Source organism: Streptomyces sp. NPDC002232 (assembly GCF_042890295.1).
In the GTDB taxonomy this organism is placed as follows: Bacteria; Actinomycetota; Actinomycetes; order Streptomycetales; family Streptomycetaceae; genus Streptomyces.
In genome coordinates this window covers 111,737-166,070 of the sequence record NZ_JBIARV010000007.1, presented here as the reverse complement: position 1 = coordinate 166,070, position 54,334 = coordinate 111,737, and the positions used below count along the sequence as shown (strand labels likewise).

55 protein-coding genes and 1 tRNA gene (2 of these 56 cut by a window edge) are annotated in these 54,334 nt (G+C 73.5%); 30 read left to right on the top strand and 26 right to left on the bottom strand.

Features of this window, described 5'->3' with window-relative positions; all coding sequences use genetic code 11:
* From ACFYXU_RS32435 to ACFYXU_RS32425, 3 genes are all read left to right on the top strand, one after another.
* Positions 1-1,117, top strand: the 3' portion of a protein-coding gene (locus ACFYXU_RS32435; protein WP_329855853.1) for a glycerol-3-phosphate dehydrogenase/oxidase. Its footprint begins 488 nt before the window's first position; the window shows 1,117 of its 1,605 coding nt (coding positions 489-1,605); the start codon falls outside the window, past its left edge; the stop codon is at positions 1,115-1,117.
* 100 nt (positions 1,118-1,217) lie between these two features.
* Complete coding sequence (locus tag ACFYXU_RS32430; RefSeq protein ID WP_389461234.1) at positions 1,218-2,279, top strand: LLM class flavin-dependent oxidoreductase; 1,062 nt, start codon at positions 1,218-1,220, stop codon at positions 2,277-2,279.
* A gap of 142 nt (positions 2,280-2,421) precedes the next feature.
* On the top strand, positions 2,422-3,588 hold the full coding sequence (locus ACFYXU_RS32425; protein WP_389461232.1) for a PAC2 family protein: 1,167 nt from the start codon (positions 2,422-2,424) through the stop codon (positions 3,586-3,588).
* A gap of 60 nt (positions 3,589-3,648) precedes the next feature.
* On the opposite strand, the gene ACFYXU_RS32420 is transcribed toward ACFYXU_RS32425, so the two are convergent.
* The 5 genes from ACFYXU_RS32420 to ACFYXU_RS32400 all read right to left on the bottom strand — a co-directional run bounded on the left by ACFYXU_RS32420 (position 3,649) and on the right by ACFYXU_RS32400 (position 10,350).
* Positions 3,649-6,705, bottom strand: a complete 3,057-nt coding sequence (locus ACFYXU_RS32420) for an NPCBM/NEW2 domain-containing protein (RefSeq protein ID WP_389461230.1) — start codon at positions 6,703-6,705, stop codon at positions 3,649-3,651.
* A gap of 116 nt (positions 6,706-6,821) precedes the next feature.
* Positions 6,822-8,051: a cysteine--1-D-myo-inosityl 2-amino-2-deoxy-alpha-D-glucopyranoside ligase gene (mshC, locus tag ACFYXU_RS32415; protein WP_376515689.1), complete on the bottom strand. Its 1,230-nt coding sequence runs from the start codon at positions 8,049-8,051 to the stop codon at positions 6,822-6,824.
* 151 nt (positions 8,052-8,202) lie between these two features.
* Positions 8,203-9,039 carry an SCO1664 family protein gene (locus tag ACFYXU_RS32410; RefSeq protein ID WP_389408756.1) on the bottom strand — a complete coding sequence of 279 codons (837 nt, stop codon included), beginning with the start codon at positions 9,037-9,039 and terminating at the stop codon, positions 8,203-8,205.
* Complete coding sequence (locus ACFYXU_RS32405) at positions 9,003-9,593, bottom strand: DUF3090 domain-containing protein (protein WP_189805362.1); 591 nt, start codon at positions 9,591-9,593, stop codon at positions 9,003-9,005. Before ACFYXU_RS32405 ends, ACFYXU_RS32410 begins: the two co-directional genes overlap by 37 nt.
* A 67-nt stretch (positions 9,594-9,660) precedes the next feature.
* Positions 9,661-10,350: a histidine phosphatase family protein gene (locus tag ACFYXU_RS32400; RefSeq protein WP_376515692.1), complete on the bottom strand. Its 690-nt coding sequence runs from the start codon at positions 10,348-10,350 to the stop codon at positions 9,661-9,663.
* 166 nt (positions 10,351-10,516) lie between these two features.
* Here ACFYXU_RS32400 and ACFYXU_RS32395 point away from each other — a divergent pair, with 166 nt between their 5' ends.
* Positions 10,517-11,509, top strand: coding sequence for a magnesium and cobalt transport protein CorA (locus ACFYXU_RS32395; protein WP_361393702.1), 993 nt, complete (start codon positions 10,517-10,519; stop codon positions 11,507-11,509).
* Positions 11,510-11,524: 15 nt separating this feature from the next.
* Here the strand turns inward: ACFYXU_RS32395 and ACFYXU_RS32390 are convergent, their stop codons facing one another.
* A complete protein-coding gene (locus ACFYXU_RS32390; RefSeq protein WP_389408653.1) occupies positions 11,525-12,310 on the bottom strand; it encodes a ferritin-like domain-containing protein in 786 nt (261 codons plus the stop codon).
* A gap of 214 nt (positions 12,311-12,524) precedes the next feature.
* The gene (locus ACFYXU_RS32385) at positions 12,525-13,571 is read right to left on the bottom strand and encodes an LLM class F420-dependent oxidoreductase (RefSeq protein WP_389461228.1); all 1,047 of its coding nucleotides are present in this window, start codon (positions 13,569-13,571) and stop codon (positions 12,525-12,527) included.
* 127 nt (positions 13,572-13,698) lie between these two features.
* Between ACFYXU_RS32385 and ACFYXU_RS32380 the strand changes: the two genes are divergently transcribed.
* Both ACFYXU_RS32380 and ACFYXU_RS32375 read left to right on the top strand, forming a co-directional pair.
* Positions 13,699-14,676 (top strand): aldo/keto reductase, encoded by a 978-nt coding sequence (locus tag ACFYXU_RS32380; RefSeq protein ID WP_361393699.1) that lies wholly within the window; start codon positions 13,699-13,701, stop codon positions 14,674-14,676.
* Positions 14,673-17,156, top strand: a complete 2,484-nt coding sequence (locus ACFYXU_RS32375) for a helix-hairpin-helix domain-containing protein (protein WP_389461226.1) — start codon at positions 14,673-14,675, stop codon at positions 17,154-17,156. Before ACFYXU_RS32380 ends, ACFYXU_RS32375 begins: the two co-directional genes overlap by 4 nt.
* 125 nt (positions 17,157-17,281) lie before the next feature.
* On the opposite strand, the gene ACFYXU_RS32370 is transcribed toward ACFYXU_RS32375, so the two are convergent.
* The gene (locus ACFYXU_RS32370) at positions 17,282-17,977 is read right to left on the bottom strand and encodes a hypothetical protein (protein ID WP_389461224.1); all 696 of its coding nucleotides are present in this window, start codon (positions 17,975-17,977) and stop codon (positions 17,282-17,284) included.
* A gap of 47 nt (positions 17,978-18,024) precedes the next feature.
* Here ACFYXU_RS32370 and ACFYXU_RS32365 point away from each other — a divergent pair, with 47 nt between their 5' ends.
* Positions 18,025-18,213 carry a DUF5703 family protein gene (locus ACFYXU_RS32365; protein WP_015032473.1) on the top strand — a complete coding sequence of 63 codons (189 nt, stop codon included), beginning with the start codon at positions 18,025-18,027 and terminating at the stop codon, positions 18,211-18,213.
* Between the two features lie 69 nt (positions 18,214-18,282).
* On the opposite strand, the gene ACFYXU_RS32360 is transcribed toward ACFYXU_RS32365, so the two are convergent.
* The 3 genes from ACFYXU_RS32360 to ACFYXU_RS32350 all read right to left on the bottom strand — a co-directional run bounded on the left by ACFYXU_RS32360 (position 18,283) and on the right by ACFYXU_RS32350 (position 20,941).
* Entirely contained in the window at positions 18,283-19,113 is an 831-nt protein-coding gene (locus ACFYXU_RS32360) for a chaplin (protein WP_361393696.1), read from the bottom strand.
* A 140-nt stretch (positions 19,114-19,253) separates the two neighbouring features.
* Entirely contained in the window at positions 19,254-19,487 is a 234-nt protein-coding gene (gene chpH, locus ACFYXU_RS32355) for a chaplin ChpH (RefSeq protein WP_015032475.1), read from the bottom strand.
* A gap of 128 nt (positions 19,488-19,615) precedes the next feature.
* Entirely contained in the window at positions 19,616-20,941 is a 1,326-nt protein-coding gene (locus ACFYXU_RS32350; RefSeq protein ID WP_329855834.1) for a M20/M25/M40 family metallo-hydrolase, read from the bottom strand.
* Positions 20,942-21,149: 208 nt separating this feature from the next.
* Between ACFYXU_RS32350 and ACFYXU_RS32345 the strand changes: the two genes are divergently transcribed.
* Both ACFYXU_RS32345 and ACFYXU_RS32340 read left to right on the top strand, forming a co-directional pair.
* Positions 21,150-21,237: transfer RNA gene (locus ACFYXU_RS32345), tRNA-Leu, on the top strand.
* A 63-nt stretch (positions 21,238-21,300) separates the two neighbouring features.
* Positions 21,301-22,227: a pseudouridine synthase gene (locus ACFYXU_RS32340; RefSeq protein WP_389408649.1), complete on the top strand. Its 927-nt coding sequence runs from the start codon at positions 21,301-21,303 to the stop codon at positions 22,225-22,227.
* Here ACFYXU_RS32340 and ACFYXU_RS32335 read toward each other — a convergent pair.
* The 4 genes from ACFYXU_RS32335 to ACFYXU_RS32320 form a co-directional block, all read right to left on the bottom strand.
* Positions 22,211-22,840 (bottom strand): MBL fold metallo-hydrolase, encoded by a 630-nt coding sequence (locus ACFYXU_RS32335; RefSeq protein WP_329855830.1) that lies wholly within the window; start codon positions 22,838-22,840, stop codon positions 22,211-22,213. The genes ACFYXU_RS32340 and ACFYXU_RS32335 overlap by 17 nt on opposite strands.
* Positions 22,840-23,925: an S-(hydroxymethyl)mycothiol dehydrogenase gene (locus tag ACFYXU_RS32330; RefSeq protein WP_389408648.1), complete on the bottom strand. Its 1,086-nt coding sequence runs from the start codon at positions 23,923-23,925 to the stop codon at positions 22,840-22,842. Before ACFYXU_RS32330 ends, ACFYXU_RS32335 begins: the two co-directional genes overlap by 1 nt.
* 122 nt (positions 23,926-24,047) lie before the next feature.
* Positions 24,048-25,508 (bottom strand): amino acid permease, encoded by a 1,461-nt coding sequence (locus ACFYXU_RS32325; protein ID WP_389461222.1) that lies wholly within the window; start codon positions 25,506-25,508, stop codon positions 24,048-24,050.
* Positions 25,509-25,662: 154 nt separating this feature from the next.
* A complete protein-coding gene (locus tag ACFYXU_RS32320; RefSeq protein WP_389461220.1) occupies positions 25,663-26,364 on the bottom strand; it encodes a FadR/GntR family transcriptional regulator in 702 nt (233 codons plus the stop codon).
* A 157-nt stretch (positions 26,365-26,521) separates the two neighbouring features.
* On the opposite strand from ACFYXU_RS32320, the gene ACFYXU_RS32315 reads away from it, so the two are divergent.
* Both ACFYXU_RS32315 and ACFYXU_RS32310 read left to right on the top strand, forming a co-directional pair.
* Positions 26,522-27,046 carry a gluconokinase gene (locus ACFYXU_RS32315; RefSeq protein WP_389461218.1) on the top strand — a complete coding sequence of 175 codons (525 nt, stop codon included), beginning with the start codon at positions 26,522-26,524 and terminating at the stop codon, positions 27,044-27,046.
* A 60-nt stretch (positions 27,047-27,106) separates the two neighbouring features.
* Complete coding sequence (locus ACFYXU_RS32310) at positions 27,107-28,504, top strand: gluconate:H+ symporter (RefSeq protein WP_329855823.1); 1,398 nt, start codon at positions 27,107-27,109, stop codon at positions 28,502-28,504.
* 53 nt (positions 28,505-28,557) lie between these two features.
* On the opposite strand, the gene ACFYXU_RS32305 is transcribed toward ACFYXU_RS32310, so the two are convergent.
* Together ACFYXU_RS32305 and ACFYXU_RS32300 are read right to left on the bottom strand one after the other, a co-directional pair.
* Positions 28,558-29,442 (bottom strand): TIGR03619 family F420-dependent LLM class oxidoreductase, encoded by an 885-nt coding sequence (locus ACFYXU_RS32305; RefSeq protein ID WP_389461215.1) that lies wholly within the window; start codon positions 29,440-29,442, stop codon positions 28,558-28,560.
* Between the two features lie 204 nt (positions 29,443-29,646).
* On the bottom strand, positions 29,647-31,302 hold the full coding sequence (locus ACFYXU_RS32300) for an FAD-binding dehydrogenase (protein WP_389461213.1): 1,656 nt from the start codon (positions 31,300-31,302) through the stop codon (positions 29,647-29,649).
* 95 nt (positions 31,303-31,397) lie between these two features.
* Here ACFYXU_RS32300 and ACFYXU_RS32295 point away from each other — a divergent pair, with 95 nt between their 5' ends.
* The 5 genes from ACFYXU_RS32295 to ACFYXU_RS32275 are packed head-to-tail and all read left to right on the top strand — an operon-like array spanning position 31,398 to position 34,076.
* Positions 31,398-32,027, top strand: coding sequence for a TetR/AcrR family transcriptional regulator (locus tag ACFYXU_RS32295; protein WP_376510877.1), 630 nt, complete (start codon positions 31,398-31,400; stop codon positions 32,025-32,027).
* Between the two features lie 22 nt (positions 32,028-32,049).
* Positions 32,050-32,814, top strand: a complete 765-nt coding sequence (locus ACFYXU_RS32290; protein WP_329855818.1) for a glucose 1-dehydrogenase — start codon at positions 32,050-32,052, stop codon at positions 32,812-32,814.
* A 12-nt stretch (positions 32,815-32,826) separates the two neighbouring features.
* Positions 32,827-33,342, top strand: a complete 516-nt coding sequence (locus ACFYXU_RS32285) for an NUDIX domain-containing protein (RefSeq protein ID WP_376510879.1) — start codon at positions 32,827-32,829, stop codon at positions 33,340-33,342.
* Between the two features lie 24 nt (positions 33,343-33,366).
* On the top strand, positions 33,367-33,762 hold the full coding sequence (locus ACFYXU_RS32280) for a YidH family protein (protein WP_376510881.1): 396 nt from the start codon (positions 33,367-33,369) through the stop codon (positions 33,760-33,762).
* On the top strand, positions 33,759-34,076 hold the full coding sequence (locus ACFYXU_RS32275; protein ID WP_376510883.1) for a DUF202 domain-containing protein: 318 nt from the start codon (positions 33,759-33,761) through the stop codon (positions 34,074-34,076). The genes ACFYXU_RS32280 and ACFYXU_RS32275 overlap by 4 nt, the downstream gene beginning before the upstream one ends.
* Positions 34,077-34,185: 109 nt before the next feature.
* On the opposite strand, the gene ACFYXU_RS32270 is transcribed toward ACFYXU_RS32275, so the two are convergent.
* Both ACFYXU_RS32270 and ACFYXU_RS32265 read right to left on the bottom strand, forming a co-directional pair.
* Positions 34,186-35,115 (bottom strand): NADP-dependent oxidoreductase, encoded by a 930-nt coding sequence (locus tag ACFYXU_RS32270; protein WP_389461211.1) that lies wholly within the window; start codon positions 35,113-35,115, stop codon positions 34,186-34,188.
* Positions 35,116-35,159: 44 nt separating this feature from the next.
* Positions 35,160-35,795, bottom strand: coding sequence for an NADPH-dependent F420 reductase (locus ACFYXU_RS32265; RefSeq protein WP_376510886.1), 636 nt, complete (start codon positions 35,793-35,795; stop codon positions 35,160-35,162).
* 70 nt (positions 35,796-35,865) lie between these two features.
* Here ACFYXU_RS32265 and ACFYXU_RS32260 point away from each other — a divergent pair, with 70 nt between their 5' ends.
* The 4 genes from ACFYXU_RS32260 to ACFYXU_RS32245 all read left to right on the top strand — a co-directional run bounded on the left by ACFYXU_RS32260 (position 35,866) and on the right by ACFYXU_RS32245 (position 39,939).
* Positions 35,866-36,225, top strand: coding sequence for a winged helix-turn-helix transcriptional regulator (locus ACFYXU_RS32260; protein WP_376510888.1), 360 nt, complete (start codon positions 35,866-35,868; stop codon positions 36,223-36,225).
* Between the two features lie 79 nt (positions 36,226-36,304).
* A complete protein-coding gene (locus ACFYXU_RS32255) occupies positions 36,305-37,216 on the top strand; it encodes an MBL fold metallo-hydrolase (RefSeq protein ID WP_389461209.1) in 912 nt (303 codons plus the stop codon).
* Between the two features lie 479 nt (positions 37,217-37,695).
* Complete coding sequence (locus ACFYXU_RS32250) at positions 37,696-38,718, top strand: phosphotransferase family protein (protein WP_376510890.1); 1,023 nt, start codon at positions 37,696-37,698, stop codon at positions 38,716-38,718.
* Between the two features lie 6 nt (positions 38,719-38,724).
* Positions 38,725-39,939 (top strand): acyl-CoA dehydrogenase family protein, encoded by a 1,215-nt coding sequence (locus ACFYXU_RS32245; RefSeq protein ID WP_389408642.1) that lies wholly within the window; start codon positions 38,725-38,727, stop codon positions 39,937-39,939.
* 6 nt (positions 39,940-39,945) lie between these two features.
* Here the strand turns inward: ACFYXU_RS32245 and ACFYXU_RS32240 are convergent, their stop codons facing one another.
* Positions 39,946-40,539, bottom strand: a complete 594-nt coding sequence (locus tag ACFYXU_RS32240; RefSeq protein ID WP_376510894.1) for a TetR/AcrR family transcriptional regulator — start codon at positions 40,537-40,539, stop codon at positions 39,946-39,948.
* 78 nt (positions 40,540-40,617) lie between these two features.
* Positions 40,618-41,400, bottom strand: a complete 783-nt coding sequence (locus ACFYXU_RS32235; protein WP_389461207.1) for an SDR family oxidoreductase — start codon at positions 41,398-41,400, stop codon at positions 40,618-40,620.
* Positions 41,401-41,567: 167 nt separating this feature from the next.
* Here ACFYXU_RS32235 and ACFYXU_RS32230 point away from each other — a divergent pair, with 167 nt between their 5' ends.
* The 5 genes from ACFYXU_RS32230 (at position 41,568) to ACFYXU_RS32210 (ending at position 47,179) form a co-directional block, all read left to right on the top strand.
* Positions 41,568-42,812: an exo-beta-N-acetylmuramidase NamZ domain-containing protein gene (locus ACFYXU_RS32230; protein WP_376510898.1), complete on the top strand. Its 1,245-nt coding sequence runs from the start codon at positions 41,568-41,570 to the stop codon at positions 42,810-42,812.
* Between the two features lie 224 nt (positions 42,813-43,036).
* Positions 43,037-44,374 carry an erythromycin esterase family protein gene (locus ACFYXU_RS32225; RefSeq protein ID WP_389461204.1) on the top strand — a complete coding sequence of 446 codons (1,338 nt, stop codon included), beginning with the start codon at positions 43,037-43,039 and terminating at the stop codon, positions 44,372-44,374.
* A gap of 125 nt (positions 44,375-44,499) precedes the next feature.
* The gene (locus tag ACFYXU_RS32220; protein ID WP_389461447.1) at positions 44,500-45,702 is read left to right on the top strand and encodes a serine-threonine protein kinase; all 1,203 of its coding nucleotides are present in this window, start codon (positions 44,500-44,502) and stop codon (positions 45,700-45,702) included.
* A 158-nt stretch (positions 45,703-45,860) separates the two neighbouring features.
* Positions 45,861-46,475: a hypothetical protein gene (locus ACFYXU_RS32215; RefSeq protein ID WP_376510902.1), complete on the top strand. Its 615-nt coding sequence runs from the start codon at positions 45,861-45,863 to the stop codon at positions 46,473-46,475.
* Between the two features lie 17 nt (positions 46,476-46,492).
* A complete protein-coding gene (locus ACFYXU_RS32210) occupies positions 46,493-47,179 on the top strand; it encodes a 3-keto-5-aminohexanoate cleavage protein (protein ID WP_389461445.1) in 687 nt (228 codons plus the stop codon).
* Between the two features lie 51 nt (positions 47,180-47,230).
* Here ACFYXU_RS32210 and soxR read toward each other — a convergent pair whose 3' ends face one another.
* Positions 47,231-47,713, bottom strand: coding sequence for a redox-sensitive transcriptional activator SoxR (gene soxR / locus ACFYXU_RS32205; RefSeq protein ID WP_389408638.1), 483 nt, complete (start codon positions 47,711-47,713; stop codon positions 47,231-47,233).
* 120 nt (positions 47,714-47,833) lie between these two features.
* Between soxR and ACFYXU_RS32200 the strand changes: the two genes are divergently transcribed.
* Positions 47,834-48,295 (top strand): MaoC family dehydratase, encoded by a 462-nt coding sequence (locus ACFYXU_RS32200; protein ID WP_329855918.1) that lies wholly within the window; start codon positions 47,834-47,836, stop codon positions 48,293-48,295.
* Here ACFYXU_RS32200 and ACFYXU_RS32195 read toward each other — a convergent pair.
* The 3 genes from ACFYXU_RS32195 to ACFYXU_RS32185 form a co-directional block, all read right to left on the bottom strand.
* Positions 48,286-48,912: a TetR/AcrR family transcriptional regulator gene (locus ACFYXU_RS32195; RefSeq protein WP_376510906.1), complete on the bottom strand. Its 627-nt coding sequence runs from the start codon at positions 48,910-48,912 to the stop codon at positions 48,286-48,288. The genes ACFYXU_RS32200 and ACFYXU_RS32195 overlap by 10 nt on opposite strands.
* A 91-nt stretch (positions 48,913-49,003) precedes the next feature.
* The gene (locus ACFYXU_RS32190; RefSeq protein ID WP_329855797.1) at positions 49,004-49,291 is read right to left on the bottom strand and encodes a YiaA/YiaB family inner membrane protein; all 288 of its coding nucleotides are present in this window, start codon (positions 49,289-49,291) and stop codon (positions 49,004-49,006) included.
* Positions 49,292-49,352: 61 nt separating this feature from the next.
* Entirely contained in the window at positions 49,353-50,504 is a 1,152-nt protein-coding gene (locus ACFYXU_RS32185; RefSeq protein WP_376510908.1) for an acyl-CoA dehydrogenase family protein, read from the bottom strand.
* Between the two features lie 65 nt (positions 50,505-50,569).
* Here ACFYXU_RS32185 and ACFYXU_RS32180 point away from each other — a divergent pair, with 65 nt between their 5' ends.
* From ACFYXU_RS32180 to ACFYXU_RS32165, 4 genes are all read left to right on the top strand, one after another.
* Complete coding sequence (locus tag ACFYXU_RS32180) at positions 50,570-51,250, top strand: TetR/AcrR family transcriptional regulator (RefSeq protein WP_329855795.1); 681 nt, start codon at positions 50,570-50,572, stop codon at positions 51,248-51,250.
* A gap of 19 nt (positions 51,251-51,269) precedes the next feature.
* Positions 51,270-51,965, top strand: a complete 696-nt coding sequence (locus ACFYXU_RS32175; RefSeq protein WP_389461202.1) for an ArsR/SmtB family transcription factor — start codon at positions 51,270-51,272, stop codon at positions 51,963-51,965.
* A 121-nt stretch (positions 51,966-52,086) separates the two neighbouring features.
* Positions 52,087-53,001: a DMT family transporter gene (locus ACFYXU_RS32170; protein WP_389461200.1), complete on the top strand. Its 915-nt coding sequence runs from the start codon at positions 52,087-52,089 to the stop codon at positions 52,999-53,001.
* A gap of 219 nt (positions 53,002-53,220) precedes the next feature.
* Entirely contained in the window at positions 53,221-53,946 is a 726-nt protein-coding gene (locus ACFYXU_RS32165; RefSeq protein WP_329855792.1) for a TetR family transcriptional regulator, read from the top strand.
* On the opposite strand, the gene ACFYXU_RS32160 is transcribed toward ACFYXU_RS32165, so the two are convergent.
* Positions 53,929-54,334: the 3' portion of a TetR/AcrR family transcriptional regulator gene (locus ACFYXU_RS32160; protein ID WP_376510914.1), read on the bottom strand. It continues 263 nt past the right edge of the window; the window shows 406 of its 669 coding nt (coding positions 264-669); its start codon lies beyond the right edge, outside the window; its stop codon occupies positions 53,929-53,931. The two genes, ACFYXU_RS32165 and ACFYXU_RS32160, sit on opposite strands and share 18 nt — an antisense overlap.

Here is a 54,334-nt window from a genome sequence, read left to right as displayed (position 1 = left end):
CCCGGAGCTGCGCACCGACAACCTGAAGGCCGTCGCGGTCTACGGCGACGACCAGATGAACGACGCCCGCATGGCGCTGATGACGGTCCGGGCCGCCGTCGACGCCGGCGCCACCGTCCTCAACCACGCCGAGGTCACCGGCCTGCGCTTCACCCGCGGCCGGGTCACCGGAGCGGAGCTGAAGGACCGCACCACCGGCGACGAGTTCGGCGTGGACGCCCGCCTGGTGCTCAACGCCACCGGCCCGTGGGTCGACCACCTGCGGAAGATGGAGGACCCCGCCGCGGCCCCCTCCATCCGCCTCTCCAAGGGCGCGCACCTGGTCCTCAGGCGGACCGCGCCGTGGAAGGCCGCGCTGGCCACCCCGATCGACAAGTACCGCATCACCTTCGCCCTCCCCTGGGAGGACATGCTGCTCCTCGGCACCACCGACGAGGAGTACGAGGGCGACCCCGGCCAGGTCGAGGTCACCGAGAAGGACACCGCCCAGATCCTGGACGAGGCCGCCTTCTCCATCCGCGACCAGCAGCTCTCGCGCGACCTGATCACGTACTCCTTCGCCGGTCTGCGGGTCCTCCCGGGCGGTCCCGGAGACACCTCCAAGGCCAAGCGCGAGACCGTCGTCACCGAGGGCCGCGGCGGCATGCTGTCCGTGGCCGGCGGCAAGTGGACGACCTTCCGCCACATCGGCCGCACGGTGATGAAGAAGCTGGAGCAGCTCCCCGGGCATCCGCTCGGCGAGGACTACGAGCCGGTGTCCGCGCTGCCGAAGCGGCTGCCGCTGCCCGGCATAGCCAACCCGAACGCGGTCGCCCACCGGCTGCTCGTCGACGGTCCGGCGCCCGGCCCCCGCATGGCCGCCGACACCGCCAAGCACCTGGCCACCCACTACGGCTCCCTCTCCTTCGACATCGCCCGGATGGCGAACGAGAACCCGGAGCTGGCCCGCCGGATCCACCCGGACGCGCCGGAGATCTGGGCCCAGGTCGCCTACGCCCGTGACCACGAGTGGGCCGAGACGGCGGACGACGTGCTGCGCCGCCGCACGACGCTGACCATCCGCGGTCTCGCGACGGACGAGATCCGCGCCGGGGTCGAGTCGATGCTGGGCAGGTAACGCGCCCGCGTGCAGGGGCGGTTCCTCCTCGGAGGGCCGCCCCTGACGCGTGCCATGCGCCGTCCACACGCCCGCAACACTCGGCGCGCAGAGTGGGGACATGAAGTTTCAGGTGCTCTCGATCGTCCACCACTCCCCGCACCCGCTCACCGGCGAACTGCTGTCCGCCGCCGACCGGCTGGAGCAGGTCGTCACGCTCGGCGAGACCGCCGAACGGCTCGGCTTCGACGCGTACGCGGTCGGCGAGCGGCACGCCGGCGCGTTCCTGTCCTCCTCCCCCACCGTGCTGCTCGCCGCGCTGGCCGCCCGCACCCGCAGGATCCGGCTGCTCACCGGAGTCACCGTGGTCGCGATCCTCGACCCCGTCCGGGTCGCCGAGGACTACGCGACGCTCGACCAGGTCTCCCGGGGGCGGCTCGAGCTCGTCGTCGGCAAGGGCGCGGAGGCGGGCCACTTCGACCTCTTCGGCCTGGACGAGGAGCGCCAGTGGGACCTCCAGAAGGAGAAGTACGAGCTGCTCCGGCGGCTGTGGACGGAGGAGGGCGTCGACTGGGAGGGCGAGTTCCGTCCCCCGCTGAAGAACGTGACCACGGTCCCCCGGCCGTACGCGGGCACCCCGCGGATCTGGCACGGCTCGGCCACCAGCCTGAACTCCCCCGAGCTCGCGGCGAAGCACGGCGACCCGCTCTTCACCGCGAACGCGATCCAGCCGCGCGAGGCGTACGCGCGGCTGATCGCCCACTACCGCGAGAAGTTCGAGGAGTACGGGCACGACCCGGCGCACGCGCGCGTGGCGGCCGGTTCCGGCGGGCTGCTCATCGCCGACACGCCCGAGCAGGCCGTCGGCCGGTACAAGGAGCTGTACGAGGCGAAGGTCCGGCAGAGCTTCAAGCCGCACCTGGAGGGCCGGGCCGGGTACAACACGCCGTTCCGCACGATCGAGGACGCCATCGCCGACGGCCCCCAGCTGATCGGCTCGCCGCAGCAGATCATCGACAAGATCCTCGGCTACCACGAGCACTACGGGCACGACCTCCAGTCGATCACGGTCGACACCTTCGGCCAGTCGACGGCCGAGCAGGAGGAGACCCTCCACCGCTTCGCCGAGGAGATCGCCCCGGTGGTCCGGAGGGAGGCGCCGAGCACCCTGTGGGAGGAGTGACTCCGCCGTGTGCGGAGGTGAGTTCCTGGGTAGTCGATCAAGGCCGCACGTGTTCTCGGGGATCTCCGGGAACGGCGGGCGGCCCGCCGGAAAGCCGTAAGGTGGGGCCGTACGACAGGAACTTCGAATAAGGAGGCGCTGGGTGATCGAGCTCGAGGGGGTACCCGAGCTGATCGACCCGGTCATGGTGGCAGCGTTCGAGGGCTGGAACGACGCCGGCGACGCCGCCTCCACCGCGGTCGCCCATCTCGACCGGGAATGGAAGGGCGAGGTCTTCGCGGCGCTCGACGCCGAGGACTACTACGACTTCCAGGTCAACCGCCCCACGGTCTTCCTGGACAACGGGGTCAGAAAGATCACCTGGCCGACGACCCGGCTCTCGGTGGTCCGGGTCGGCGGCGACAAGCCCCGTGACCTGGTGCTCGTGCGCGGGATCGAGCCCTCGATGCGCTGGCGCTCCTTCTGCAACGAGCTGCTCGCCTTCGCGCACGAGCTGGGCGTGGAGATGGTGGTGATCCTCGGCGCGCTGCTCGGGGACACCCCGCACACCCGGCCGGTCCCGGTCAGCGGGGTCACCTCCGATCCCGACCTGGCGCGGACGATGGACCTGGAGGAGACGCGGTACGAGGGCCCGACGGGCATCGTGGGCATCCTCCAGGAGGCGTGCACGCACGCGGGCGTGCCGGCCGTGAGCCTGTGGGCGGCGGTGCCGCACTACGTGTCGCAGCCGCCGAACCCGAAGGCGACGCTGGCGCTGCTCAACCGTCTGGAGGACCTGATCGGACTGCGCATCCCGCTGGGCGAGCTGCCCGAGGACGCGCGGGCCTGGCAGGTGGGCGTGGACCAGCTGGCCGCCGAGGACAGCGAGGTCGCCGAGTACGTGCAGACGCTGGAGGAGGCGCGGGACACCGCGGAGCTGCCGGAGGCCTCGGGCGAGGCGATCGCCCGCGAGTTCGAGCGGTATCTGCGGCGGCGTGAGCCGGGCACGGGTCCGGGCGGCGGTCCGGGCCTCGCGACGGACGGCGGCGACAGCTTCCTGCGGGACCCGGGCAGCGGCCGGACGCGCCCGCCGAGGCGCGAGCAGCCGACCCCGGAGCCGGGCTCCGGGACGGACGCCGGGGCGGAACCGGGGACGGGTGCCGGGACGGCCGCGGAGGCCGAGCCGGAGACGGGTCCCGAGGCGGCCCCGGAGACGGATGCCTCCGGAGGGTCCGACGGCGCGGACGGTGACGCGGGCGGCGGCCGGGCCGAGGGGTCCGGCGGCGGGTCGCCCGACGGGGACGGCGCGACGGGCGGGTCCGGGGCGTAGCGTCCCGGGGAAGCGGACGGAGCGGGAGGGGTGCCCGAGGGCGCCCCTCCCGCTCGTGCGTCAGGCGCAGCCGAACCGGGCCGCCGCCCAGTCGCCGTGGTCGCCGCTCTTCGACCCGTTGGTGTCCGTGATCCTGAGCCGGACGTGCCGGGCGCCGGTCACGTCGACGTTCACCGGCAGGGTCGCGGAGGCCCCGGTCAGCCGGGGTGAGGTCCACAGGACCCGGCCGTCCGCCTCGACGGAGAAGGCCACGTCGCCGTAGCCGTCGATCTCGTCGTCGATGCCGACGTCGGCGGTGAAGGCGGTGCAGCGGCCGCCGAGGTAGACCTCGATGTCGGAGTCGGCGTGGCCGCCGATGCCCTTGGCGTAGGTCTTCCCGGCCAGGGTGAGCGCCCGGCCGTCGGCGGCGCCGGACTCGCCGTTGGAGCGGTCGCGTTCCGGCGGTCCCCAGCCGTTGGTGGCGCGCAGCCAGGTGAGGTCGCTCGCCCAGGCGTCGGCGGTGGGCGCCGGGGGCATCACGCCGACCGCGAGGCGCTGGACGGCGGTGCGATCGGTGCCCGCGGCCCGGTGCCGGACGGTCGCCGTGAGGGTGGCCTCGCCGATCGTCGCTCCGGCAGCCGGGGTGACGGCGACCTGGACCCGGCGGGTGGTTCCGGCCGGGAGGCGGGTGATCGGGGCGGCCGGGGTGACCCGCCAGCCGGCCGGGGCGTCGAGGGAGACGCGGACGTCGGTGGCGTCCCGGGTGCCCGCGGTGACGTCCACGGCGACGGTGCCGGGGGTGCCGGCGCCGAGCTCCTGCCCGGTGGGGGCGGCGAGGACCGCGGAGGCGCCGGGGACGGCCCCGCCGACGGCGCTGGTGTCGGTCAGGCGCAGCTCGAAGGCGCGGTCGGTGGACCGTGCGGTGGTCTTGATCCGGACCACTCCCCCTCGGTCGTCGCGGTCGTACCACCAGCCCTCGGCGGCCGCGTCGAAGGCGGCGCGGGAGGCGCGGGCGGGCAGCGTGCGCCCGTCGAGCCGCACCGTGCCGGGCGCGTCGCCGGTGTGGACGGTGAAGGAGTACGGCCGGGCGGCGGGCTTGCCGGTGTACGAGCCGGTGGCGGCGCCGACCCGGACGGTGACGTCGCCGGGGCCGGACCGCGGGGCGCGGACCTCGGCGCGCTGGGTGGAGTACTTCCCGGCGCGGTGCTCGCGGGTGACGCCGTCGTCCTCGTACAGCTCGAAGGACGAGGTGCCCTGCGGGTAGACGTCCCAGGCGATCGGGTCGCCGGGGGCGCGGTCCTGGTAGGAGCGGATGCCGCCCGGCCACATGGGGACGGTGGCGCCGGCCCGTACGAACAGGGGCAGGGTGTCGAGCGGGGCGCTGTAGTCGTCGACGGTCACGGGGCCCTGGTAGGTGCGGCCGCTCCAGTAGTCGATCCAGGTGCCCGCGGGGAGGTAGATGCCGTCGCGCTCGACGGCGTCCTGGTAGACGGGGGCGACGAGGAAGTCCTCGCCGCTGAGGAACTCGTACTTCGCGGCGTCGCTCGCGGCCTTCGGGTCGTCCGGGTACTCCAGGGCGAGCGGCCGGGCGAGGCCGACGCCGGTGTTCGTGGCCCGGTGGGCGTGGCTGTAGATGTACGGGAGCAGGGCCTCGTGGAGCTTGAGGGAGGCGCGGTTGATCGTGGTGTAGGGCTCGCCGTAGCGGAAGGGCTGCTTGTCGTTCGCGGCCCAGCCGTCCATGGTCATGGTGACGGGCAGGAAGGTCTTCCACTGGAGGTCGCGGGTGTAGGTCTTGGCGCTGCCGCCGAAGATGCCGTCGACGTCACCGGTGGTGTAGGCGAGTCCGGACATGGACGCGCCCGCGTAGGTGGGGATCTGCCAGCGGATGTACTCCCAGCTGCCGGACTGGTCGCCGGACCACTGGACGCCGCAGCGCTGGGCGCCGGACCAGCTCTCGGGGGCCCAGGTGAAGCCGCGGGCGTCGCTGTTGGCCTCGATGCCGGCGTGGGCGTCCTTGCAGCCGTCGAGGGCGAACTTGTAGCCCTCGCCGACCCAGGCGACGTCGAGCTTGGCGACCCGCTGGCCGGCCTTGACCTGGTCGGCGAGCTTGTCGATGCCGTCCTCGGTCCACAGGCCGAGCTTCATCCGGCGGTCGGCGAGTCCCGCCGAGGTCTCGGCGAGGTTCTCGTAGCCGCAGCCGTAGCCGTCGTTGACGAGCATCCAGCCGTTGGGCATGTCGTGCTCGACGTAGCCGTCGGCGACGTCCAGGGCGTCGAGGGTGTGGCGCTCGCCGCGGTTGGCGTTGTGGAGGTAGCAGTCGGAGTCGCCTGTCTCCAGGCCGTACACGGGCGGCAGGAAGGGCTTGCCGGTGAGCTTCGTGTACTGGCCGACGACGTCCTTGAGGGCGTCCTTGCCGTCGCCGGCGAAGTAGTAGGCGTCGAAGCGCCGTTCCTTCGCGCTGGTGGTGACGGGTTCGGTGAACGCGTAGGTGTTGGGCGCGTAGGTGTTGCGGTAGACGCCGTATCCGGCGGAGGAGAGGTAGAAGGGGACCGAGTTGGGGTGGCCGCCGTCGTTCCAGTTGTAGTCGACGCCGACCTCGACGGTCTTTCCGCGGTGGGAGGTGTTGCCCCGGCCGTTCTGCATGCCGGCGCCGTAGAACTGCTCGTCGGCGCCTCGCGCGAGGGTCTGGACGGTGCGGTCCTGGTTCCAGGTGAGGCCCTGGGTCTCGGTCCAGAGCGTGGTGCCGTCGGCGCGTACGGCCGAGAAGCGCAGGGGTGACTTGGTGGCGCGCAGGGTCACCTTGGCGGTGGCGAGTTCGTAGCGGTCGCCGAGGTCGCGCCAGCGGGTGGCCGGGGGCGGACCCTGGGGCAGGGTGATGTCGGTGCCGGTGGGGTCGGTGAACGCGCCGTCGGGGGCGAGCTCGATGCGGAAGGTGTCGGCGGTGACGAAGGAGACACGGGCCTGGGTGCGGCCGGCGGTCAGCCGGTAGACGGGCCCGTCGGCGGCGAAGCCGGTGACGTCGCCGACGGTGGTGTCGGACGGGGCGGCCGACGCGGTGGAGCCGGGTCCCGCGAGGGCCGCGAGGAGCCCGAGGACGGCTCCTGCGAGTGCAACTTTCATGCGCGATGATGATTGCATGGAGGTTGTTTAGCGCAGGAACGAGCAACCCCGCCAGGACAAAACGGAACCGCCCTCGGACTTCGACGAGAAGTCCGAGGGCGGTTGCCTGAAAGTGTGGTGCGCGGTCCTGCTCGTTACAGGGCCACACCGAGCAGTGCGTCGACGGCGCGGGAGACGAGACCGGGGGCGGAGTCGTCCGTACCGCCCTCGGCCGTCTGGAGCGCGGCCCAGCGGTCGACCGCGGCCAGCGCGGTGGGCGTGTCGAGGTCGTCGGAGAGCGCTTCGCGGAGCTCCTCGACGAGCGCGTCGGCCGACGGGCCGTCGGGGCGCGAGACGGCGGCGCGCCAGCGGTCGAGCCGCTCCACGGCCGTCTCCAGGATCTGGTCGGTCCACTCCCAGTCGTCGCGGTAGCGGTGCGAGAGCAGCGCGAGCCGGATGGCGGCCGGGTCGACGCCGTCGCGGCGCAGCTTCGAGACGAAGACCAGGTTGCCCTTGGACTTCGACATCTTCTCGCCGTCCAGGGCGACCATGCCGGCGTGGACGTACGCCTTGGCCATGGGGAACTCGCCGGTGAGGGCCTGGGCGTGGGACGCGCCCATCTCGTGGTGCGGGAAGATCAGGTCGGAGCCGCCGCCCTGCACGTCGAAGCCCATGCCGAGGTGGTCCAGGGCGATGGCGACGCACTCGATGTGCCAGCCGGGGCGGCCCCGGCCGAGGCTGCCGCCGTCCCAGCTCGGCTCGCCCTCGCGGGCGGCCATCCAGAGCATCGGGTCGAGCGGGTTCTTCTTGCCCGGGCGGTCCGGGTCGCCGCCGCGCTCGGCGGACAGGTGGCGCATCAGCTCGGTGTCGTAGTGCGAGACCTGACCGAAGTGCGGGTCGGCCTCGACGGAGAAGTAGACGTCGCCGTCGAGCTCGTAGGCGGCGCCGGAGTCCCGCAGGCGCTCGACGAGCGGGACGATGCCGGGTATGGCCTCGACCGCGCCGACGTAGTGCTGCGGGGGCAGCATCCGCAGGGCCGTCATGTCCTCGCGGAAGAGGGCGGTCTCGCGCTCGGCGAGGCCGACCCAGTCGACGCCGTCGCGGATGGCGCGCTCCAGGAGCGGGTCGTCCACGTCGGTCACGTTCTGGACGTAGTGCACCTGCCGCTTCGTGTCGAGCCACACGCGCTGAACGAGGTCGAACGCGTTGTAGGTCGCCGCGTGACCCATGTGGGTCGCGTCGTACGGCGTGATGCCGCACACGTAGATACGGGCGACGGGGCCGGGGGCGAGGGTGACTCGTCCACCGGTCGCGGTGTCGTGGATCCGGAGGTCGCGGCCCTTGCCGGGAAGGGCGGGGACCTCAGAAGCGGGCCAGGCATGCATGACCCGAGCGTAACCGGACAGGTGTTCCGGATACGAACCGGATCCGGGATCTTGACCGATTAGGCGCTCTTGCGGGTGAGAGGCGTGCGTGCATACCCCCCAGGGGTGAGGACCCCTCCGAGGCCCGTGGCCGAAACCTTTCGGCCGGTGGTCAGACCGGTGGCCAGGGGATCGCGGGCCACTGCCCCGAGGGCTCCGGATGGCGTCCGGTCGCCAGCAGCGCCTCCACGCGGGCGCGTACGGCCGCGACCTCGGCGACCGTCAGGAGTTCCGCCAGTCGGGTGGCGAGCGGCGCGCCCGGGGCCAGGGAGTGGCCGAGCGAGATCAGCACGGCGGACGCCTCGGCGGGCAGTTCCTCGCCCGCCCAGCCCCACAGCAGGGTGCGCAGCTTGTCGTCGACGTGGAAGGTCACGCCGTGGTCGATGCCGTAGAGGTGTCCGCCCGGCGCCGGCAGCAGGTGCCCGCCCTTGCGGTCGCCGTTGTTGATGACGGCGTCCAGGACGGCGAGCCGGCGCAGTTCCGGGGTGTCCGCGTGGACCAGGAGCGCGGTGCGGTCCTCGTCGATCTGCGCGGGCCCCACGGCCTTCCAGCCCTCGCCCGCCTCCTCGTCCTCGGTGAGCGCCAGGAGCCGCGCCCCGGGGTCGGCCTCGATCCAGAGCTGGACCATGCCCTCCCCGTACGGCCCGTCGCGGAGCACCGTCGGCGGGATCAGGCCCCAGCCGGTGGCCTCGGAGATCTCGTACGCGGCGACCTCGCGCTGGGCGAGGGTGCCGTCGGGGAAGTCCCACAGGGGCTGCTCGCCCGCGACGGGCTTGTAGACGCAGGCCGCCTCCCGGCCCTCGTGGGTGACGGAGCAGTACAGCACGGCGTTGGAGGCCTCGCGGACCCGGCCGCGCACCGTCAGCTCACCGCGCGCGAGCAGCTCCGTGTCGCGCATGGTCTCGGGGCTGGTCATGCTCCGCGGCGGTATCCGTTCTGGCGCGGGCAGACGTGCCCCTCGGGGTCGAGCGGCAGGCTGCACAGCGGGCAGGGCGGGCGGCCGGCGTTGACGACGTCCAGGGCGCGCTTGGCGAACGCCCGGGCCTGGGCCCCGCTGAGGCGGACCCGGAGCATCGGCGGGCCGTTCTCCTCGTCCTGGAGCAGCCGCTCCTCGGCCTCGGCGAGGTCCTCCTCGGAGTCCGCGTCGAGTTCGACGAGGGCCTGCGCCTCGACGATCATGCGCTGCTCCTCGCCGTCCCACGCGAGGGCCATGGTCCCGACCCGGAACTCCTCCTCGACGGGCACGTCGAGGGGCGCGGTGTCCGCGATCTCGGCGGGGGCGACCGCGGGCACCGGCGCGTTGCCCCCGGTGCGGCGGACGACCTCGTCGAGGAGCTCGTCGATGCGCTCGGCGAGGGCCGCGACCTGGGTCTTCTCCAGGGCGACGCTGGTGACCCGGCCGCCGGCGGACGCCTGGAGGAAGAACGTCCGGCGGCCAGGCAGTCCGACCGTGCCGGCCACGAAACGCTCCGGTGGGTCGTAGAGGAACACCTGACGGGACACGTTCCCGGCTCCTTGCGTCTCGACAGTCGTAACTACAGCGGCGCGTCCACCCTACTGCGCGTGGGGATCACGGTGCGCCCGCACCACCACCGACCTCCGCCGCCCCGCTGCCTCCGGGGTGCTCCCGGGGGGCGAACCCGGCGAAGTCCCCCGTGTCGCCGAGGCGGAGGAGGAAGGGCCGCAGGCGCGTGTAGCGGATCGCGGTGACCGAGCAGGGGTCGACGTGGATGCGCTGGAAGAGGTCGAGGTGGAGTCCGAGGGCGTCGGCGACGATCGCCTTCACGATGTCGCCGTGGGAGCACATGAGGTACGTGGCGTCCTCGCCGTGCTCCGCCTCGACGCGGGCGTTCCACTCGCGCACGGCCTCGACGGCGCGGTTCTGCATGGCGCGCATGGACTCGCCGCCGGGGAAGGCGGCGGCCGAGGCGTGCCCCTGGACGACCTCCATCAGCGGTTCGTCGCCCAGCTCGGCCAGCTTGCGGCCGGACCAGTCGCCGTAGTCGCACTCGTTGATCCGGTCCTCGACGTGGAGCGGGAGCCCGGGGCGGGCGTCCAGGAGCGGCCGGAGGGTCTCCCGGCAGCGCTGGAGGGGGCTGGTGACGGCGGCGGCGAGCGGGACGTCCGCGAGGCGCCCGGGGAGCGCGGCGGCCTGGGCGGCCCCGCGGTCGTCGAGCGCGATGCCGGGGGTGCGCCCGGCGAGGACTCCGGAGGTGTTGGCGGTGGAGCGTCCGTGCCGGACGAGGATCAGGGTGGCCATGCGAGCCAGCCTAGGGGGTGTCCTGTCGGCCACGCCGGATCAGGGAGCGGCGTCCGCCGCCGCCAACGCGGCGAGGCGCGGTGCCGGACGCCGCGAGCCCGGCCTGGCCCGACAAGACACCCCCTGGGCTGCCGCACGGGTGCGCGTCGGGGCCGTTCGGGGGAGAATGCCCGGCGTGATCGTCGACTCTGCCATCTACCGGGACGGGCGCCGTACGGACGGACCCGCCGACCTCTCCGATGCCCTGGAGGAGGCGCGGGCGACGGGCGGCGCCTTCCTGTGGGTGGGGCTGCACGAGCCCTCGGCGGCGGAGTTCGCCCACGTCGCCTCGGAGTTCGCGCTGCACCCGCTGGCCGTCGAGGACGCCCTGAAGGCCCATCAGCGGCCCAAGCTGGAGGTCTACGACGACTCGCTCTTCGTGGTGCTGAAGCCGGTCGTGTACGAGCCGGAGAGCGACCGGGTCTCCTCGGGCGAGCTGATGGTGTTCATGGGCGACTCGTTCGTCGTGACGGTCCGGCACGGCGAGGGCGCGCCCCTGGCGGAGGTCCGCCGGCGCCTGGAGGCCGACCGGGACGTCCTGAGGCACGGTCCGACGGCGGTGCTGTACGCGGTGAGCGACGCGATCGTCGACCACTACCTGGACGTGGCGGCCGAGCTCCAGGTCGACCTGGAGGAGCTGGAGGCGGACGTCTTCGCGCCCAGCGGGGGCAATCCGGCCAACACCGCGGAGCGGATCTACACGGCGAAGCGGCAGGTCCTGGAGTTCCGGCGGGCGAGCGGCCCGCTGGCCGGGCCGATGGCCCGGCTGACGGCCGGTTCCGTACCGTTCGTGAACGAGCGCTCGCAGCCCTTCTTCCGGGACGTCAACGACCACCTGCTGCGGTCGAACGAGCAGGTGGAGGGTCTCGACCGGCTCCTGTCCGACGTGCTGTCGGCCCATCTCGCGCAGATGGGGGTCCGCCAGAACGACGACATGCGGAAGATCTCCGCGTGGGCGGCCATGGCCGCGGTCCCCACGATGGTCGCGGGGATCTACGGGATGAACTTCGACCACATGCCGGAGCTGCACTGGGAGGGCTCTTACCCGGTGGTGATCGTGGTGATGGCGGGCATCGTCGTCGCGCTCTACCGGACGTTCAAGCGGCGTGGCTGGATGTAGGTGCCGGGGGCCCGCTCAGAAGGCGGGTGCGGGGGCCGCGGGGCTGCCGAGGGCGTTCAGCCGCTCGGGCATCCGCAGGTCGACCATCCGGTGCCAGCCGGCGGCGCGCTCGTACGCGTACATGGCGTGGATCCCGGCGGCGAGGACGGCCGCCTTGGGCTTCGGCCAGTTCAGGATCCGGCCCATGTGCCGCATCACGGCGAGGCTGACGTCGCGGTAGACCCGGATCTCGGCGAGGGCGGAGTCGCGCAGGGTCCGCTGGATGAGCCGGCCGTGGCCCTGGCGGGCGAGCCCGAGCAGCTCCTCGTGGCAGTAGGCGAGGTGGTTCGCCTCGTCGTTGTCGATCATGTGGATGGCCTTGCCCAGCTCCGGGTGGTCCCCGAAGTACGTGACGAGCATGTCCATCTGGTCGGCGGCGCGCTGCTCGGTGACCCGGCTGTGGGCGAGGTAGACGACGACGTCCGCCTCGGTGAGCGGCCGGTCGGCGCGGAGCTTCTCGTGCGCGAGGCCGATGCCCCGGCGCTCCAGGAGCATCGTGTAGTCGGTGTCCGGGGGCACGGGGACGGGTTCGAGCCCCCGCTTCCTCAGCAGGGCGTTGAAGATCCGGCCGTGCTTGTCCTCGTCGGCGCCGTGCCGGGTGATCTTGGGCGCGAGGGAGCGCATGCCGGGTGCGACGAGGGCCGCGATCCGGGCGTTCTCCCAGCCGCCCTGGGACTCGCCGCTCGCGGCGATGGAGCAGAAGAGCCGGAAGGACTCGTCGTTGTCGATGATTTCCTGGAACAGGCTCTTGGCCGTGAGCATCGCCGCCACCTCCGTGCGTACGTCCGCACTCCGGTACGTCCGGGGAGACCGAGTCAAGTCGGGTCCCGGGCGGCGGGCAACAGGAGGGCCGCCACGGCTCGGCCGAAAGAGTGAGTCCCCGGGGCGTAACCCGGGGCCCCGTGGCGCGTTGTGCTGCATGACGGCCGTGGCGGGGAAGACCCCCGAGCCCCCACCACGGCCGCAGGTTTCCGGCTCAGACGCCGGCGCGTTCCATCGCTTCCACGCCCGCCCGCAGGGCCGCCACCCGCTCGTCCAGGGTGAAGCCGGCCGGGGCGAGGGTGAGGGTGGTGACCCCCGCCTCCGCGTAGGCGGTCATCCGTTCGGCGATGCGCTCGACGGAGCCGAGCAGCGTGGTCTGGTCGATCAGCGAGTGCGGCACGGCGGCCGCGGCCCCGGCCTTGTCGCCGGCCAGGTACTTGTCCTGGATCTCGGCGGCCTCCCTCTCGTATCCCATGCGCTGGGCGAGCTGGTTGTAGAAGTTCTGCTTGCGGCTGCCCATGCCGCCGACGTACAGCGCGGTGTACGGACGGAAGACGTCGGCGAGCGCGGTCACGTCGTCGCCGAGGGCGAGCGGCAGGGTGGGGCAGACGTCGAAGCCCTCCATGGTCAGACCGGCCTTCTCGCGGCCCGCGCGCAGGTGGCGCAGCGCGGTCTCCTCCAGGTGGTCGGCGGAGGGGAAGATCAGCAGGGCGCCGTCGGCGATCTCGCCGGTCTGCTCCAGGTTCTTCGGCCCGATCGCGGCGATGTAGAGCGGGATGTGCTCGCGCTCCGGGTGGACGGTGAGCTTGATGGGCTTGCCCGGGCCGCCGGGGAGCGGCAGGGTCCAGTGCTCGCCGTCGTAGGTGAGCCGCTCCCGGGTCATGGCCCTGCGGACGATCTCGACGTACTCGCGGGTGCGGGCGAGCGGCTTGTCGAACTTCACGCCGTACCAGCCCTCGGAGACCTGCGGTCCGGAGACGCCGAGGCCGAGGCGGAAGCGGCCGCCGGTGAGTGAGTCGAGGGTGGCGGCGGTCATCGCCGTCATGGCGGGCTGGCGGGCCGGGATCTGCATGATCGCGGAGCCGACGTCGATCCGCTCGGTCTTGGCCGCGACCCACGCGAGGACGGTGGGGGCGTCGGAGCCGTAGGCCTCGGCGGCCCAGCAGACGTCGTAGCCGAGGCGGTCAGCCTCCTGGGCGACGGCGAGGTTGTCGCCGTCCATGCCGGCGCCCCAGTAGCCGAGGTTGATGCCGAGCCGCATTCCACACACCCCTTACCCATCGGTAACGTCACTGGGGCGGACTCTAGCGCGCGCGTGGGCCATCCGTCAGGACACGGTTGTCCACAGGCTCTCTCCGCGTGGTGCCCTGGCCAGTACTCTCGCGCCCATGGAGCAGAGGCATCTCGGACGTACCGGCCTGCGTGTGTCGCGCATCGGACTCGGCACCCTCACCTGGGGCCGGGACACCGACGAGCACGACGCCGCCGAGCAGTTGAAGTCGTTCTGGGACGCGGGCGGCACGCTCGTGGACACCGCCGACGTGTACGGCGGCGGCGAGGCGGAGTATCTGCTCGGACGCCTGATGGAGCGCCTGGTGCCCCGCCAGGACCTCGTGCTCTCGACGAAGGCGGGCAGCGTCCCGGACCCCGACCGCCGCACGGACGGCTCGCGCGGGCACCTGCTCGCCGCGCTCGACGCCTCCCTCGCGCGCCTGGGCACCGACCACGTCGACCTCTGGCAGCTGCACGCCTTCGACCCGTACACGCCCCTGGAGGAGTCGCTCCAGGCCCTCGACATCGCCGTACGCAGCGGCCGGGCCCGGTACGCGGGCGTGGCCAACTTCTGCGGCTGGCAGCTCGCCAAGGCCGGCACCTGGCAGCTCGGCGGCGACCGGACCCGGCTCGCCGGGGCCCAGCTCGAGTACTCGCTGCTCCAGCGGGGCGTCGAGCGGGAGGTGCTGCCGGCCGCGCGGGACCTCGGCATAGGGCTGCTGCCCTCCTCCCCGCTGGGACGCGGGGTCCTGACGGGGAAGTACCGCAGCGGCACGCCGACGGACTCGCGGGGGGCCTCGGAGCGGATGGGTCCCTTCGTGGAGCCGTACCTGGACGAGGCGGCGAGCCGGATCGTGGACGCGGTGGCGACGGCGGCCGACGGGCTCGCGACGACCCCGCTGCACGTGGCGCTCGCCTGGGTCCGCGACCGGCCCGGGGTGACCGCGCCGATCGTCGGCGCGCGCACGGCGCGGCAGCTCACGGCCGCGTTGTCAGTGGAGACGCTTAGTCTTCCTGACGAGATCTGTCGGGCGCTGGACGATGTGTCGGCGCCCGTGCACCGCTATCCGGATCACGACTGGAGCACCTTGTGACCGAGCCTTCCGGGGAGACCGCGCCCGAGGCCGTGCCGCCCACCGACCGGCCGGGGACGGCCGCGGAGCGGGACGCGGAGGAGAAGCCGGAGACGGCAGGGCGTCCGGGCGCGGGCGACGGGGCGACCACGCCCGAGGAGCCCGGCACGCCCGAGCACCCGAGAGCGGACGGCACGCCCGACGCGGGCGAGCGACCGGAGACGCACGAGAGCCCCGGGGCGGCCGAGGACCCGACCACGCCCGAGGACGGAACGCCCGAGAGCGGAACGCCCGACACGGGCGAGCGACCGGAGACGGAGGAGCCCGGGGCGGGCGACGAGACGCGGACCGGGGCTGACCGGGAATCCGGGGGTGACGGGGAGTCCGGGGCCGACCGGGAGTCCGGGGCGGCCGGAGAGCCGGACACGGCGGAGCCCCACGCGGGCGTCGCGGCGGACGGCGGCACCGCGGACGCCGCCGAGCCCGGTGCGGACGGCGGCGCCGGTGACGGCGGGTCCTCGGGGGACCTGAGCGACGCGCAGGTCGAGCTCGCCGCGCAGCGGGAGCTGCGGGCGAAGATCGCGGCCCGCAAGGCCGAGAAGGACGGCCCCCTCGCGAGCGGCGCCAAGCTCAGCGGCACCGCGGCCGACCTCCTCGCGGCCGTCCGGGCCGTCGAGGGCGGCGCCGCCTCGGGCAGCAGCCTCTACGAGGCCCCCGAGCCCGCCACCCGGCGCTCCGCCGCCGAGGCGGCCCCCGAGATGACCGTGCGTCCCCCCGCGCCGGAGCGGCCCGCCGCACCGGCGCCCGGCACCACGGCCGCCGTCCGCGAGGTCCTCGCCGAAGGCGGGGCCCCGGAGGCCCTGGCCGTCCCGGTCGCCGCCGCGCTCGGCGAGGGCGCGGCCGCCGTGCTCCGTGAGGACCCGTGGCAGCTGCTCACGGTGGCCGGGGTCAAGCCCGAGCAGGCCGACGGGTTCGCGCGGGCGCTGCTCGGCCCCGCGACCGGTCCCGGCGACCCCCGCCGCACGGTCGCCCTGACCGTGTGGCTGCTGGAGCGGGCCGCCCTCCAGGGGCACACCGCCCTGGAGATCCAGGCCGTGCGCGCGGGACTCGCCGGGCATGCCGTGCCCGACCCGGAGGAAGCCGTGGAGACGGCGGTCTCCGAGGCCGCCGTCCTCGTCTTCCAGGAGGAGGAGACGGCACAGGACCCGGAGGACGACGAGGACGCCGAGGACGCCGGCGAGGACGCGGCCGCGCCCGCCGCGGAGCCGGAGCCCGCCGCGCCCGTGCTGCTCGGACTGGACCGGTACGCGCTGGCGGAGGAGAGCCTCGCGGACGGTCTCGCCCGGCTGGTGCGGACGGCGACGGCCGACACCTGGGAGGGCGGCGAGCTGGAGCGCGCCGCCGGGGCGCACGGCCTCGTCCTGCACACCGGCGGCGAGGCCTCCCGCGCCGAGCCCGTGGCGCTCGCCGCGGCGGCCCGCGCGCGCGGGCTGCGCACCCTGGTGGCCGTCCACGCGGACGCCGGGCGGCGCGCGGGCGGCGCGGACGCGGTGACGGTCGGCGCCCTGCTGTCCGGCGCGGCCGGTCCCGGCCGGGACGAGGACGGGGCCTTCGCCCTGGACCTGCTCGTGGTCCTGGACGCGCCGCAGCTGGACGTGGAGACCGGCGCGATGCTCGTGGAGTCGCTGCCGGACGGCTGCCGACTGGTGCTGAGCGGGGACCCGGAGGTGCTCGGCGCCCCGGGCGCGGGGCGGGTCTTCGCGGACGTGCTGGCGGCACGGGTGTGCCCGAGGGTCGCCTCCCGCGTGCCCGACCCGGGCCCGCTCGGCGAGCTGGTGTCGGGCATCGGGGTCGGCGAGCTGAACCAGGTCGAGGCCCCCGGCAAGGAGATCGTGATCGTCCCGGTGCGGGACGCCGGCGAGGCCGTGCACCGCACGGTCCAGCTGGTGGCGGACTCGGTGCCACGGGCGATCGGGGTGCCGTCGGAGCAGACGCAGGTCGTCACGGTCGGCCACGGCGGCTCGGCCGGTACGCGCGCGCTGAACGCGGCCCTCAAGCAGCGGCTGAACCCCGGGCCCGGCCGCTTCGGCGGCTACGACCCCGGGGACCGGGTGGCGTACGCGCCCGTGCCGGGCCGGACGGTGACGGGCACGGTCCTGTCGGCCGACCCGGAGGGGCTGCGGCTGCGCTGCGGGGACGACGAGGTCCTCGTACCGAGGGATCGGGTGGAGCCGGCGCTGCGGCACGGCTGGGCGCTCACCGCGCACCAGGCGGCCGGGGCGCGCTGGCCCGCGGTGGTCGTGGTGCTGCCCGGGGACGCCGCGGGCGGTCTGAGCCGGCCGTGGGTGTACACGGCCTTCGGCCGGGCGGAGCGCCATCTGTCGGTCGTGCACGGCGTGGACCAGGCGCTGGCCCGCGCGGTGGCCGAGGGCGTGGCCCCGGAGCGGACGACGCGGCTGCGGCCGCTCCTGGAGGGGCTGCTCGCCCCCGAGGAGCAGTAGGCGCGGACGGAGCGAGGGGCACGGGCGACGAGGGAAACGACGGGGAACGAGGAGGGCCCGGACACCGCGCGCGGTGTCCGGGCCCTCCCACGTCCCGTCAGGCGTCCGGGCTCTCCGGCGTCCCGTCAGACGTCCGTGGGGCCGACCGCCACGTCCGCCACGGGCTCGTCCATCCCGTCCACCCCGTCCACCCCGTCCTCTTCGTCCTCTTCCTCGTCGAAGACCGAGCTGACGTCGAAGCGGCAGACGATCCGCTCGGGATCGGCGTGGTCGAAGGGGGCGCCCAGCCACTCCCCCGGTTCCGGGAGCTCCTCGGCGGCGGTGACCCAGAGCGTGGAGTCGCCCTCCTCCAGGCCGAACTCCTTGTGCCGGGAGGCGATCTCGTCCGGTTCGTACTCTCCGAAGAGCATGCCGAGCGCGGCGAGCGGCGAGGCTCCGGCCCGGGCGGCCGCCGCCGTGTCCGTGGTGTCGCCGAGCTCGGCGACACGGCGGGCCTGGGCGAGCAGGCGCCGCGGTTCGGCGACGGCGTAGTCGCGGCGGATCAGGAGGCTGACGGCGTGGGGTTCGTCGGGCCCGGTGTACGGCGGCAGGTTGCCGTCGGCTCCGGGGATCTCGAAGGGAGTGACCTCGTCGTAGCGGTCGTAGAGGAGTTCGTCGTACGCCTCGGCCGCCGTGGCGAGGGCGTTGAAGGCTTCGTAGACGGCTGTGTCGTCGTCTCCCGTACGGCGTTCGACCGCCGCGAGGTGACGGTCCAGTGCGGCTTTGACCGCCTCGGCGGCGGCGCGTACCTCGGCAGCGGTGGGCTGCGCAGCATCAGACATGGGAGAGACGCTATCCGTACCGGGCCGGTGCCCGCACAATAGATGCGATGCCGGAATACGAATTTGTCGACGTGTACGTGCCGCGCGGTGTCTCCCGCAAGGAGGCGACGCGGCTGCTGACCGACCATGCCGAGTACGGACACTGGGAGTTGGACCGTCTGAGCCTGCACCGGGACGGGAGCCGCAGAGTGCGGTTGAAGCGGCGGATCATCCGCCAGGTCAGGGCGACCTGGTAGGGAACGGGACGACGCGAAGGGGCCCCGCGGTGTGCGGGGCCCCTGTGCGTGGTGCGCGACCGGCGCGGATCAGGCGGCGCGGCGGGCGCGGCGGTAGATCAGCGAGCCGGCGAGCAGCAGTCCGGCCCCGGCGGGGACGATCACGCCGAGCGGACCGGAGCCGGTCTCGGCGAGCTCCTCGACGGAGCGGGGCGGGGTGACGCCGTGCTCACCGGGGGTGTTCGGACCGTGCTCACCGCCGGGCGTACCGGGAGTGCCGGGGGTCCCGGGCGTCCCAGGAGTGCCAGGCGTACCCGGAGTGCCGGGCGTACCGGGGGTGCCGGGGGTCCCAGGAGTGCCAGGCGTACCCGGAGTACCGGGGGTCCCAGGCGTACCGGGCGTCCCCGGGGTTCCCGGAGTGCCGGGGGTCCCGGGCGTGCCCGGCGTACCCGGGGTCCCGGGCGTGCCGGGTCCCTCCTCGCCGTACCCCGTGTCGCCGTCGTCCCCGCTGTTGGCGCAGTCGTTCCCCATGGCGGGGTTCAGCAGGCCCACGCCGGTGACGCCGTTGCCGCACACGTTGACGGGGGCGTCGACCGGCACCTTGACGTTGTTGCCGGAGGCCACGCCAGGCGAGTTGCTCGTGTGTCCCCCGGCGGACGAGCCGCCGCCCTGCGAGGACGTGTTGGCGCACTTGTTGGCGAAGGCCGGATTGAGGACTCCGACGACGTTGACGGTGTTTCCGCAGGCGTTCACCGGTACGTGTACCGGGACCTGGACGGAGTTTCCGGACGCGACGCCCGGGGAATTCATGGCCGTACCGTTCGCGCCGGAATCGGCGTGCGCATATCCGCCGCCGACGGCGGCGAATACGCCTCCGGCGGCCACGACGGTGAGAAGGCCCTTGCGCGTGACCTGTCGCATAGCTTGTTCCCTGCCTGCTCGGCTTCGAAAGAGTGCCACCGGGCGGTCGGCCCGGGGCGGAAATGGCCACCGGCCCCGGAGTGCATGGCACGCACTCCGGGGCCGGACCGGCTCACACCCTCACGGGGCGAGGCACAACGTCAGGCGTTGACGCAGGTGTTGCCGAAGGCGGGGTTCAGCAGACCGATCACGGAGACCGTGTTGCCGCACACGTTCACGGGGACGTGAACCGGCACCTGGACGACATTGCCCGAGAGCACGCCGGGGGAACCGATGGCGGCACCCTGGGCACCCGCGTCGGCGACGGCCATGCCCGCGCCCGCGAGAACGAGACCGCCGGTGGCAGCCGCAGCAGCGACGACCTTCTTGATCATTATTCCTCCTAGTTGGCAATGCGGCCCCAGCCGCGGACCGCATCACCTGTAACGAGGGGGAATGGTGGGGGCTACGAGTGCCCGAGTTCATTCACTCTTTCCGGTCACATGCAAACGTGCGGACGAATTCAGCAGGCGTCGAGGAAGCGGTCCAGGACGCGGACGCCGAACTTCAGACCGTCCACCGGCACCCGCTCGTCCACGCCGTGGAACATGCCGGCGAAGTCGAGCTCCGGCGGCAGCTGGAGCGGCGCGAAGCCGAAGCAGCGGATGCCGAGGTCGTCGAAGGACTTGGCGTCGGTGCCGCCCGAGAGCATGTACGGCACGGCGCGGGCGATCGGGTCCTCGGCGCGCAGCGCCAGCTGCATGGCGTCCACCAGGGCGCCGTCGAAGCTGGTCTCCAGTGCCTTGTCGCCGTGCACGTCCTCGCGCTTCACGCGGGGACCGAGGATCCGGTCGAGGTCGGCGAGGAACTCCTGCTCGTACCCGGGCAGGAAGCGGCCGTCGACGTGCGCCGTGGCCTGGCCGGGGATCACGTTCACCTTGTAGCCGGCGCCGAGCATCGTGGGCGCGGCCGAGTTGCGGAGGGTGGCGCCGACCATCTTGGCGATGCCGCCGAGCTTGGCGAGGGTGCCGTCCATGTCCTCGGGGTCGAGCGGGGTGCCCAGGGCGTCCGAGAGCTCGTCGAGGAAGGACCGCACGGTCTTGGTGACCCTGACCGGCCACTGGTGGCGGCCGAGGCGGCCCACGGCCTCGCACAGCTCCGTGATGGCGTTGTCGTCGTTGGTCATGGAGCCGTGGCCCGCCGTGCCCTCGACGGTCAGCCGCATCCAGTGCATGCCCTTCTGGGCCGTCTCGACCAGGTAGAGCCGCAGGTTCTCGTTGACGGTGAAGGAGAAGCCGCCGACCTCGCCGATCGCCTCCGTGACCCCGTCGAAGAGGCCCCGGTGCTGGTCGACCAGGTGCCGGGCGCCGTAGGTGCCGCCGGCCTCCTCGTCGGCGAGGAAGGCGAGGACGACGTCCCGCGGGGGCTTGCGGCCGCTGCGCAGCCGGTCGCGGACGACCGCGAGGGTCATCGCGTCCATGTCCTTCATGTCGACGGCCCCGCGGCCCCAGACGCAGCCGTCGGCGATCTCGCCGGAGAAGGGGTGGTGCGTCCAGTCCTCGGCGTTGGCCGGGACGACGTCGGTGTGGCCGTGGATGAGCAGCGCCGGCCGCGACGGGTCCTCGCCCTCGATCCGGGCGACGGTGGAGGCCCGCCCCCGGTGCGACTCGATGATCTTCGGCTCCAGGCCGACCTCCGCGAGCTTCTCGGCGATGTACTCGGCCGCCGCCCGCTCGCCGGGGCCGGAGTGGTCGCCGTAGTTGCTGGTGTCTATGCGGATGAGGTCGCGGCAGAGGTCCACCACCTCGTCCTCGCCGCTGACGGTCCGGACCGTGTTCGACTCGCTCACGCTGCTTCCTCCCACTACGTGCCCCACGTGCTTGCTGGTGATCTCCCCCCATCCTCGCGCGTGCCCCCCTCGGCACCAAGGGCGCCGGCCGGCCGACACGCTGCCGTCACATGCCGGGGGCCCACCGGGGGTGGTGATCGACCGGTCCGAATGTTTGCTATGGTTTTCCTCGTCGGAAGGGCCCAGCGGCCAGGAAGACAGACACCTTGTCCGGGTGGCGGAATGGCAGACGCGCTAGCTTGAGGTGCTAGTGCCCTTTATCGGGCGTGGGGGTTCAAGTCCCCCCTCGGACACCAGCGGAAGACCCCACATCTTGTGGGGTCTTTCTTGTTGCGGCAGCAGGAAGCACGGCGGTACCGGTGCGACGCAGATCCAAGGGCCCTTCCTCGCCCCTCCCCCAGCTCCGGGGGATCGACCCGGTGCGGGTGCGGTTCCCGGAGGATCCCGAAGGCTCTCCGGCCACGGTCGGCGCGTACCTGGTCGCGCGGTACGGGCATGCCGTCGGGGTCGGGCGGGTCGAGGAGATGCTCCGGGACGGACGGTTCGTCGGGGTCGACGGGCCCGTCGACGGGACCGAGCCGTACGTGGCGGGGCGGTACCTCTGGTTCCACCGGGACTTCCCCGCCGAGACTCCGGTGCCCTTCGCGATCGGGGTCGTGCACCGGGACGAGCGGATCGTGGTGGCCGACAAGCCGCACTTCCTGGCCACGATGCCCCGGGGGCGGCACGTGACGGAGACCGCGCTCGCCCGGCTGCGGCGCGACCTGGGGCTTCCGCACCTCCAGCCCGCGCACCGGCTGGACCGGCTGACGGCGGGGCTCGTGCTGTTCGTGGTGCGCGAGGAGGACCGGGGGGCGTACCAGACGCTGTTCCGGGACCGGGTGGTGCGCAAGGAGTACGAGGCGGTGGCGCCGTACGACCCGGCGGTGGAGCTGCCCGTGACGGTGCGGAGCCGGATCGAGAAGGAGCGCGGGGTGATGGCCGCGCGGGAGGTGCCGGGCGAGCCGAACGCCGAGAGCCGGATCGAGCTGCTGCGCCACGCCGGGGGGCTCGGGCGGTACCGGCTCGTGCCGGTGACCGGGCGGACCCATCAGCTGCGGGTGCACATGAACCGCCTGGGCCTGCCGATCGTCGGCGATCCGGTGTACCCGGTCGTGCGCGAGGACGGGCCGGAGGACTTCGCGCGTCCGCTGCGACTGCTCGCGCGGACGCTGGAGTTCACCGACCCGTTCACGGGTGACGTCCTGGGGTTCGAGAGCCGGCTGCGGCTCAGTGGCCCCGCTTGATCCATTCCTCCAGGTGCGGGGCCTCGGCCCCGATCGTGGTGGTGTCGCCGTGGCCGGTGCGGACGACCGTCTCCGCGGGCAGGCCGAGCAGCCGCTCGCGGATCGAGCCGACGATCGTCGGGAAGTCCGAGTAGGACCGGCCGGTCGCGCCGGGGCCGCCCTGGAAGAGGGTGTCCCCGGTGAAGACGGTGCCCAGCTCGGGGGCGTACAGGCAGACCGCTCCCGGGGCGTGGCCCGGGGTGTGGAGGACCGTGAGGTCCGTGCCCGCGATGGTGAGGACCTGGCCGTCGGCGAGCTCGCCGTCCGGGCTGTGGTCGGGGTGGGTGAGCTTCCACAGGGGCTGGTCGGCAGGGTGGAGCAGGATGCGGGCGCCGGTGGCGGCCGCGAGCGCCGGGGCGGCGTCGATGTGGTCGTCGTGGGCGTGGGTGCAGACGATGGCGCGCAGGGCGCGGCCGTCGAGCGCGGCGAGGATCGCCTCGGCGTCGTGGGCGGCGTCGATGACGATGGCCTCGGTGTCGTCGCCGACGATCCAGACGTTGTTGTCGACGTCCCAGGTGCCGCCGTCGAGGCTGAAGGTGCCCGAGGTGACGAGGTGGTCGATGCGGGCGGCCATCAGAGGACCACCACCGAGCGCAGGACGTCGCCCTCGTGCATGCGGGCGAAGGCCTTCTCCACGTCGCCGAGGCCGATGGTCTCGGTGACGAAGGCGGCGAGGTCGATGCGGCCCTGCTGGTGCAGGTCGATGAGCATCGGGAAGTCGCGGGACGGCAGGCAGTCCCCGTACCAGGAGGACTTGAGCGAGCCGCCTCGGCCGAAGACGTCGAGGAGGGGGAGTTCGAGCTTCATCTCGGGGCTGGGCACGCCGACGAGGACGACGGTGCCGGCCAGGTCGCGGGCGTAGAAGGCCTGCTCGTACGTCTCCGGGCGGCCCACGGCCTCGATGACGACGTCGGCGCCGAAGCCGCCGGTGAGCTCGCGGATCGACTCGACGGCGTCGGCGTCGCGGGAGTTGACCGTGTGGGTGGCGCCCATCTCCTTCGCCTTGGCCAGCTTCCGGTCGTCGATGTCGACGGCGATGACCTTCGCGGCTCCGGCGAGGCGGGCGCCGACCACGGCCGCGTCGCCGACGCCGCCACAGCCGATGACGGCGACGGTGTCGCCCCGGCCGACGTTCCCGGTGTTGAGGGCGGCGCCGATGCCGGCCATCACGCCGCAGCCGAGGAGGCCCGCGACCTCGGGGGCGACGGCCGGGTCGACCTTGGTGCACTGGCCGGCGGCGACGAGGGTCTTCTCGGCGAAGGCGCCGATGCCGAGGGCCGGGGAGAGCTCCGTGCCGTCGAGCAGGGTCATCCGCTGCTTCGCGTTGTGGGTGGCGAAGCAGTACCAGGGGCGGCCGCGCAGGCAGGCGCGGCAGGTGCCGCAGACGGCGCGCCAGTTGAGGATCACGAAGTCGCCGGGGGTGACGTCGGTGACGCCCTCGCCGACGGACTCGACGACTCCCGCGGCCTCGTGGCCCAGCAGGAAGGGGAACTCGTCGTTGATCGCGCCCTGCTTGTAGTGGAGGTCGGTGTGACAGACGCCGCAGGCCTGGATCTTCACGACGGCCTCGCCGGGGCCGGGGTCGGGGATCACGATGGTCTCGACGCGTACCGGTTCGTTCCTGCCCGGGGCGATGACCCCCTGGACGTGCTGCGGCATCGCGAACTTCCCTTCCTGCGGCCGGATCTTGTAAGGCTCTTGCGTACCACTATCTCCTGACAAAAGGCGAGTCCCCCGCAGGCCGTGCCTGCGGGGGACCTCCTTCTCCCGTGGGGGGAGTCTCAGCCCTGGTGCGACCCGGAGGTCTCGCGGACCCGTCGGCGGACCAGGAACCAGCCGCCGGTGAGCGCGGCCGCGATGAGCGGCAGGCAGCTCACGGTCGTGCGGCTGATGCCGCCGTCCATCCACATCAGGACGAGGACGGAGGCGAGGAAGCCCAGCGTGACGATCTGGGTGTACGGGGCCCAGGGCAGGTTGTAGCCGGGGCGGGTGACCTTGCCCTCCCGGGCGCTGCGCCAGAAGAACAGGGAGCAGACCATGATCATGGCCCAGGTGCCGATGATGCCGAGGGAGGCGAAGTTGAGGACGAGCTCGAAGGCCTCGCCGGGCATCACGTAGTTGAGGGCGACGCCGAGGACGCCGAAGCCGGCGGTGAGCAGGATGCCGCCGTAGGGGACGCCGCCCCGGTTCATGACGCCGGTGAACTTGGGCGCGGAGCCGGCGAGCGACATGGAGCGCAGGATGCGGCCGGTGGAGTAGAGCCCGGAGTTGAGGCTGGAGAGGGCGGCGGTGAGGACGACCAGGTTCATGACGCCGGCGGCGCCGGGGACGCCCAGCTTGTCGAAGACGGTGACGAAGGGGCTCTGGTCGCCGGAGTACGCGGTGTAGGGGAGGATCAGCGCGAGCAGGACGACGGAGCCGACGTAGAAGAGGCCCACGCGCCACATGATCGAGTTGATCGCCTTCGGCATGATCTTCTCGGGGTTCTCGGTCTCGCCGGCGGCGACGCCGCAGAGCTCGACGGAGGCGTAGGCGAAGACGACGCCCTGGATGAGCAGCAGCATCGGCATCATGCCCTGGGGGAAGATGCCGCCGTTGTCGGTGATGTTGGCGAGGCCGGGGGTGTGGCCGCCGACCTCGTGCGAGGTGACGATGAGGAAGATGCCGACGAGCATGAAGGCGACCAGGGCGGCGACCTTGATGATGGCGAACCAGAACTCCATCTCGCCGAAGTACTTCACGGAGATGAGGTTGGCGGCGAGGACGACCGCGAGGGCGATCAGGGCGAGGACCCACTGCGGGACGTCGCTGAACATGGCCCAGAAGTGGGCGTAGGTGGCGGCCGCGGTGATGTCGGCGACGGCGGTGGTCGACCAGTTGAGGAAGTACAGCCAGCCGGCCGTGTACGCGCCCTTCTCGCCCATGAACTCGCGGGCGTAGGAGACGAAGGCGCCGGAGGAGGGGCGGTAGAGCACCAGCTCGCCGAGGGCGCGCACCACGAAGAAGGCGAAGACGCCGCAGACGGCGTAGGCGATGAAGAGGGACGGGCCCGCCTGGGACATCCGGCCGCCGGCGCCCAGGAAGAGGCCGGTGCCGATGGCGCCGCCGATGGCGATCATGTTGATGTGCCGGGACTTGAGGTCCTTGCGGTATCCGGCGTCGCCTGCGTCGACGTGGGGGACGGCGGCCGTGTGCGCCGGGGCGGCGGACAGCGGCTCGGCCGCGGTGACGCGGTCAGTCATGAACGAGGTCGCCTTCGTGAGGGGGCAGTGCGGTACCCGGCCGTGCCCGCTGGGGGGTGTCCCCGGCACGGCCAGCGCACATCCTCACGGCAAACGGCGCCCACAGACTGTGGCGCATGTCACTGAACGCCCAGATTTGAGCTAGTTCAGAGCTTCACGGAGCCAGGACGTCCAGTTCCCTGAGGGCGCCGACCGCGATCTGGCGGGTGAGCTCCTCGGCGCGGGCCGCGTCGCGCTCGCGCACGGCCTCGGCGACCTGGACGTGCAGGGTGACGGCGGCCGGGTCGGGGTCCTCGAACATCACGTGGTGGTGGGTACGGCCGGTGAGGACCTCCGCGACGACGTCGCCGAGCCGGGCGAACATCTCGTTGCCGGAGGCATCGAGCACGACGCGGTGGAAGGCGATGTCGTGGACCAGGTACTCCTCCAGGCGCCGGCCGCGCGAGGTGGCGACCATGCCGAGGGCCTGCTCGGTGAGCTCGCGGCACTGCTCGGGGGTGGCGTGCAGCGCGGCCAGACCGGCGGCGACCGGTTCGACGGCCGAGCGGAGCACGGTGAGCGAGCGGAGCTGGCGGGGGCGGTCGGCACCGGCGAGCCGCCAGCGGATGACCTGGGGGTCGAACACGTTCCAGCTGGCCGTGGGGAGCACGGTCACGCCGACGCGGCGGCGGGACTCGACGAGGTGCATCGACTCCAGGACGCGGACGACCTCACGGACGACGGTCCGCGAGACGTCGAAGCGCTGGGCGACCTCGTCGGTGCGCAGCACGGTGCCGGGCGGGTGCTCCCCGGCGGTGATCGCGAGGCCCAGGGTGGCCAGGACGTGCGAGTGGAGGCCCCGGGCCGGTGTCGTCATGACGATCAGCCTATGCGCGCGGGCCCGGGTGACCACACCCGGGAATGAAAAGTACGACTTTTATGTCACAGCCTCTTGAATACGTCGTACCCAATGGGTTTCATGAGCGCGACGGATTCACCGAATCGATGTCGATGAAGACAGCGAGGCACCCCCCATGAGCACCACCCCCCTCTCCGCTCCCCCGGTCGTCGTCGTGATGGGCGTCGCCGGGACCGGCAAGACCACCATCGGTCCGCTGGTCGCGGAGGCGCTCGGCTTCCCGTACGCGGAGGGCGACGACTTCCACCCGGCGGCGAACGTCGCCAAGATGTCGGCCGGCACGCCGCTGGACGACAGCGACCGGGGGCCGTGGCTCGACGCCATCGGGGAGTGGGCACACGGCCGGGCCGGGCTCGGCGGGGTCGTGAGCAGCTCCGCGCTGAAGCGGAGCTACCGGGACCGGCTGCGTGCCGCCGCGCCCGGGGTGGTCTTCCTGCATCTGACCGGTGACCGGGAGCTCATCGAGGGGCGGATGGCCGCGCGCCGGGGCCACTTCATGCCCACCGCGCTCCTCGACTCCCAGTTCGCCACCCTGCAACCGCTGCAGGAGGACGAGGCCGGCGTCGCCGTCGACGTGACCGGCACCCCGGAGGAGATCACCGCCCGCGCCGTCGCCGCCCTGCGCGGCCTGGCCGGCTGACCCTCCTCCGCACCCCCCGTACCCCCGTCCCCCCTTCCTGCCCGTACGAAGGACTCCACCGTGACCAGTCTCAGCGTCGAGATCCTGGCAGCGGACGCCGCCGAACCGATCACCTCGGCAGGCAACGCCCAGCTCGGGATCGCCGTGCTCGCCGGCATCGCCGTCATCGTCCTGCTCATCACCAAGTTCAAGCTGCACGCGTTCCTGGCGCTGACCATCGGGTCGCTGGCGCTCGGTGCCTTCGCGGGCGCGCCGCTCGCGGACACCATCAAGTCGTTCAGCGCCGGACTCGGCGCCACCGTCGCCGGTGTCGGCGTGCTCATCGCGCTCGGCGCGATCCTCGGGCGGCTGCTCGCCGACTCCGGCGGCGCCGACCAGATCGTGGACACGATCCTCGCGAGGACCGGCAAGCGGGCCATGCCCTGGGCGATGGTCCTCATCGCCTCGGTGATCGGTCTGCCGCTCTTCTTCGAGGTCGGCATCGTGCTGCTGATCCCGGTGGTGCTGATGGTCGCCAAGCGCGGCAACTACTCGCTGATGCGGATCGGCATCCCGGCACTCGCCGGACTGTCCGTCATGCACGGGCTCATCCCGCCGCACCCCGGCCCGCTGGTCGCGATCGACGCGGTCGGCGCCAACCTGGGCGTGACGCTCGCGCTCGGCCTGGTGGTCGCCATACCCACCGTGATCATCGCCGGCCCGGTCTTCTCGAAGTACGCCGCCCGCTGGGTGGACATCCCGGCGCCGGAGAAGATGATCCCCGCGCGCCCCTCCGAGGACGTGGAGAAGCGCCCCGGCTTCGGCGCGACCGTGGCGACGATCCTGCTGCCCGTCGTCCTGATGCTGGTCAAGGCGCTCGTCGACATCGTGGTCGACGACCCCGAGAACGGCGTGCAGAAGGTCACCGACGTCATCGGCTCCCCGATGATCGCCCTGCTCGCGGCCGTGATCGTCGGCATGTTCACGCTGGGCCGGGCGGCCGGCTTCACCAAGGAGCGGCTGAACTCGACCGTCGAGAAGTCCCTCGCCCCCATCGCGGGCATCCTGCTGATCGTCGGCGCGGGCGGCGGCTTCAAGCAGACCCTGATCGACATCGGCGTCGGCCAGATGATCCTCGACCTCTCCAAGAGCTGGTCGATCCCGGCCCTGCTCCTCGCCTGGCTGATCGCGGTCGCGATCCGGCTCGCGACCGGATCCGCCACGGTGGCCACGATCTCCGCGGCCGGCCTGGTGGCCCCGCTCGCCGAGGGGATGTCGACCGGCGAGGTCTCGCTGCTCGTCCTCGCCATCGGGGCCGGTTCGCTCTTCTTCAGCCATGTCAACGACGCCGGTTTCTGGCTGGTGAAGGAGTACTTCGGCATGAGCGTCGGCCAGACGGTCAAGACCTGGTCGGTGATGGAGACGATCATCTCGGTCGTCGGCATCGTCTTCGTGCTGCTGCTGTCGCTGGTGCTGTAGGCGGCCCCGTACGCGCGGAGGGGCCCCGGATCTCCGGGGCCCCTCCGCCGTGCTCAGCCCCGCAGCAGGTCCAGCACCTCGCACCCGAGCTCCAGGGCCTCCTCCGGCGATCCGACCGACTGCTGGAGGTCGACGAAGCAGCCGTCCGCGCCGGTGTCGCGCACGCCGGAGAGCACGCGGGCGATCGCGTCCGCCGTGGCACCGGGCGCGGGATTGAAGCGGATCCGGCGGCGCAGCACGTCGGGGTCGCGGCCCGCCTCCTCGGCGGCGCGCCGGGCCTCGTCCCACAGGCCCTCGGCCACTCCGGGAGGCAGGACGGCACCGACCCAGCCGGCGGCCCTGCGGCCGACCCGGCGCAGGGCGGCCGGGCTGAAGCCGCCGAGGTAGACGGGCGGTCCGGCGGGCTGCACGGGCCGGAGCCCGACGTACGAGACGGGGATGGTCCAGCGGGGGCCCTCGTGGCCGAACTCCTCCCGCGTCCAGATGCCGTCCAGGACGTCGAGCAGTTCGTCGAGGAGGGCGCCCCGCCGGGCGAAGTCGGCGCCGACGGCGGTGTACTCGTCCCGCAGCCAGCCGATGCCGAGACCGACGTCGAGCCGCCCGCCGCTGACCTGGTCGAGCGAGGTGAGGGAGCGGGCGAGCAGGGCCGGCGGGTACCAGGGGCCGTTGAGGGTGCTCATGCCGAGCCGGGCCCGCGAGGTGGCGCCGGCGGCGACCGTGAGCACGGTCAGCGGGTCGAGGAAGGTCCGGTACTGACGGGGGTACGGGTCCTCCGGCGTGTGCCCGGGATAGATGTCGCTGGGGGCGACCGGGGTCAGGGCCCGGTCGCCGACCCAGAACGAGTCGAACCCGGCGTCCTCGGCATCCCGTGCGAAGGCCGCGATGCGGTCGGCGCGGGCGTGGGTGCCGTACTGGGGCAGTGCGATGCCTGTCTCCATGGCCTGATCCTGGCCAGGGGGGCGCCCCGCGACACCTGGGCCGCGCCATCTACCGGTCGGATCCGTGAGGCGCGGCCTCAGGCAGGCGGGTGCGTGAGCCGCGCCACGGACCGCCCCGCCTCAGGCGGGAAGGGGCGTGAGGCGCGCCACGTGGCGGGCGGCCTCAGGCAGGAAGGGGCGCGCGTGGCGCCCCACGCCCCGCCCTCAGCTCACCGCGCGCGCCGCCGCCCGGCCCGCCGCGCGGCCCGAGAAGACGCAGCCGCCCAGGAAGGTGCCTTCGAGGGAGCGGTAGCCGTGGACTCCGCCGCCGCCGAAGCCGGCCGCCTCCCCCGCCGCGTACACGCCGTCCAGGGGCGCGCCGTCCTCCGTCAGGACGCGGGAGTCGAGGTCGGTCTCCAGGCCGCCGAGCGACTTCCGCGTGAGGATGTTGAGGCGGACGGCGATCAGCGGTCCCGCCGCCGGGTCGAGGATGCGGTGCGGCGCCGCCGTGCGGATCAGCTTGTCGCCGAGATATCGGCGCGCGCCCCGGATCGCCGTGACCTGGAGGTCCTTGGTGAAGGGGTTGGCGATCTCGCGGTCGCGGGCGGTGATCTCGCGGCGCAGCGCGGTCTCGTCGATCAGGGGCTCGTCGGTGAGGGCGTTCATCCCCCGGACGAGGGCGGAGAGGTCCTTCTCGACGACGAAGTCGGCGCCGTGGTCCATGAAGGCCCGGACCGGGGCGGGTACGTCGGCGCGGGCGCGGCCGAGGACGCCCCGGACGGACTTGCCGGTGAGGTCGGGGTTCTGTTCGGAGCCGGACAGGGCGAACTCCTTGCCGATGATGCGCTGGTCCAGGACGAACCAGGTGTGGTCGTGCCCGGTCCGCGTGATGTGCTCCAGGGTGCCGAGGGTGTCGAAGCCCGGGAAGAGCGGCACCGGGAGGCGCTTGCCGGTCGCGTCGAGCCAGAGGGAGGACGGACCGGGCAGGATGCGGATGCCGTGGCGGGCCCAGATGGGGTTCCAGTTCTCGATGCCCTCGGTGTAGTGCCACATCCGGTCGCGGTTGATGTGGTGCGCGCCCGCCTTCTCGGCGATGCCGAGCATGAGGCCGTCGACGTGGGCGGGGACGCCGGAGAGCAGCTTGGCCGGCGGGGTGCCGAGCCGGGCGGGCCACTGCGCGCGGACGAGGTCGTGGTTGCCGCCGATGCCGCCGGAGGTGACGATCACGGCCTGGGCACGGAGTTCGAAGGCGCCCGTGACCTCGCGGCTCGACGCGGTGCCGCGGGCCGCGGTGGAGGGGGCCAGAATCTCGCCGGAGACCGTGTCGACGGCTCCGGCCGTCCGGGCGAGTCCGGTGACGCGGTGGCGGAAGCGGAGGTCGACGAGGCCGCGGGCGGCGCCGGCGCGGACCGTGCGCTCGAAGGGGGCGACGAGGCCGGGGCCGGTGCCCCAGGTGATGTGGAAGCGGGGTACGGAGTTGCCGTGGCCGTTCGCGTCGTAGCCGCCGCGCTCGGCCCAGCCGACGACGGGGAAGAAGCGCACCCCGCGCGCGTGGAGCCAGGCGCGCTTCTCGCCGGCCGCGAAGTCGACGTAGGCCTCGGCCCACTTCCTGGGCCAGTGGTCCTCGGTGCGGTCGAAGCCGGCGGTGCCGAACCAGTCCTGGAGGGCGAGGGCGCGGCTGTCCTTGACGCGCATCCTGCGCTGCTCGGGCGAGTCGACGAGGAACAGTCCGCCGAAGGACCAGTGCGCCTGGCCGCCGAGGGACTGCTCGGGTTCCTGGTCGAGGAGGATCACGGTGCGGCCGGCGGCGACCAGTTCGGCGGTGGCGACGAGGCCGGCGAGGCCCGCCCCGATCACGATCACATCAGCGTCGTAGGACATGGACCGCATCTTGGATACACGCGTGTATCCAGTCAACCGTCCGGCCCTCCCTTCCCGCCTTTCGCTTTTCTAATGTCGAGCATTAATATGGACGCATGGCGAGGACGTCGGGACCCGAGACCCGGGAAAAACTGATCCGCGCGGCGGAGGAGCTCTTCGCCGCACAGGGCGTCGACGGCGCCCAGCTCCGGGACATCGTGGCCCTGGCGGGACAGGCCAACCCCTCCGCGGTGCAGTACCACTTCGGCTCGCGCACCGGGCTCCGCGACGCCGTCATGGCCGGCCGCCAGGCCCGCACCGAGCAGGTGCTCGCGCCCCTCCTGGACGCCGCCGGCGACGACCTGCGGCGGCTGGTCGCCGCGCTCGTCACCGCCGAGGCCAGTGAGCTGCGCACCGACCGGGGCCGCCGCTGCCTGCGGATCTCGGCCCAGCTCAGCCACGAGAGCGGCGTCCGCACCCGCACCCCCCATCCCACGCTCGCCGGCACCGTCTACTGGCGCCTGATCGAGCGGATCGCGGACCGGCTGGCCGCCGGCGGGCTCCCCGGTCCGCTGCTCCTGGAGCGTCTGGACCTGGCGCTGACCGTGGTGGGCGCGGCCATGGCGGACCGGGCCCGGCAGTACCTCGACGGCGCCGAGCCCCTCACGGACGAGCCGCTCTTCCTCGCCGATCTCGTCGAGACCACCACCGCGCTTCTCCGGGCCGCACAGCCCCGGAGCGTCTGAACAACCCCGAAGGGACCCCCTCATGAACGACCTCACCGGCAAGACCGTGCTCATCACCGGCGGCGCCCGCGGCCTGGGCGCCGAGGCCGCGAAGCTGGCCGTGGCCGCCGGAGCGAACGTCGTGATCACCGACGTGCTCGACGAGGACGGCAGGGCCACGGCGGAGGCGCTCGGCGAGCGGGCCCGCTTCCTCCACCACGACGTGACCTCCGAGCAGGACTGGGCGGCGGCCGTCGCCTTCGCGGTGGCGGAGTTCGGCGCCCTGCACGGTCTGGTGAACAACGCGGGCATCTCCACCGGCGCCTTCCTGGAGACCGAGTCCGTCGAGCACTTCCGCAAGGTCCTCGACATCAACCTGACCGGGGTCTTCATCGGCATGAAGGCCGCGATACCGGCGATGAAGGAGGCCGGCGGCGGCTCCGTCGTCAACATCTCCTCGGCGGCGGGCCTGATGGGCCTGGCCCTGACCGCCGGCTACGGCGCCTCCAAGTGGGGGGTCCGCGGGCTGACGAAGATCGGCGCGGTGGAGCTCGGCACGGCCGGGATCCGCGTCAACTCCGTCCACCCGGGCATGACCTACACCCCGATGACGGCGTCCGTCGGCATCGAGCGCGGCGAGGGCAAGTACCCGAACACGCCGATGGGCCGGGTCGGCGAGGCCGACGAGATCGCGGGCGCGGTCGTCTTCCTGCTCTCGGACGCCGCCTCGTACGTGACGGGCGCCGAGCTCGCCGTGGACGGCGGCTGGACGACCGGTCCGACGGTCAAGTACGTCATGGGGCAGTGATTTCATGGGCGCATGAGCGCCTCCGAAGAGATCCTCGACGTCGTCGACGAGCACGACCGGGTGATCGGACGGGCCCCGCGCGGCGAGGTGTACGCGCGGGGCCTGATCCACCGCTGCGTCTTCGTCCGGGTCCGGGACGCCGAGGGCCGGGTCTTCGTCCACCGCAGGACACCGACGAAGCTGGTCTTCCCCTCCCGGTACGACATGTTCGTCGGCGGCGTCGTCGGCGCGGGCGAGTCCTACGACGAGGCCGCGCTGCGGGAGGCCGAGGAGGAGCTCGGGGTCTCCGGGCTGCCCCGGCCCGAGCCGGTGCTGCGGTTCCTGTACGACTCCGGGGGCGTGGCCGGAAAGTGGTGGTCGACGGTCTACGAGGTCCGCTGCGAGCTGCCGGTGCGCCCGCAGGCGGAGGAGGTCGCCTGGCACGCCTTCCTCACCGACGGTGAGCTGGAGGAACGCCTCGGCTCCTGGGACTGGGTCCCGGACGGCCTCGCCGCGTACGAGCTGCTGCGCGCGCACCCGGCGGGGTGATCAACCGGCCGTTAGGGTGCACGAGTGAGCGATTTCGTGCAGAGCCTGCGGCTGTGGTTCGCGCCGCAGCGGATCCGGGACGAGGGCGAGACCCCCGACTACCGCTTCTCCCTCGCCAACGAGCGGACCTTCCTGGCCTGGATCCGGACCGCGCTCGCCCTGGTCGGCGGCGGGTTCGCCGTCGACCAGTTCCTGCCGGACCTGCGCTGGGGCGTCCGGGTGGGGCTGGCGCTCGCGCTGCTCGTCGGCGGGGTGCTGTGCGCCCTGCGGGCGGTGAACCACTGGGTGCGCTGCGAGCGGGCGATGCGGCGCGGCGAGGACCTGCCGGTCTCCCGCTTCCCCGCGGTGCTCAGCGTCGCGGTGGCCGTGGTGGCGCTCGCGATGGTGGCGCTCGTCGTCTTCGGCCGGGCCGGGCGGTGACCGCGCCCGCCGCGGCCCGGGATCCGGGGCTCCAGCCGGAGCGGACCCGGCTCGCGTGGCGGCGTACGACCCTGTCGTGCACGGTCGTCGCCGTGCTCGCCGTGAAGCTGACCGTCAGCGACGAGGTCACGGCCAAGGAGCTGACCGGACTCGCCCTGTCGTGTCTGGTGTGGGTCGCCTTCCTGGCCGTGTCCCACCGCCGGATCCGCTCGCTGGGGGCGGCCCGGCCGCTCCCGCTGTCGCACCGCGGCGCGCTGCTGGCCGCGGTGTGCACGATCGCGCTCGCCGTGTTCGGGGCGGCCGTCATCTGGTGACGGCGAGGACCCGCGGTCCCACGCCGGGCGTGGTCGCCGTCATGTCGGGCCCCGGGCGTGACGTCACGCTCCCGTCGTCGCCCGGGGGGCGGGATCTCCACGACACCGCCTACGGGACGGTGACCACGACCTTGCCGTTCAGACCGCCGGCCGCGTTGGCGCGCTGGGCCTCGGCCGCCCGCTCCAGCGGGAAGGACCGGGCGACCCGGACGGAGAGGACGCCCGCGTCGGCCAGGTCCGCGAGCGCCGTGAGGTCCGCGGCGTCGGGGCGGACCCAGAAGTAGGTCCCGCCGAGCGCGAGGACCTCGCCGTCCGCGATCGAGGCCAGCCGGCCCCCGGGGGAGACCAGCGGGGCGGAGAGCTTCAGGAAGGGACCGCCGATGGTGTCGAGGACGGCGTCCACGCCCAGGGGAGCGAGGGCGCGGACCTGGTCGGTGAAGGTCGCCTCGTCGTAGCGGACGGGTTCGGCGCCGAGCTCCGCGACCCGCTCCAGGCCCGCCTCCCTGGCCGCGCCGATGACCCGGCAGCCGAGGTGGCGGGCGATCTGCACGGCCATCGAGCCGACCCCGCCGGCCGCCGCGTGGACCAGGACGGTCTCGCCCGGGCGCACCGCGAGGGGCCGGTGGAGCGCCTGGTACGCGGTGAGGCCGGCCAGCGGGAGGGCCGCGGCCTCCTCGAAGTCCAGGGTGCGGGGCTTGCGGGCGAGGGTGCGGACGGGTGCGGCGACGTACTCGGCGAAGGTGCCCCGGGAGAGGAAGTCCTCGCGGACGTACCCCATGACCTCGTCGCCCACGGCGAACTCGGGGACGGAGACGCCGAGCCGTACGACGACGCCGGAGACGTCCCAGCCGGGGACGACCGGGAAGACCGCGTCCATCATCCCGTCGAGGTATCCGGCCTGGCACTTCCAGTCGACCGGGTTGACGGCGGCCGCCCGGACCTCGATCAGGACCGCGTCCGGTCCGACCTTGGGCTCGGGCAGCTCGCCGTACTCCAGGACCTCCGGGCCGCCGTACCGGCGGTAGCTGATCGCCTTCATACCTCCGACCCTCGGTGCCCGCGGGCCGGCCCGCAAGCGGGGGGTCAGCCGCCGAGCGCCGCCGGCGGCGGGAGCATGGCGCGCGGGTCGCGTCCCGAGGTCCACAGGCCGATGAGGAAGGCGGTGGCCGCCTCCAGGAGGTCGGCGTGGGCGAGCGGACCGGCCACGAAGGGGGCGCAGCCCAGGTCGGCCGCCAGGCCTGCGACGAGTGTCAGGGCCTCCTCGTCGTCCCCGCAGAGGGGGACGGCGACCGGTCCGTCCGCGAAGACGGGCGGGACGCGGCCCCACACGGCGGGGGTGAGGTGGTTGAAGGCCTTGACCACGCGGGCGCCCGTCGCGGCGGCGAGCGTCCGGGCGGCGCCGGGGCCCTCCCCGGTGGTGAGGACGGGCCCCGGTCCGACCGCGTTGGTGCAGTCGATCAGGATCCGTCCGCCGAGCGAGCCCTCGGGGCCCACCGTCCCGAGGACCGGCAGGACCGCGTCGTACGGCAGCGCCAGGAGGGTCGCCCCGCCGAAGCGGGCCGCCTCGGCGAGGGTGCCCGGCCGGGCGCCGGTGCTCGCGGCGAGCGCGGCGGTCCGGTCCGCGTCCCGGCCGCCGACGAGCACCTCGTGGCCCGCCCGGACCCATCCGCCGCCGAGCGCCCGCGCCATCGCTCCCGTACCCATCACTCCCACCCGCATGGGGCGTCCTCCTTCACGTACCGTTGTGCGTGCTGTCGTGAACGACCGTAGGCGGGGGGTGACTTACCGAATGGTTCCCGACCGGCTGCTCGCGGACTGCCGGGCGCGGCTCGGTTTCGACCTGCTCGCCCACACCTGGAACGGGGTCGTGCTGTACGCGCTCGCGGACGGGCCGCGCCGGCCCGGCGAGCTGCGGGCGTCGATCGGCGGGATCAGCGCGAAGGTGCTGACGGAGACCCTGCGGCGTCTGGAGGGCTACGCCCTGGTGGAGCGGCGGGCGTTCGAGGAGACGCCGCCGCGGGTCGAGTACGGCCTGACGGAGCTGGGCCGTTCGCTGCTCGGGCCGATCGAGGCGCTGGGGCGGTGGTCGGCGGAGCACGGGGACGCGTTCGTGGCGGCGCAGGGCTGGGACGGGGACGAAGCGGGGTGAGCGGTTCCGGGTTTCCAGCGCTGGGCGGGGGCTGGCAGTCTTCCCCTGTCCAGTCGGGCTCTCATCCGGGGGAATCCCTTTGTCTGCCACCGAACCCTATGTGGTCGCGCTCGCTCCGCACGTCTACGCCTTCGTCCAGCCGGACGGCGGCTGGTGCCTGAACAACGCCGGTTTCATCGGCGGTCCGGACGAGTCGCTGCTCGTCGACACCGCGGCCACCGAGCGGCGGGCGCTGCTGCTGCGCGAGGCGGTGCTCGCCGAGGATCTGCCGCTGCCGCGGACCATCGTCTCCACCCACCACCACGGCGACCACACCTACGGGAACGGGGTGTTCCACCCGGAGGCCCGGATCATCGGGCACGAGAACTGCCGGTCGGAGCAGCTCGCGGCCGGTCACCAGCTCCATCTGCTGTGGCCGCGGACCGACTTCGGGCGGGTCGACATCCTGCCGCCCTCCGTCACGTACAGCGACCGGCTCACGCTGCACGTCGGCGGGACCGAGGTGCGGGTGCTCCACCCGGGGGTCGCCCACACGACGGGCGACTCGATCGTCCATCTGCCCGAGCAGGGCGTGGTGTTCACCGGCGACCTGGTCTTCCAGGGAGGGACGCCGTTCATACCGATGGGGTCGCTCGCCGGTTCGCTGCGCGCGCTGGACCTGCTGCGCTCCCTGGACGCGCCGACGGTGGTACCGGGGCACGGGCCGGTGACCGACCCCTCGGCGTACGACACCATGGAGCGGTACCTGCTCTGGGTGCGCGAACTGGCCGTCGAGGGCTACGCGAAGGGCTCGACGCCGCTGGAGACGGCGCGGCGGACGGACCTCGGCGAGTTCGCGGCGTGGCGGGAGAGCGAGCGGCTGGTGGCGAACCTGCACCGGGCGTACGCGGAGCTGGAGGGCCTGCCGGAGGGGTCGCCGCTGGATCCGGTGGCGGTGTTCGGGGACATGTCGGCGATGAACGGCGGGGTTCCGGTGGCCTGTCACGCGTAGCGGGGGCGCGCGGTTCACCAGCGGCTCGGGGTCCGTCCGGGGTGGACCGCCCGCGTCGCCGCCGTGTCGTGGCGGTCCCGGTGGGCGCCGTCGTCCTCCAGCCGGCGGCGGTGGAGCGACTCCCGGGCGCCTCGGTCGAGTGCGACGCCGAGCCCGGACGTGCCGGGGACCGTGAGGCGGCCCGCGCGGAGGACGGGACGGGGGATGACGACGTCCTCCGTCTGCCACGGGCAGTGCGTGTCGCGGCAGGGTGGCGGCGAGCGCCCGGATCGCGGTGGCCTCCCTCGCGGGCTCGGCCGGTCGTGGCGCTCCACCGCTGTCGGCGGCGAGGGCGAAAAGGCCGTTCACATCGGTGACCGGGCGGCCCGGAAGGCGATCACCAGGGCACGGACACGCTTCCCACCCCTCCCCTCTGGACGACATACCGACCGGTCGGTCATCATGAACACCGACCGAAGCCGATCCGGAGGTACGCACGCATGAGCTCCGCCCCGCCGCCAGGACTCGACCCCGAGCGGCTGCGCCGCCACCTCGACCGCGAGCGCCCCGGGCTGGTGTCCGGCCCCCTCGAAGCCCGGCTGATCGAGGGCGGCCGGTCGAACCTGACGTACGCCGTGACCGACGGCACCGGCCGCTGGGTGGTCCGCCGCCCCCCGCTCGGCCACGTCCTGGCCACCGCCCACGACATGCGGCGCGAGCACCGCGTCATCAGCGCCCTGCACACGACGGACGTACCCGTCCCGGAGACGGTCCTGCTCTGCGAGGACGAGTCGGTGCTCGGCGCGCCCTTCTACGTCATGGAGTTCGTCGACGGGACGCCGTACCGCTCCGCGCGGCAGCTCGCCCCGCTGGGCCCCGAGCGCACCCGCGCCGCCGTCCTCGGCCTCGTCGACACGCTGGTCGACCTGCACGCCGTCGATCCGGAGGCGGTCGGACTCGGCGACTTCGGGCGCCCCGAGGGCTTCCTCGACCGCCAGCTGCGCCGCTGGGGCAAGCAGCTCGCCGCCTCGCGCGGCCGCGAGCTGCCGGGCATCGAGGAGCTGCACGCGGCCCTCGGACGCGCGCTGCCCGCCTCTCCCCCGCCCACCGTCGTCCACGGCGACTACCGTCTCGACAACGTCCTCGTCGGCGGGGACGACCGGATCCGGGCCGTCCTGGACTGGGAGATGTCCACGCTGGGCGACCCGCTCACCGACCTCGGCCTGCTGGTCATGTACAGCACGCCGCTCGACCTGCCGAACTCCCCCATCTCCACGACCGCCACGGCCCCGGGGCATCCGAGCGCCGCCGAACTGGCCGAGCGCTACGCCGCCCGCTCGGGCCGCGACACCTCCGCGCTCGCCTGGTACACGGCCTTCGCCTGGTTCAAGCTCGCCGTGATCCTGGAGGGCATCCACTACCGGTGGACCCTCGGGCAGACCGTCGGCGAGGGCTTCGACCGCATCGGCGAACTCGTCCCCGTCTTCATCGAGCACGGCCTCACGACCCTTCAGGAAGGCTGATCCGCCATGGACTTCGCGTACGACGCCCGCACCGAGGAACTGCGGGCCCGGCTGCTCGCCTTCATGGACGAGCACGTGTACCCCGCCGAGGCCGTCGCCGAGGAGCAGCGCGCCGGCCTCGCCTCACCGTGGGACGCCCCGCCGGTGGTGGAGGAGCTCAAGGCCGAGGCCAGGCGGCAGGGCCTGTGGAACCTCTTCCTGCCCGACGCGGCGTACGGAGCCGGGCTCACCAACCTCCAGTACGCGCCGCTGGCCGAGATCACCGGACGCAGCCCGCAGCTCGCGCCGACCGCCCTCAACTGCGCCGCCCCGGACACCGGGAACATGGAGCTGCTCGCCCAGTTCGGCGACGAGGCGCAGAAGAAGCAGTGGCTGGAGCCGCTCCTCGCCGGTGAGATCCGCTCGGCCTTCGCGATGACCGAGCCCGAGGTCGCCTCCTCCGACGCGACGAACATCGAGACCCGGATCCGGCGGGACGGCGACTCGTACGTCGTCGACGGACGCAAGTGGTACATCTCCGGGGCGATGAACCCCGACTGCGCGGTCTTCATCGTCATGGGCAAGACCGACCCCGACGGCACCGACCCGCGCCGCCAGCAGTCGATGATCCTCGTGCCGCGCGACACCCCGGGCGTCGAGGTCCGGCGCGCGATGCGGGTGTACGGCTACGAGGACCACTACCACGGCGGCCACGCCGAGGTCGTCTTCGACGGGGTCCGGGTCCCGGCGGCGAACATCGTCGGCGAGGAGGGCGGCGGCTTCGCCATCGCTCAGGCCCGACTCGGCCCGGGCCGCATCCACCACTGCATGCGGCTCATCGGCATGGCCGAGCGGGCGGTCGAGCTGATGTGCCGGCGCGCCGTCTCGCGCACCGCCTTCGGCAAGGCGCTGGCCCAGCAGGGCGTCGTGCAGAACTGGATCGCCGACGCGCGGGTGACGATCGAGCAGCTGCGGCTGCTCGTCCTCAAGACGGCCTGGCTGATGGACACCGTCGGCAACCGGGGCGCGCACACGGAGATCCAGGCCATCAAGATCGCGACCCCACGCGCGGTGGTCGACATCATCGACAAGGCCGTGCAGGCCCATGGAGCCGGCGGGGTGTCGCAGGACTTCCCGCTGGCCGAGCTGTGGGCGGCGGCGCGGACGCTGAAGCTGGCGGACGGGCCGGACGAGGTGCACCAGCGGTCGCTGGCGCGGCGGGAGCTGAAGCAGTACCTGTAGCGCGGGTCAGGGGCGCAGGGCCCGCAGCAGGAGGTCGGCGAGGTGGTCGGCGACCTGCTGCGGGGTCAGCGGGCCGTCCGGGCGGTACCAGGTCGACAGGTGGTGCACCGAACCGAAGTGGTAGTCGACGACGAGGTCGGCGGGGGTCGCGGAGGAGAACACCCCGGTCCGCTGCCCCTCCTCGACCAGGGCCCGGAACCGCTCGTGGTAGCGGCGCCGCTCGGACCGCACCTGCTTGTTCTTCTCCGGGCTCAGGTGGTGCATGGAGCGGAAGAAGATGGCCGCGTCGTCGAGGTTCTCGATGGTGGTGACCACCACGTCGGCGGCGGCGTCGCGCAGCCGGTCCTCGATGGGGGCGTCGGCGTCCGCGTAGGCGTCGAGCCGCTCCTGCTGGAGGCGCAGGACGCGGGAGTAGACCTCCTGGAGGAGGTCCTCCTTGGAGCCGAAGTAGTGGTAGAGCGCGCCCTTGGTGACCCCCGCGGCCTCGACGATCTCCTGGACGGAGGTGCGGTCGTAGCCCCGCTCGGCGAAGAGCCGGGTGGCGGCGGCGAGGAGTCGCTGGGGGACGGGGGCGCCGCTCCCGTCCGTCGTCCTGGCCATGCTCCGCCGCCTTCCTCGCTGATCGTTCTCGGTCACGGGAACGTGCTCCCGCCCGTAGATCTTCCCATCCGCCGGGGTCTACGGCCGACCGGTGCCCTTCTCCCAGGTCCGCTGGACGTGGTTCATCGTGCCGAGCCACCTCTCGGGGTCGGTGGCGCGATTGCGGTAGTAGCCGGCGACCTCGGGGTGCGGCAGCACGAGGAAGCGGTCGGCGGCGATGGCGTCGACGAGGGCGTCGGCCACGTCCTCGGGCTCGATCGCGGTGGGGGCGAGGACGAGCTCGCCGGCGGATCCGGCCGCGGTGAGCATGTCCGTGCGGACGCCCTGCGGGCAGATCGCGTGGACCTTCAGGCCGCGGTGGCGGTAGGTGAGCGAGAGCCATTCGGCGAAGGCGTACGCGCCGTGCTTGGAGACGCTGTAGGGCGCCGCGCCGATCATGGTGAGCAGTCCGGCGGCCGAGACGGTGGAGACGAAACGGCCGCCGCCGCGCTCCAGCCACTCGGGGAGGAGGGCGCGGGCCGCGCGGACGTGGGCCATGACGTTCACGTCCCAGGCGGCGGCCCAGACCTCCTCGTCGGCGAAGGCGTCGCCGGGTGAGGACAGTCCGGCGTTGGCGCACCAGACGTCCACGGTGCCGCCGAGGGCCTCACGGGCCGCGTCGACGACGGTGGAGGCGTCGCCGGGGACGGCGACGGCGCCGATCTCCTCGGCGACGGCCCGGGTGCGTCCGGGGTCGAGGTCGTTCACGACGACCCGCGCGCCCTCGGCCGCGAAGCGGCGGGCGAGGGCGGCGCCGATGCCGCCGCCCGCGCCGGTGACGACGACACCGGCGCCCTGGAGCTCGTTCGTGCCCGCGGTCATGGACCCACCTCCCGGCTGTGACGGCGCGGATGGCCCCGCGCCCCGAAGACCGGCACAGACTAACCGGTCGGTATGGAAAGGCGGAAGACCCGTTCCGCACGCCTCGTTCCCCGGGACGGTCCGGACCGCTAGCGTGCGTGCCCTCGTCCCTGCCGAGGAGGTCCCGCATGAGCGTGTCGCGACGGAGTCTGCTGGCCGCGGGAGGGGCCCTCGGGGCGGTGGCGGCCACCGGGGCCTCCCCCGCGGCCGCCGCGCCCGGTCACGGCCGGGTGCGGACCGGCTTCGAGCGGCTCGCGGCCGACGGGTACGCGCTCCTCGCGGGCGAGCGGGTCGGCATCGTCACCAACCCGACCGGAGTGACCCCGGACGCGCGCCACGTCGTGGACGTGATGCACGCCGACGAACGGGTCGACCTGGTCGCGGTCTTCGGCCCCGAGCACGGCTTCCGGGGCACCGCCCAGGCGGGCGGCTCGGAGGGGCGGTACGACGACCCGGCGACCGGGCTGCCGGTCTACGACACGTACCTGAAGAGCGGGCAGCCGCTGGCGGACGTCTTCACCGCCTCCGGCGTGGACACGGTGGTCTTCGACATCCAGGACGCCGGCGCCCGCTTCTACACCTACATCTGGACGCTCTACGACTGCATGGCGGCCGCCGCCCTCGCCGGGAAGCGGTTCGTCGTCCTGGACCGGCCGAACCCGGTGACCGGCCGGGCGGCGCTCGGCCCCGTCCTGGACCGGGCGTTCGCCACGTTCGTCGGCCGGGAGCCGATCGCGCAGGCGCACGGCATGACGGTGGCCGAGCTGGCGGGGCTCTTCGACGGGGAGTTCCTGGACGGGAGGGTCGGGGTGGAGACCGTCCGCATGACGGGGTGGCGGCGGTCGGACTTCTTCGACGCGACCGGGCTGCCGTGGGTGCCGCCCAGCCCCAACATGCCGACGGCGGACACCGCGCTCGTCTACTCCGGCACCTGCCTCTTCGAGGGCACCAACCTCTCCGAGGGGCGGGGCACCACCCGCCCCTTCGAGCTCCTCGGCGCGGAGGGGATCGACCGGCGCTGGGCCGAGGCGGCGAACGCCCTCGGCCTGCCCGGGGTCCGCTTCCGCGAGGCGTACTTCGCCCCGACCTTCTCCAAGTTCCAGGGGAAGACGGTCGGCGGCGTGCAGCTGCACGTCCACGACCGGGGGTCCTTCGACCCGGTGCGCACCGGCATCGGGCTCCTCGTCACCGCCCGCAGCTCCTGGTCCGGCTTCGCCTGGCGGGCGGACCGGTGGATCGACAAGCTGACCGGCTCGACGCGGGTGCGGACCCTGATCGACGCGGGCGCGGGCGTGGACGAGGTCGTGGGCGCGTGGCAGACGGACCTCGCGGCCTTCCGGGCGGTACGGAAGGGGTACTTGCTGTACCGGTGACGGGGACGGGCGGACGGCTTGGAGGCGGGGCGGACGACCGGCTGGCAGGCGAGGCCGGGCGGCTGGCGGCCGGCCGGGGGCCGGGAGGCCGGGGGCCAGGAGGCCGGGGGCCGGGAGGCCGGGGCGCTGGCGGCCGGCCCGAGCGCGGGGCCGGGGGCTGGCCCCCGTACGACACGGGGGCGGGCGGGATGTCGGCCTGCCGTCCCCCCGACGACGCTTGCACCATGAACCTTTCCTTACGACGCCACCGCCTGCCGCTCGTCGGGCTCCTCCTCGCCGCCTGCCTGGGCTCCCTGGCACCCGCCGCGAGCGCCGCCCCGGCCCCGGCCGGCCCCGACCCCGCCCGTGAACTCGCCCGCTCCGCCCGGCCCCTGACCGATCTGCACCCCCTGGACCGGATGATCGGCTCGGCCGAGGTCGTCGGCATCGGCGAGGCCACCCACAGCTCGGCGGACTTCTTCACCACGAAGCACCGGATCTTCGAACACCTCGTGGAGGAACGGGGCTTCACCACCTTCGCCCTGGAGGCCCCCTGGTCCACCGGCCTCCTCGTCGACGCGTGGGTCCGCACCGGCCGTGGCGACATCCGGGCGATCATGCGGGACGAGTTCCAGGAGTCGTACCGCCTCTGGAACACGGAGGAGTACCTCGACCTCTTCCGGTGGATGCGGGAGTACAACCAGCGGCACCCCGGCCACCAGGTCCGCTTCATGGGCAACGACCTCGGGTACGCCGGACCGAACCTCTTCGACACCGTGACCTCGTACGTCGCGCGCGTCCGTCCGGAACTCCTCCCCCGCTTCCGGGAGCTGTACCGGGACTCGCGGCCCACGGGCGGGGTGGAGGCGTGGATGAGGGGATACATGGACCGGCCCCTCGACGAGCGGCGGCGGATGGCCGGCGACGTGGACCGCGCCCTCGCCCTCCTGGAGCGGCAGACCCCCGGCAAGGGGCCCGGAGCGCGGGACGCGCACGCGTGGGCGGTGCAGCACGCGCGCGCGATCGCCCAGGTCGGGACCGAGCACGCGCACGACCTGACGACGCCGGAGGGGGTCGCCGCGGCGATGCTCTACCGCGACCGCGTCATGGCCGAGAACACCGTGTGGTGGCAGCGGGCGACCGGCGACCGGATGGTGCTCTCCGCGCACAACGGACACGTGGGGTACGAGACGGTGACGCCGGACCAGTACCCGCGGACCCAGGGCGCGTTCCTGCGGGACGCCCTCGGCCGGGACTACGTGAGCGTGGGCGCCTCCTTCGGCCGTGGCTCCTTCAACGCGCACGACACCACGGCCCCCGGCGAGCCGCTGCGGGCCTTCACCGTCGGGCCGCTCGGCCCCGGGAGCAGCGCGGAGACCCTGGACCGGGTCGCGTCCGGCCCCTTCTACCTGGACCTGAGGCGGCCGGCTCCGGCGGCGCGCGCCTGGCTGGACGTGCCCCGGCCGACCCGGCACATCGGCACGGCGTTCCCCTGGGAGGGCGATGTCGCGTCCGTGCGGTACTCCACCTCCTACGACCTGCTGATCCACTTCCCCCGGGTCTCGGCGGCCCGGCTGCGCTGACACCGCGTCGCGCGTCTGGACGGCCCCGCGCGCGGGCATGCACTCCGAGGAGCCGCCGCCCGCGCACGGGGCGCACCGGTGTCGCGGCCCCCTCGACGTGGAGGGACGGTCGGGCCGTGACCGGGATGAGTGTGGAGCCGTACCGGGAGATCACCTTCGACAAGGACGGCGACGGGCCGCCCGGCCAGGCCTCGGAACTCGTCGCGCTCGCCCGGCGGGGCGTCGGTGACCTGGTGGTGTTCGCGCACGGGTGGAACAGTTCCCCGTCCGGCGCCACCCTCCTGTGCTCCGACTTCTTCGCGCCGTTCCCCGAGCTGCTCGCGCCCGGGGTGGAGGCGGGGTACGCGGGCCTGATCTGGCCCTCGATGGTCTTCTCGGGCGAGCCGGTGCCGGACTTCCGGGCCCTGGTGACGGTGCTCCCGGAGAAGGAGGCGGTCGTCGGGCGGCTGACGGAACTGCTGGCGGCGGCACCGGACTCCGCGGCCGCGTTCACCGAGTTCGGCGCGCTCGTAAGGGAGTTGACGGACGTGGGCGCGCGGTGCGCGGCGGCTCCGGAGTCGGTGCCGGAGTTCCTCGTCGCGGACCCGGTGGTGGTGTGCGCGCGGTTCACCGAGGCCCTGGGGGACGCGGAGAGCGTCCCCGCGGACCTCTTCGGAGGGGACCTGAGGACGTTCTGGAAGGGTGCCAAGGAGGTGCTGCGGCAGGCCACGTACTACGTCATGAGGCAGCGGGCCGGTCAGGTCGGCGAGCACGGGCTCGGGCCGCTGCTCGGCGAGGTGGCACGCGCGGCGCCCGGGCTCCGCGTCCACCTCGTGGGCCACAGCATGGGCGCCCGGCTCGTCGCGTACGCGCTGCGCGGACTGCCCGCCGGGGCCCGGCCGGTGGCCTCCGTGACGCTGCTCCAGGGCGCCTTCTCGCACTACGCCTTCGCCGCGCGGCTCCCGCACGACCCGGGGAGGTCCGGCGCGCTGCGGGACCTCCAGGGGCGGGTCCGGGGGCCGGTGGTGGCCTGCCATTCGCGGTACGACACGGCGCTGGGGGTGCTGTACCCGCTGGCGTCCCGGCTGGCGAACGACTCCGCGTCGCTGGCCGGCCCCGCGACGGGACTGCTCGGGACGGACGATCCGCGCTGGGGCGCGATCGGCCACGACGGCGTGCGGGCGGTGCCGGGGGCGGTGCGTATGAGCCTCGCGCAGGCCCTGCGCTCGGGGGTGCCGGGCGCGGGCTGCGTGAGCGTGGACACCTCCGAGGTGGTCCGTTCGCACACCGACATCCGGCGCGCCGAACTCGCGGAGGTCGTGGTCGCGGCGTCCGGGACGGGCCGGTAGGAGGGGCGGCGAACCCCACCGGACGCCCTGGTTCCGCCGGGTGTCCGGGGTCACTTCCGCGCCAATGATGGCTCCCATCCGTATTTCGATGGAACACGACGGGGCTCCCGTTCGTCCCTCTGATAGCGCGGAAGGACCAGCGGCGGAGGTGGCGAGTGATGGCCGGTTTCCGGAGTCTCGCGAGACAGGTGCGCGATTCGGGGTGCGACACGGCGCTGCGCAGGTACTCCCTGCGCAAGTGCCTGGAGAGGTTCGCGCCCTACGGGCACCGCGCGACCTGGGACCATCTGTGCCGCAGGCACAGGTTCGGTCCCGAGGACCGGGAGCTCGACCCGGGGCGGCTGGTGGCCGCGCTGGAGGAGTTGGAGGAGGCGCGGGCGGTCTGGCTCGCGTACGAGGAGCGGTTCGCGGCCCGGCGGCGGCGCGAGAAGCACGAGGGGCTGCGCGGACTCGGCGCGCTCGACGACTGGCACCGGCGCGTCTGGGGCGGGAACGGCGTGGTCCGTTGCGGCGATCCGACGGTGCACCCCTCCGATCCGCTGCCCGAGGTGCTGCGGCGGCTGATCGGCGCCCTGGAGGGCGGGCCGGGCGAGGCGTGTCCTGGGTGCGCGGGGCCGCGGATCGAGTGGGCCGGGCCGGGTGATCCGTACGAGCCGTGGCTGGGTCCGGTGTGCGGGGACTGCGGGGTGGGCGTCCCGCGTGCGGTGCTGACTTCGGGGGCGCTGGCCCGGGCGCGCGGGGAGCGGCGCGCTCCGCTGGCCTCGGCGGCGTGAGGCGCGGGACGCCCGCGGTGCTCCAGGTGTGCCTCAACGGCGTGCGGGGGCCCGCGGAATCGGCGGCGGTCCCGATGTCGCCGGAGTCCCTGGCGGAGTCCGCGGCGCGGGCGGTGGCGGCGGGGGCCCGGGAGGTGCGGGTGCACCCCCGCACGCCGTGCGGCCGCACGTCGCTCTCGCCCCGGGTGCTCGGGCCGGTCCTGACGGGGATCAGGTCGGCGCTCGGCGCTCCGGTGCCGGTCACGACGGCGGTGTCGGCCGAGCCCGACCGGGACCGCAGGGCGGAGCGGATCCGCTCGTGGACGGTGCTCCCCGACCTGGTGTCGGTCGAGTGGCACGAGCCGGGTGCCGAGGAGCTGGCGACGGCCCTCCTGGAGCGCGGGGTCGGGGTCGAGGCGGCGCTGTGGTCCGGGACGGACGGGCCCGGCCGGTTCGCGCGCTCCCCGCTCGCCCCGGCGGTGCGCCGGGTCCTCGCGAGGGTGGCGGCGGAGGACGCGCCGGGACCGGCGGAGGCGCTCGTCCGGCCGGCGGCGGGGGTGCCGGTGCTGCTCCACGGCGAGGAGGGCGGTGTCTGGCCGGTGCTGCGGCTCGCCCGGCGCCTGGGCGCGGACACCCGGATCGGCCTGGAGGACACGCTGTCCCTGCCGGACGGCACCCGGGCGCGCTCCAACGCCGAACTGGTGACGGCGGCACTGGCGTACTGAGGGGCGTGGTGAGGGGCCGTCGTCCTGGGGTCCCCGGTGCGTACGAGTCTCCTAGGGCTGCTTCTCCTCCGTCGCCGGTCGGCTGACCGGGAGGAGGCGGGAGCCCGCCATGCGCTCGCCGAAGCGGTCGTCGGGGTTGGACAGGACGCAGGTCTCCAGGGAGAGGCAGCCGCAGCCGATGCAGTCGGTCAGGTGGTCGCGGAGCCGTCCGAGCTGCTGGATGCGCGCGTCGAGCTCGGTGCGCCAGGCGCCGGAGAGCCGGGCCCAGTCCTCGTTCGTGGGGGTGCGCTCCTCGGGGAGCTGGGCCAGCGCCTCGCGGATGGTGGCCAGGGGGATCCCGACCCGCTGGGCGGCCCGGACGAAGGCGACCCTGCGGAGCGTGTCGCGGCCGTAGCGGCGCTGGTTGCCGCTGGTGCGGCGGCTGCTGATGAGCCCCTTCGCCTCGTAGAAGTGCAGGGCGGAGACGGCGGCCCCGCTGCGGGCGGAGAGCTGGCCGACGGTGAGTTCGTGGATCTTCTCTGGAATCTGCGGCACCCGGGGAACCCTACTGGTCCACCCCGGGCGGCCGTTGACAGCGGCCCCCGCACCCCACATGCTGAGCGAGCGCTTAGATACCGACCATTAGGTATGCCGTACGAGAAGGGACGGGCGAACATGGCCGAGCCGAGGATCTTCACCTCCGCCGAGGAACTGCGCGCGGGAGTCGGCGAGCAGCTGGGGCACAGCGACTGGGTGGAGATCGACCAGAAGCGGATCGATCTCTTCGCGGAGGCGACCGGCGACCACCAGTGGATCCACGTGGACCCGGAGCGCGCGGCGGAGGGGCCGTTCGGCTCGACGATCGCGCACGGCTATCTGACGCTGTCGCTGCTGCCGCTGTTCGTGCCGCAGGTGCTGCGCGTCGAGGGCATGAGGATGGGCCTCAACTACGGCACGGAGAAGGTCCGTTTCCCCGCGCCCGTCCCCGTCGGCTCGCGACTGCGCGCCACCGCCGTCCTGACGAAGGTCGAGGAGGCGGGCGGCGGTGTGCAGGTGACGGCCGCGGTGACCGTGGAGCGCGAGGGCTCGGAGAAGCCCGTCTGCGTCGCCGAGTCGGTCTCCCGCTACTACTTCTGAGCGCCGGCCATCCGCAGGACGAGGTCGGCGTAGAGCGCGCCGACCTCGTCGGCCGTCCGGCGGCCCTGGGTGTTGTACCAGCGCGAGACGTCGATGCAGAGGGAGAGCACGGCGACCGTGGTGCCGGGCACGTCCGCCACCTCGAACTCGCCCGCCGCGACGCCCTCGTCGAGGATGCGCCGGACCACGGCCTCGGACTCGCGGCGCAGCTCGACGATCTCGGCGCGGTGCTCGGGGCCGAGCGCGTCGAGCTCGTACTGGACGACGCGCGCGGTCGTGTGGCGCTCGGCGTGCCAGCGGACGAAGGAGCGCACGGCGTCGGCGAGCCGCTCGGCGGGGGTGCCGTCCCCGTCGGCCGCGGCCGCGAGGATCTCCAGGGCCTTGTCGTGGCCGATCCGGCTGATCCGGTGGAGCAGCTCTTCCTTGGTCTTGTAGTGGATGTAGAGCGCGGCGGGGCTCATCCCGGCGCGGCCCGCGATGTCCCGGGTGGTGGTGGCGTGGTAGCCGCGCTCGGCGAACGCCTCGACGGCGGCCACGAGCAGCCGCCGGGCCGCCTCGGGCGTGACCTCGCCCCAGGGCATGTCCTCGCCCCCGGGCGTCTCCTCCGCCGCGCTCATCCCACACTCCTTCTCGGACCCCGTCGGGACGAACACCATACAACGAGGGTGAGCAAGCGCTTAGATCTTCTCGGCCCGCGAGATCACGGCCTCAGAGCTTCTGGAAGGGGTCGTGCTCGGCGAGGAGCTTCTCCAGGCGGGCCTGGTCGACCCTGCTGACGATCTGGCCGGCCTCCTGGCGGTCGCGGACGACCTTGGCGAGGGTGAAGGCCGAGGTCGTGAGGTAGAGGACCGAGATGGCGAGGAAGGCCCGCACCCAGGCGCTGGCGTCGAGCTGGTAGACGCCGATGGCCACGGCGGCGATCGCGATCCCGAAGGAGATGACGGCCTGCATGTAGTAGGCGGCGGTGTTCTGCTGCTTGACCTGTGTGTCGCTCATGCCGCACAGCATCGGACGGATGTGGCCGGTGCCACATCCGTCCGCGTACTCACCGACGTACTCAGAAGGCCGAGACGCCCGTCAGCGCCCGGCCGATGATCAGCTTCTGGATCTGGCTGGTGCCCTCGTAGAGGGTCATCACGCGGGCGTCGCGCACCAGCTTCCCGACCGGGTACTCGTCGATGTAGCCGTAGCCGCCGAAGACCTGGAGGGCGTTGTTCGCGGCGCGCACGGCGGCCTCGGAGGCGTACAGCTTGGCCTTCGAGGCGGCGGTGGCGAAGTCCTGGCCCCGGTCGATCAGGTCGGCGACCCGCCAGGTGAGCAGCCGGGCGGCGTCCACGTCGACGGCGATGTCGCTGAGGAGTTCCTGGACCAGCTGGTAGGAGGCGATGGGTTTGCCGAACTGCTCGCGCTCCCCCGCGTAGCGCACGGCGGCGTCGAGGGCGGCCTGGGCGATGCCGACGCAGCCGGCGGCGACCGACATGCGCCCCTTGGCGAGGGCGGACATGGCGACGGAGAAGCCCTTGCCCTCGGGGCCGAGCAGGGCGGAGGCCGGGACGCGGACGCCCTCCAGGACCAGTTCGGCGGTGGCCTGGCCGCGCAGGCCGAGCTTGCCGTGGACGGGACGGCGGGTGAGACCGGGGGTGTCGGTCGGGACCAGGAAGGCGGAGACGCCCCGGTGGCCGGGGGCGTCGCCGGTGCGGGCGAAGAGCAGCACGACGTCGGCCCAGGTGCCGTTGGTGATGAACATCTTGCCGCCGTCGACGACGTACTCGTCGCCGTCCCGGACGGCGCGGGTGGCGAGGTTGCCCGCGTCGGAGCCGGTGCCGGGCTCGGTGAGGCCGAAGCAGCCGAGCGCCTCGCCGGACGCGAGCCGGGGCAGCCACGTGCGCTTCTGGTCCTCGTCGCCCCAGGCGGCGATGGTCTTGGCGACCAGACCGAGGGAGACGGAGACGATGCCGCGCACGGAGGAGTCACCGCGCCCCAGCTCCTCGGTGACGAGGCAGTAGGCGAGGTGGTCGCCGCCGGAGCCGCCGTACTCCTCGGGGATCGTGAGCCCGAGGAAGCCGACGGCGCCCAGCTTCTTCACGACGGACCGGTCCACCTCCTCCGCGCGGTCCCACGCGGCGGCGTGCGGGGTGACCTCGCGCGCCACGAAGTCCTCGGCGAGCCGGCGCACGGCCTCCTGCTCCTCGCTCAGTTCCAGATTCATGCGGTGCCACCCACCTCGTTAATTACCACTGCTAGTTTTATCGTCGCGGGCCTACTATGTGCGCCATGGCCCGACCGCGCAAGCCCCTGCTCAGCCGAGACCGCATCGTCGAGACGGCGGGCGCGCTCGTGGACGCGGAGGGCCTCGCGGCACTGTCCACCCGGCGGCTCGCCGCCGAGCTCGGGGTGAGCGGGCCGTCGCTCTACAACCACTTCCGCACGAAGGACGAGATCCTCGACGCGCTCGCGGACGCGGTGAGCGCGAAGATCGACCTGTCGATGTTCGCGGCGGACGACGGCCGGGACTGGCGGACCGCCCTGCACGACTGGGCGGTCTCCTACCGCGCCGCGCTCGCCGACCACCCGCACCTCGTCCCCCTCCTGGCCCAGGGCCCCGGGCGCCGCCCGGCGGGCCTGAGGGTCGCCGACGCCGTCTTCGGCGCGATGGTCCGCGCCGGCTGGCCCCCCGCCCAGGCCACCTCCATCGGCGCGCTGATGCGGTACTTCGTCACCGGCTCCGCCCTCGGCTCGTTCGCCCGGGGCTTCGTCGACGACGAGACGGCCTACGACCCGGCCGACTACCCCCACCTCGGCCGGGCCCATCTGCTCGCGGAGCACCGCCAGAAGGTCGACGAGGGTGCCTTCGAGACGGGCCTGCGGGCGCTGCTCGACGGCCTGCGGCTCCAGTACGAGGCGCTCCCCGCCCGCCCCCGCGCACCGCACGGTTCGGCCTCCGCCGAAGCGTGAGTGCGGCAGTCTGGAAGGCATGGCAGCCAGTGATCTCGCCGCGCTCGCGGCGCTCTTCGCGGACGAGAGCCGCGCCGCGTTCGTGCTCGCCCTGCTCGACGGCCGGGCCTGGACCGCGGGGGAACTCGCCCGGCACGCCGGGGTGGCGCCGTCCACCGCCAGCGAGCACCTCGGGAAGCTCGTGGCGGGCGGGGTGCTCGCGGAGGAGCGCCAGGGCAGACACCGGTACGTCCGCCTCGCCGATCCCGGCATCGCGCACCTCGTCGAGGACCTGGCCGCCCGCTCCGAGCCCGCGGTGCCCCCGGCCCCGCGCTCGCTGCGGGCCGCGAGCGCCGGGCAGGCGATGGCGCGCGGCCGGACCTGCTACGACCACCTCGCGGGGCGGCTCGGCATCGCGATCGCCGACGCGATGACGGAACGCGGACTGCTGCGCCAGGACACCGGGTTCGCGCTCACGGACCGGGGCCTGGCCTGGTTCGACGAGCAGGGCATCACCTTCGTACGGAAGGGGCGGCGGCCCGTCGCGCGCGGCTGCCTGGACTGGACCGAGCGCCGCCCGCACCTCGCGGGGCTCGCCGGCGCCGCACTGTGCCGGCACGCGCTCGACGCCGGGTGGTGCGTCCGGATCGGGTCCGAGCGGGCGGTGAAGGTGACCCCGGCGGGCGAGAGCGCCCTGCGGACGGGCCTGGGCATCACGGCGGAGGCGCTGCGCTGAGGGGGGTGGGAGCCGGCGGGGCGCCAGGGCGCCACCGCCACCGGCCCCGGCCCCGGCCCCGGCCCCGGCCCCGGGCGATATTGCGGTGAGCGCCGAAGGGTTCGCGTCCTACGGTCGGTCCATGCAGAAGCAACCCTCCCGCCTCGCGCTCGTCGCCGCCGGTGTCACCGTCGTCCTGTGGGCCTCCGCCTTCGTGTCCATCCGCAGCGCCGGGGCGGCCTACTCCCCCGGCGCGCTCGCGCTCGGCCGGCTGCTCGCCGGATCTCTGGTCCTCGGGGCCGTGCTCCTGCTCCGGCGGGAGGGACTGCCGCCCCGGGCGGCTTGGCCGGGCATCGCCGTCTCGGGCCTGCTGTGGTTCGGGGTGTACATGGTGGTCCTGAACTGGGGCGAGCAGGAGGTCGACGCGGGCACGGCGGCGATGGTCGTGAACATCGGACCGATCCTGATCGCCCTGCTGGGCGCCCGCTTTCTCCGGGAGTCACTGCCGCCGCGGCTGCTCGCCGGCATGGCGGTCTCCTTCGCGGGCGCGGTGACGGTCGGCCTGTCGATGTCCGGCGGCTCCTCCGGCGGGCACGCCTCGGTGCTCGGGGTGGTCCTCTGCCTGCTCGCGGCGATCGCGTACGCGGGCGGGGTCGTCGCCCAGAAGCCGGCGCTCGCGCACGGCAGCGCGCTCCAGGTGACGACCTTCGGGTGCCTCGTGGGCACGGCGGCCTGTCTGCCCTTCGCCGGGCAGCTGGTCGAGGAGGCGGGGCGGGCCCCGCTGTCGGCGACCCTGAACATGGTCTACCTGGGCGTCTTCCCGACCGCGCTCGCCTTCACGACCTGGGCGTACGCCCTGGCCCGCACGACGGCGGGACGGATGGGCGCGACGACGTACGCCGTGCCCGCGCTCGTGGTGCTCCTCGCGTGGGGGCTCCTGGGCGAACTGCCGGGTGCGCTCACCCTCGCCGGGGGTGCGCTGTGCCTCGCGGGCGTGGCCGTATCCCGCTCCCGGGCGCGGGCCTCCGCGGCCCCCGGAACGGCTGAATCCACCTGACAGGCCATACCTCCGGTTCCGGTCAGTTCGCGGGCCCCTCTCGCGGGCCGGGCGCCCGCGACCTGGGACGAAGAAGCGCGTCAAGCCCCAGTTCCGGCCGGAACGAAAGGAAGGCACGTTTCGCCGGTCCCCGGCCGGATAGTTTCGAGTCGGTCACAGGCGCGGGCCGGAAGACAACGCTCCGGCCCTTCTCGCGACTCCAACTCCACGGGGGAGCTCATGGCGATTCAGCAGCGCGCGGAACGCACCAGACAGGAGATCCTGTCGTCGGCCGCGAAGGTGTTCGACAGGGTGGGCTACGAGCGGGCCTCGCTGGCCCGGATAGCCGGTGAGGCACGCGTGACCACCGGCGCACTGGTCTTCCACTTCGCGACCAAGTCGGACCTGGCGACCGCGGTGCGCGGCCGGGCCCGCGCGGTCACCCGGATCACGGTCGAGTCGGCCTGTCTGTCCACCGAGGGCGTGGGCGGCACCGCGATCGACAAGCTGGTCATCACCACCCACGCGCTGATCCGGCTCTTCGAGACCGATCCCACGGCGCGGGCGGGCGAGCGCCTCGCCCGCGAACTCCAGTCGACCGAACCCGGGCCGGGCCAGGAGTGTCCCTGGCGGCGCGAGGTGGGCCGTCTGGCGCGGTACGCGGCGGCCGAGGAGGCCTTACGGCCGGGCGTCGACGCGACGGCGGTCGCGGCGCTGATCGGCTACGTGATCACCGGGGTGGAGCTGGAGATGCGCCCCCCGGGCACGCCCGCCGACCCGCCCCGGCCGACGGAGAGCGACGCCCTGCACGACCCCGCGGAGGTGCGGCTGCGCCGCATCTGGGAGCTGATCCTGCCGGGCCTCGTCCACCCGGCCACCACGGCCGGTCCGGCCGTCACCACCATGCCGACGCCACAGGCGGCGTCGAAGGCTCCCTCACCAGGACGGTCAGCGACCGCCTCCTGAGTGGAGCAGCTGGCGGGCGAAGACTGTCAGAGAGCGCCCGATGCGCTCGGCCGACAGGCCGAGCTCGTGCCGCTGGAACTGGAAGAGCTCGGGCGACAGCGGACTGAGCGCGATGTCGATCAGCGGATCCGGGTCCTCGACCCCGTGGTCGACCAGCAGGGTCCGGACGTGGACGCGCCAGAATCCGTACGCGCCCGTCCGGAAACGCGCCGGACCCGTCTCCGCCCCCAGCGCCAGCGGCAGATGCCGTTCGAGCAGGTCGAGCATCGCCAGGTAGAACGCCGCGAGCCGCTCCCCCGCCGGGGCGCCGGGGCCGAGCGGCGGCGGCCCGTAGATGAGCTGCCCCTGGAGCCGGCGCTCGTGCTCGTCGAGCAGCGCCACCGCCACC

Bases quoted from the DNA above. Each gene is read 5' to 3' on its own strand.
- ACFYXU_RS32430 (WP_389461234.1), top strand. From the start codon at position 1,218: ATGAAGTTTCAGGTGCTCTCGATCGTCCACCACTCCCCGCACCCGCTC.
- ACFYXU_RS32420 (WP_389461230.1), bottom strand. From the start codon at position 6,705: ATGCAATCATCATCGCGCATGAAAGTTGCACTCGCAGGAGCCGTCCTC.
- mshC (WP_376515689.1), bottom strand. From the start codon at position 8,051: ATGCATGCCTGGCCCGCTTCTGAGGTCCCCGCCCTTCCCGGCAAGGGC.
- ACFYXU_RS32400 (WP_376515692.1), bottom strand. From the start codon at position 10,350: ATGGCCACCCTGATCCTCGTCCGGCACGGACGCTCCACCGCCAACACC.
- ACFYXU_RS32395 (WP_361393702.1), top strand. From the start codon at position 10,517: ATGCCCGGCGTGATCGTCGACTCTGCCATCTACCGGGACGGGCGCCGT.
- ACFYXU_RS32390 (WP_389408653.1), bottom strand. From the start codon at position 12,310: ATGCTCACGGCCAAGAGCCTGTTCCAGGAAATCATCGACAACGACGAG.
- ACFYXU_RS32385 (WP_389461228.1), bottom strand. From the start codon at position 13,571: ATGCGGCTCGGCATCAACCTCGGCTACTGGGGCGCCGGCATGGACGGC.
- ACFYXU_RS32380 (WP_361393699.1), top strand. From the start codon at position 13,699: ATGGAGCAGAGGCATCTCGGACGTACCGGCCTGCGTGTGTCGCGCATC.
- ACFYXU_RS32370 (WP_389461224.1), bottom strand. From the start codon at position 17,977: ATGTCTGATGCTGCGCAGCCCACCGCTGCCGAGGTACGCGCCGCCGCC.
- ACFYXU_RS32365 (WP_015032473.1), top strand. From the start codon at position 18,025: ATGCCGGAATACGAATTTGTCGACGTGTACGTGCCGCGCGGTGTCTCC.
- ACFYXU_RS32360 (WP_361393696.1), bottom strand. From the start codon at position 19,113: ATGCGACAGGTCACGCGCAAGGGCCTTCTCACCGTCGTGGCCGCCGGA.
- chpH (WP_015032475.1), bottom strand. From the start codon at position 19,487: ATGATCAAGAAGGTCGTCGCTGCTGCGGCTGCCACCGGCGGTCTCGTT.
- ACFYXU_RS32335 (WP_329855830.1), bottom strand. From the start codon at position 22,840: ATGGCCGCCCGCATCGACCACCTCGTCACCTCGGGCACCTTCAGCCTC.
- ACFYXU_RS32330 (WP_389408648.1), bottom strand. From the start codon at position 23,925: ATGCCGCAGCACGTCCAGGGGGTCATCGCCCCGGGCAGGAACGAACCG.
- ACFYXU_RS32325 (WP_389461222.1), bottom strand. From the start codon at position 25,508: ATGACTGACCGCGTCACCGCGGCCGAGCCGCTGTCCGCCGCCCCGGCG.
- ACFYXU_RS32320 (WP_389461220.1), bottom strand. From the start codon at position 26,364: ATGACGACACCGGCCCGGGGCCTCCACTCGCACGTCCTGGCCACCCTG.
- ACFYXU_RS32315 (WP_389461218.1), top strand. From the start codon at position 26,522: ATGAGCACCACCCCCCTCTCCGCTCCCCCGGTCGTCGTCGTGATGGGC.
- ACFYXU_RS32305 (WP_389461215.1), bottom strand. From the start codon at position 29,442: ATGGAGACAGGCATCGCACTGCCCCAGTACGGCACCCACGCCCGCGCC.
- ACFYXU_RS32300 (WP_389461213.1), bottom strand. From the start codon at position 31,302: ATGTCCTACGACGCTGATGTGATCGTGATCGGGGCGGGCCTCGCCGGC.
- ACFYXU_RS32295 (WP_376510877.1), top strand. From the start codon at position 31,398: ATGGCGAGGACGTCGGGACCCGAGACCCGGGAAAAACTGATCCGCGCG.
- ACFYXU_RS32290 (WP_329855818.1), top strand. From the start codon at position 32,050: ATGAACGACCTCACCGGCAAGACCGTGCTCATCACCGGCGGCGCCCGC.
- ACFYXU_RS32285 (WP_376510879.1), top strand. From the start codon at position 32,827: ATGAGCGCCTCCGAAGAGATCCTCGACGTCGTCGACGAGCACGACCGG.
- ACFYXU_RS32270 (WP_389461211.1), bottom strand. From the start codon at position 35,115: ATGAAGGCGATCAGCTACCGCCGGTACGGCGGCCCGGAGGTCCTGGAG.
- ACFYXU_RS32265 (WP_376510886.1), bottom strand. From the start codon at position 35,795: ATGCGGGTGGGAGTGATGGGTACGGGAGCGATGGCGCGGGCGCTCGGC.
- ACFYXU_RS32260 (WP_376510888.1), top strand. From the start codon at position 35,866: ATGGTTCCCGACCGGCTGCTCGCGGACTGCCGGGCGCGGCTCGGTTTC.
- ACFYXU_RS32250 (WP_376510890.1), top strand. From the start codon at position 37,696: ATGAGCTCCGCCCCGCCGCCAGGACTCGACCCCGAGCGGCTGCGCCGC.
- ACFYXU_RS32245 (WP_389408642.1), top strand. From the start codon at position 38,725: ATGGACTTCGCGTACGACGCCCGCACCGAGGAACTGCGGGCCCGGCTG.
- ACFYXU_RS32240 (WP_376510894.1), bottom strand. From the start codon at position 40,539: ATGGCCAGGACGACGGACGGGAGCGGCGCCCCCGTCCCCCAGCGACTC.
- ACFYXU_RS32235 (WP_389461207.1), bottom strand. From the start codon at position 41,400: ATGACCGCGGGCACGAACGAGCTCCAGGGCGCCGGTGTCGTCGTCACC.
- ACFYXU_RS32230 (WP_376510898.1), top strand. From the start codon at position 41,568: ATGAGCGTGTCGCGACGGAGTCTGCTGGCCGCGGGAGGGGCCCTCGGG.
- ACFYXU_RS32225 (WP_389461204.1), top strand. From the start codon at position 43,037: ATGAACCTTTCCTTACGACGCCACCGCCTGCCGCTCGTCGGGCTCCTC.
- ACFYXU_RS32220 (WP_389461447.1), top strand. From the start codon at position 44,500: ATGAGTGTGGAGCCGTACCGGGAGATCACCTTCGACAAGGACGGCGAC.
- ACFYXU_RS32215 (WP_376510902.1), top strand. From the start codon at position 45,861: ATGGCCGGTTTCCGGAGTCTCGCGAGACAGGTGCGCGATTCGGGGTGC.
- ACFYXU_RS32200 (WP_329855918.1), top strand. From the start codon at position 47,834: ATGGCCGAGCCGAGGATCTTCACCTCCGCCGAGGAACTGCGCGCGGGA.
- ACFYXU_RS32195 (WP_376510906.1), bottom strand. From the start codon at position 48,912: ATGAGCGCGGCGGAGGAGACGCCCGGGGGCGAGGACATGCCCTGGGGC.
- ACFYXU_RS32190 (WP_329855797.1), bottom strand. From the start codon at position 49,291: ATGAGCGACACACAGGTCAAGCAGCAGAACACCGCCGCCTACTACATG.
- ACFYXU_RS32185 (WP_376510908.1), bottom strand. From the start codon at position 50,504: ATGAATCTGGAACTGAGCGAGGAGCAGGAGGCCGTGCGCCGGCTCGCC.
- ACFYXU_RS32180 (WP_329855795.1), top strand. From the start codon at position 50,570: ATGGCCCGACCGCGCAAGCCCCTGCTCAGCCGAGACCGCATCGTCGAG.
- ACFYXU_RS32175 (WP_389461202.1), top strand. From the start codon at position 51,270: ATGGCAGCCAGTGATCTCGCCGCGCTCGCGGCGCTCTTCGCGGACGAG.
- ACFYXU_RS32170 (WP_389461200.1), top strand. From the start codon at position 52,087: ATGCAGAAGCAACCCTCCCGCCTCGCGCTCGTCGCCGCCGGTGTCACC.
- ACFYXU_RS32165 (WP_329855792.1), top strand. From the start codon at position 53,221: ATGGCGATTCAGCAGCGCGCGGAACGCACCAGACAGGAGATCCTGTCG.